The organism is Amycolatopsis sp. NPDC049688 (assembly GCF_040674975.1).
In the GTDB taxonomy this organism is placed as follows: Bacteria; Actinomycetota; Actinomycetes; order Mycobacteriales; family Pseudonocardiaceae; genus Amycolatopsis.
In genome coordinates this window covers 114314-171410 of record NZ_JBFANY010000021.1, presented here as the reverse complement: position 1 = coordinate 171410, position 57097 = coordinate 114314, and the positions used below count along the sequence as shown (strand labels likewise).

General features: G+C 71.4%; 50 protein-coding genes (2 of these 50 cut by a window edge). 24 read left to right on the top strand and 26 right to left on the bottom strand.

The window, feature by feature from the left end; genetic code table 11:
* Together AB0J55_RS41480 and AB0J55_RS41475 are read left to right on the top strand one after the other, a co-directional pair.
* A protein-coding gene (locus AB0J55_RS41480) for a family 2B encapsulin nanocompartment shell protein (RefSeq protein ID WP_364262106.1) crosses the window boundary here: on the top strand, positions 1–1240 show its 3' portion. 152 nt of this gene lie to the left of the window's left edge; the window shows 1240 of its 1392 coding nt (coding positions 153–1392); the start codon falls outside the window, past its left edge; it ends in the stop codon at positions 1238–1240.
* Entirely contained in the window at positions 1237–2256 is a 1020-nt protein-coding gene (locus tag AB0J55_RS41475) for a family 2 encapsulin nanocompartment cargo protein polyprenyl transferase (RefSeq protein WP_364262103.1), read from the top strand. The genes AB0J55_RS41480 and AB0J55_RS41475 overlap by 4 nt, the downstream gene beginning before the upstream one ends.
* 139 nt (positions 2257–2395) lie before the next feature.
* Here the strand turns inward: AB0J55_RS41475 and AB0J55_RS41470 are convergent, their stop codons facing one another.
* Positions 2396–3526, bottom strand: a complete 1131-nt coding sequence (locus AB0J55_RS41470) for a CapA family protein (protein ID WP_364262100.1) — start codon at positions 3524–3526, stop codon at positions 2396–2398.
* 368 nt (positions 3527–3894) lie between these two features.
* On the opposite strand from AB0J55_RS41470, the gene AB0J55_RS41465 reads away from it, so the two are divergent.
* From AB0J55_RS41465 to AB0J55_RS41445, 5 genes are all read left to right on the top strand, one after another.
* Entirely contained in the window at positions 3895–4869 is a 975-nt protein-coding gene (locus tag AB0J55_RS41465; protein WP_364262097.1) for a substrate-binding domain-containing protein, read from the top strand.
* Positions 4870–4942: 73 nt separating this feature from the next.
* Positions 4943–6481, top strand: a complete 1539-nt coding sequence (locus AB0J55_RS41460) for a sugar ABC transporter ATP-binding protein (protein WP_364262094.1) — start codon at positions 4943–4945, stop codon at positions 6479–6481.
* Positions 6478–7503 (top strand): ABC transporter permease, encoded by a 1026-nt coding sequence (locus AB0J55_RS41455; RefSeq protein ID WP_364262092.1) that lies wholly within the window; start codon positions 6478–6480, stop codon positions 7501–7503. Before AB0J55_RS41460 ends, AB0J55_RS41455 begins: the two co-directional genes overlap by 4 nt.
* Positions 7500–8144 carry an FCD domain-containing protein gene (locus AB0J55_RS41450; protein ID WP_364262089.1) on the top strand — a complete coding sequence of 215 codons (645 nt, stop codon included), beginning with the start codon at positions 7500–7502 and terminating at the stop codon, positions 8142–8144. Before AB0J55_RS41455 ends, AB0J55_RS41450 begins: the two co-directional genes overlap by 4 nt.
* A gap of 82 nt (positions 8145–8226) precedes the next feature.
* A complete protein-coding gene (locus AB0J55_RS41445) occupies positions 8227–9303 on the top strand; it encodes a glycoside hydrolase family 88 protein (RefSeq protein ID WP_364262086.1) in 1077 nt (358 codons plus the stop codon).
* Between the two features lie 3 nt (positions 9304–9306).
* On the opposite strand, the gene AB0J55_RS41440 is transcribed toward AB0J55_RS41445, so the two are convergent.
* The 6 genes from AB0J55_RS41440 to AB0J55_RS41415 all read right to left on the bottom strand — a co-directional run bounded on the left by AB0J55_RS41440 (position 9307) and on the right by AB0J55_RS41415 (position 14971).
* Positions 9307–10611: a DNA polymerase IV gene (locus AB0J55_RS41440; RefSeq protein WP_364262083.1), complete on the bottom strand. Its 1305-nt coding sequence runs from the start codon at positions 10609–10611 to the stop codon at positions 9307–9309.
* A gap of 1 nt (position 10612) precedes the next feature.
* Positions 10613–10924 carry a transcriptional regulator gene (locus AB0J55_RS41435; RefSeq protein ID WP_091306018.1) on the bottom strand — a complete coding sequence of 104 codons (312 nt, stop codon included), beginning with the start codon at positions 10922–10924 and terminating at the stop codon, positions 10613–10615.
* Positions 10921–11544 (bottom strand): hypothetical protein, encoded by a 624-nt coding sequence (locus tag AB0J55_RS41430; RefSeq protein WP_364262080.1) that lies wholly within the window; start codon positions 11542–11544, stop codon positions 10921–10923. Before AB0J55_RS41430 ends, AB0J55_RS41435 begins: the two co-directional genes overlap by 4 nt.
* 57 nt (positions 11545–11601) lie before the next feature.
* Positions 11602–12333, bottom strand: a complete 732-nt coding sequence (locus tag AB0J55_RS41425) for an ABC transporter permease (protein WP_364262077.1) — start codon at positions 12331–12333, stop codon at positions 11602–11604.
* Positions 12330–13229 (bottom strand): ABC transporter ATP-binding protein, encoded by a 900-nt coding sequence (locus AB0J55_RS41420; protein ID WP_364262075.1) that lies wholly within the window; start codon positions 13227–13229, stop codon positions 12330–12332. Before AB0J55_RS41420 ends, AB0J55_RS41425 begins: the two co-directional genes overlap by 4 nt.
* Before the next feature lie 164 nt (positions 13230–13393).
* Positions 13394–14971: an alpha/beta hydrolase gene (locus tag AB0J55_RS41415; protein WP_364262130.1), complete on the bottom strand. Its 1578-nt coding sequence runs from the start codon at positions 14969–14971 to the stop codon at positions 13394–13396.
* Positions 14972–15259: 288 nt separating this feature from the next.
* On the opposite strand from AB0J55_RS41415, the gene AB0J55_RS41410 reads away from it, so the two are divergent.
* On the top strand, positions 15260–16432 hold the full coding sequence (locus tag AB0J55_RS41410; protein WP_364262072.1) for a macrolide family glycosyltransferase: 1173 nt from the start codon (positions 15260–15262) through the stop codon (positions 16430–16432).
* On the opposite strand, the gene AB0J55_RS41405 is transcribed toward AB0J55_RS41410, so the two are convergent.
* From AB0J55_RS41405 to AB0J55_RS41380, 6 genes are read right to left on the bottom strand one after another with little or no spacing between them, the layout of a single operon-like run.
* A complete protein-coding gene (locus AB0J55_RS41405; protein ID WP_364262069.1) occupies positions 16433–17803 on the bottom strand; it encodes a caspase family protein in 1371 nt (456 codons plus the stop codon).
* A complete protein-coding gene (locus tag AB0J55_RS41400) occupies positions 17796–18173 on the bottom strand; it encodes a hypothetical protein (RefSeq protein WP_364262066.1) in 378 nt (125 codons plus the stop codon). The genes AB0J55_RS41405 and AB0J55_RS41400 overlap by 8 nt, the downstream gene beginning before the upstream one ends.
* Positions 18174–18226: 53 nt before the next feature.
* Entirely contained in the window at positions 18227–19945 is a 1719-nt protein-coding gene (locus AB0J55_RS41395; RefSeq protein WP_364262063.1) for an aminotransferase class V-fold PLP-dependent enzyme, read from the bottom strand.
* The gene (locus AB0J55_RS41390; RefSeq protein WP_364262060.1) at positions 19942–20709 is read right to left on the bottom strand and encodes an amino acid ABC transporter ATP-binding protein; all 768 of its coding nucleotides are present in this window, start codon (positions 20707–20709) and stop codon (positions 19942–19944) included. The genes AB0J55_RS41395 and AB0J55_RS41390 overlap by 4 nt, the downstream gene beginning before the upstream one ends.
* Entirely contained in the window at positions 20702–21580 is an 879-nt protein-coding gene (locus AB0J55_RS41385; RefSeq protein ID WP_364262057.1) for an amino acid ABC transporter permease, read from the bottom strand. Before AB0J55_RS41385 ends, AB0J55_RS41390 begins: the two co-directional genes overlap by 8 nt.
* Positions 21567–22517 (bottom strand): ABC transporter substrate-binding protein, encoded by a 951-nt coding sequence (locus tag AB0J55_RS41380; RefSeq protein WP_364262054.1) that lies wholly within the window; start codon positions 22515–22517, stop codon positions 21567–21569. Before AB0J55_RS41380 ends, AB0J55_RS41385 begins: the two co-directional genes overlap by 14 nt.
* A gap of 97 nt (positions 22518–22614) precedes the next feature.
* Here AB0J55_RS41380 and AB0J55_RS41375 point away from each other — a divergent pair, with 97 nt between their 5' ends.
* The gene (locus tag AB0J55_RS41375; RefSeq protein WP_364262051.1) at positions 22615–23601 is read left to right on the top strand and encodes a Gfo/Idh/MocA family oxidoreductase; all 987 of its coding nucleotides are present in this window, start codon (positions 22615–22617) and stop codon (positions 23599–23601) included.
* A 538-nt stretch (positions 23602–24139) separates the two neighbouring features.
* On the opposite strand, the gene AB0J55_RS41370 is transcribed toward AB0J55_RS41375, so the two are convergent.
* The 3 genes from AB0J55_RS41370 to AB0J55_RS41360 form a co-directional block, all read right to left on the bottom strand.
* A complete protein-coding gene (locus tag AB0J55_RS41370; protein ID WP_364262048.1) occupies positions 24140–25171 on the bottom strand; it encodes a sigma-70 family RNA polymerase sigma factor in 1032 nt (343 codons plus the stop codon).
* 288 nt (positions 25172–25459) lie between these two features.
* Positions 25460–25885: a D-aminoacyl-tRNA deacylase gene (gene dtd, locus AB0J55_RS41365; protein ID WP_364262045.1), complete on the bottom strand. Its 426-nt coding sequence runs from the start codon at positions 25883–25885 to the stop codon at positions 25460–25462.
* On the bottom strand, positions 25882–27384 hold the full coding sequence (locus AB0J55_RS41360) for a methyltransferase (protein WP_364262042.1): 1503 nt from the start codon (positions 27382–27384) through the stop codon (positions 25882–25884). The genes dtd and AB0J55_RS41360 overlap by 4 nt, the downstream gene beginning before the upstream one ends.
* Positions 27385–27412: 28 nt before the next feature.
* Here AB0J55_RS41360 and AB0J55_RS41355 point away from each other — a divergent pair, with 28 nt between their 5' ends.
* Together AB0J55_RS41355 and AB0J55_RS41350 are read left to right on the top strand one after the other, a co-directional pair.
* On the top strand, positions 27413–28678 hold the full coding sequence (locus AB0J55_RS41355; protein WP_364262039.1) for an amidohydrolase: 1266 nt from the start codon (positions 27413–27415) through the stop codon (positions 28676–28678).
* A gap of 38 nt (positions 28679–28716) precedes the next feature.
* A complete protein-coding gene (locus AB0J55_RS41350) occupies positions 28717–29031 on the top strand; it encodes a DUF3099 domain-containing protein (protein WP_364262036.1) in 315 nt (104 codons plus the stop codon).
* Here AB0J55_RS41350 and AB0J55_RS41345 read toward each other — a convergent pair.
* Genes AB0J55_RS41345 through AB0J55_RS41330 form a run of 4 tightly spaced genes read right to left on the bottom strand, consistent with a single transcriptional unit; the run spans position 29028 to position 32214 of the window.
* Positions 29028–29900, bottom strand: a complete 873-nt coding sequence (locus tag AB0J55_RS41345; protein WP_364262033.1) for a carbohydrate kinase family protein — start codon at positions 29898–29900, stop codon at positions 29028–29030. The two genes, AB0J55_RS41350 and AB0J55_RS41345, sit on opposite strands and share 4 nt — an antisense overlap.
* Positions 29897–30802, bottom strand: a complete 906-nt coding sequence (locus tag AB0J55_RS41340) for a pseudouridine-5'-phosphate glycosidase (protein ID WP_364262031.1) — start codon at positions 30800–30802, stop codon at positions 29897–29899. The genes AB0J55_RS41345 and AB0J55_RS41340 overlap by 4 nt, the downstream gene beginning before the upstream one ends.
* Before the next feature lie 9 nt (positions 30803–30811).
* Entirely contained in the window at positions 30812–31429 is a 618-nt protein-coding gene (locus tag AB0J55_RS41335) for an HD domain-containing protein (RefSeq protein WP_364262028.1), read from the bottom strand.
* Positions 31429–32214 (bottom strand): sporulation protein, encoded by a 786-nt coding sequence (locus AB0J55_RS41330; protein WP_364262025.1) that lies wholly within the window; start codon positions 32212–32214, stop codon positions 31429–31431. Before AB0J55_RS41330 ends, AB0J55_RS41335 begins: the two co-directional genes overlap by 1 nt.
* A 58-nt stretch (positions 32215–32272) precedes the next feature.
* Here AB0J55_RS41330 and AB0J55_RS41325 point away from each other — a divergent pair, with 58 nt between their 5' ends.
* Together AB0J55_RS41325 and AB0J55_RS41320 are read left to right on the top strand one after the other, a co-directional pair.
* Complete coding sequence (locus AB0J55_RS41325) at positions 32273–32515, top strand: DUF3039 domain-containing protein (protein WP_004561020.1); 243 nt, start codon at positions 32273–32275, stop codon at positions 32513–32515.
* A gap of 165 nt (positions 32516–32680) precedes the next feature.
* Positions 32681–33517 (top strand): hypothetical protein, encoded by an 837-nt coding sequence (locus tag AB0J55_RS41320; protein ID WP_364262021.1) that lies wholly within the window; start codon positions 32681–32683, stop codon positions 33515–33517.
* 138 nt (positions 33518–33655) lie between these two features.
* Here AB0J55_RS41320 and AB0J55_RS41315 read toward each other — a convergent pair whose 3' ends face one another.
* A complete protein-coding gene (locus AB0J55_RS41315; protein ID WP_364262018.1) occupies positions 33656–36796 on the bottom strand; it encodes an efflux RND transporter permease subunit in 3141 nt (1046 codons plus the stop codon).
* Positions 36797–36881: 85 nt separating this feature from the next.
* Positions 36882–38027, bottom strand: a complete 1146-nt coding sequence (locus AB0J55_RS41310) for a YihY/virulence factor BrkB family protein (RefSeq protein ID WP_364262015.1) — start codon at positions 38025–38027, stop codon at positions 36882–36884.
* 214 nt (positions 38028–38241) lie between these two features.
* Here AB0J55_RS41310 and AB0J55_RS41305 point away from each other — a divergent pair, with 214 nt between their 5' ends.
* The 5 genes from AB0J55_RS41305 (at position 38242) to AB0J55_RS41285 (ending at position 45204) form a co-directional block, all read left to right on the top strand.
* A complete protein-coding gene (locus AB0J55_RS41305; RefSeq protein WP_364262012.1) occupies positions 38242–39978 on the top strand; it encodes a DEAD/DEAH box helicase in 1737 nt (578 codons plus the stop codon).
* A gap of 545 nt (positions 39979–40523) precedes the next feature.
* Positions 40524–41663, top strand: a complete 1140-nt coding sequence (locus AB0J55_RS41300) for a substrate-binding domain-containing protein (protein WP_364262009.1) — start codon at positions 40524–40526, stop codon at positions 41661–41663.
* Positions 41664–41753: 90 nt separating this feature from the next.
* Entirely contained in the window at positions 41754–42527 is a 774-nt protein-coding gene (locus AB0J55_RS41295; protein WP_004561026.1) for an ATP-binding cassette domain-containing protein, read from the top strand.
* A gap of 20 nt (positions 42528–42547) precedes the next feature.
* A complete protein-coding gene (locus tag AB0J55_RS41290; protein ID WP_364262006.1) occupies positions 42548–44011 on the top strand; it encodes an ABC transporter permease in 1464 nt (487 codons plus the stop codon).
* A gap of 11 nt (positions 44012–44022) precedes the next feature.
* Complete coding sequence (locus AB0J55_RS41285; RefSeq protein WP_364262003.1) at positions 44023–45204, top strand: ROK family transcriptional regulator; 1182 nt, start codon at positions 44023–44025, stop codon at positions 45202–45204.
* A gap of 128 nt (positions 45205–45332) precedes the next feature.
* On the opposite strand, the gene AB0J55_RS41280 is transcribed toward AB0J55_RS41285, so the two are convergent.
* Positions 45333–45512 (bottom strand): hypothetical protein, encoded by a 180-nt coding sequence (locus AB0J55_RS41280; RefSeq protein ID WP_086862682.1) that lies wholly within the window; start codon positions 45510–45512, stop codon positions 45333–45335.
* Positions 45513–45829: 317 nt separating this feature from the next.
* Between AB0J55_RS41280 and AB0J55_RS41275 the strand changes: the two genes are divergently transcribed.
* The 3 genes from AB0J55_RS41275 to AB0J55_RS41265 all read left to right on the top strand — a co-directional run bounded on the left by AB0J55_RS41275 (position 45830) and on the right by AB0J55_RS41265 (position 48943).
* The gene (locus AB0J55_RS41275; RefSeq protein WP_364262127.1) at positions 45830–46648 is read left to right on the top strand and encodes an EamA family transporter; all 819 of its coding nucleotides are present in this window, start codon (positions 45830–45832) and stop codon (positions 46646–46648) included.
* Between the two features lie 114 nt (positions 46649–46762).
* Entirely contained in the window at positions 46763–48121 is a 1359-nt protein-coding gene (locus AB0J55_RS41270; RefSeq protein WP_364262000.1) for a glutamine synthetase family protein, read from the top strand.
* A gap of 39 nt (positions 48122–48160) precedes the next feature.
* The gene (locus AB0J55_RS41265; protein WP_364261997.1) at positions 48161–48943 is read left to right on the top strand and encodes a hypothetical protein; all 783 of its coding nucleotides are present in this window, start codon (positions 48161–48163) and stop codon (positions 48941–48943) included.
* Here the strand turns inward: AB0J55_RS41265 and AB0J55_RS41260 are convergent.
* The 3 genes from AB0J55_RS41260 to AB0J55_RS41250 are packed head-to-tail and all read right to left on the bottom strand — an operon-like array spanning position 48921 to position 52245.
* The gene (locus AB0J55_RS41260) at positions 48921–50381 is read right to left on the bottom strand and encodes an amino acid permease (protein WP_364261994.1); all 1461 of its coding nucleotides are present in this window, start codon (positions 50379–50381) and stop codon (positions 48921–48923) included. The two genes, AB0J55_RS41265 and AB0J55_RS41260, sit on opposite strands and share 23 nt — an antisense overlap.
* A gap of 17 nt (positions 50382–50398) precedes the next feature.
* Positions 50399–51085: a response regulator transcription factor gene (locus AB0J55_RS41255; RefSeq protein WP_364261991.1), complete on the bottom strand. Its 687-nt coding sequence runs from the start codon at positions 51083–51085 to the stop codon at positions 50399–50401.
* Positions 51082–52245, bottom strand: coding sequence for a histidine kinase (locus tag AB0J55_RS41250; protein WP_364261988.1), 1164 nt, complete (start codon positions 52243–52245; stop codon positions 51082–51084). The genes AB0J55_RS41255 and AB0J55_RS41250 overlap by 4 nt, the downstream gene beginning before the upstream one ends.
* Positions 52246–52354: 109 nt before the next feature.
* On the opposite strand from AB0J55_RS41250, the gene AB0J55_RS41245 reads away from it, so the two are divergent.
* From AB0J55_RS41245 to glgX, 3 genes are all read left to right on the top strand, one after another.
* Entirely contained in the window at positions 52355–52927 is a 573-nt protein-coding gene (locus tag AB0J55_RS41245) for a hypothetical protein (RefSeq protein WP_364261985.1), read from the top strand.
* Positions 52928–53011: 84 nt separating this feature from the next.
* Complete coding sequence (malQ, locus tag AB0J55_RS41240; RefSeq protein WP_364261982.1) at positions 53012–54958, top strand: 4-alpha-glucanotransferase; 1947 nt, start codon at positions 53012–53014, stop codon at positions 54956–54958.
* 75 nt (positions 54959–55033) lie between these two features.
* A protein-coding gene (gene glgX, locus AB0J55_RS41235) for a glycogen debranching protein GlgX (protein WP_364261979.1) crosses the window boundary here: on the top strand, positions 55034–57097 show its 5' portion. 63 nt of this gene lie beyond the right edge of the window; the window shows 2064 of its 2127 coding nt (coding positions 1–2064); its start codon is at positions 55034–55036; its stop codon lies beyond the right edge, outside the window.

Sequence of the window (57097 nt, the reverse complement as noted above, 5' to 3'; positions counted from 1 at the left end):
CGGCAGCTACCGGGTGAACCGGCGGCTGACCTACACGATCGGCGACGGCAAGCTCAGCTTCTTCAACACCGGCGCCCGCGTGCAGGTCGTGCCGGCCGAGCTCACGGAACTGGCGCTGCTGCGCGATTTCGGCGACGAGCAGGCGCTCGCCGCGCTGGCGGACGCGTTCGAGCAACGCGAATACGAGGCCGGGGCGACGCTGTTCACCGCCGGCACGCCGCAGGACATGGTCGTGCTCATCGCGCACGGCAAGGTCACCCGGCACACGACCGGCGAGTACGGCGACGACGTCCACCTCGGCACCGCCGCCGACGGCGACCACTTCGGCGAAGAACTCCTCGGCAGCGACGCCGGCACGTGGCCGTTCACCGCGCGGGCGGCCACCCGCGTCATCGCGCTGGTGCTGCCCGCCACGGCCTACGCGCGGCTCAACGGCCGCTCCGAGTCCCTCCGCACCCATGTCGCGGAAGCCCTGTCCCGGCCGCGGAAACCCCAGAACGCCAAGGGTGAAGCGGCGATCGACCTGACCGCCGGGCACGACGGGGAGCCGATCCTGCCCGGCACCTACGTCGACTACGACCCTTCACCGCGCGAGTACGACCTCGCCGTCGCGCAGACGCTGCTGCACGTCCACACGCGCGTCGCCGACCTCTACAACCAGCCGATGAACCAGCTCGAACAGCAGCTGCGGCTGACCGTGGAGGCCCTGCGGGAGCGGCAGGAACACGAGCTGGTCAACAACACCGACTTCGGCTTGCTGCACAACGCGGACCTCAAGCAGCGCATCACCACCCGCACCGGGCCGCCGACCCCGCACGACCTGGACGACCTGCTCACCCGGCGGCGCAAGACCCGGTTCTTCCTCGCGCACCCGCAGGCCATCGCCGCGTTCGGCCGCGAGTGCACCGCCCGCCGCGTCTACCCGGACACGACGACCCTCGACGGCCGCCGCGTCACCGCCTGGCGCGGCGTCCCGATGCTGCCGTGCGACAAGATCCCGATCAGCCCCGCCGGCACCACGTCCATCCTCGCGCTGCGCACCGGCGAAGCCGACGCCGGCGTCATCGGCCTGCGTCCGGAGTCCCTGCCGGACGAATACCAGCCGGGGCTGAACGTGCGGTTCGTCGGGACGAACGAACGGGCCGTCACGACGTACCTGGTGAGTGCCTACCACTCCGCCGCCGTGCTGGTGCCCGACGCCCTCGGCGTCCTGGACGACGTCCAGATCGGCCTCTCATGACGGCGATGAACACGCGCACCGCGGCCCGTCCCCTCGCCGACGTCCTCGCGTGGAGCAAGGGCCTGGCCGAGCCGGCGCTGCGGGCCGCCGCCGACCGGCTGCCGGAAGCGATGCGGCGGATCGCCGGCTACCACTTCGGCTGGTGGGACGCGGACGGGCGGCCGGCATCGGCCGACGGCGGAAAGGCGCTGCGGCCGGCCCTGGTGCTGCTGTGCGCGGAAGCGGCGGGCGGCGACCCGGCCGACGCCGTCCCCACCGCCGTCGCGGTCGAGCTGGTGCACAACTTTTCGCTGCTGCACGACGACGTCATGGACGGCGACACGACCCGGCGGCACCGCCCGACGGCGTGGACGGTGTTCGGCATCGGGCCGGCGGTGCTGGCCGGGGACGCGCTGCTGAGCCTGGCGTTCGAGGTGCTGGCCCCGAGCGGCGCGGCGAACGCGCGGCTGCTGTCGGCCGCGGTGCTGGCCCTGAACGAGGGCCAGGCCGCGGACCTCGACTTCGAGCAGCGCGACGACGTCACCCCCGCCGAGTGCGTGCGGATGGCGGAGGGCAAGACGGCGGCCCTGCTGGGCGCGGCCTGCGCGCTCGGAGCGGCGTCCGGGCCGCGCGGCGGGGACGGCTTCGGCGCGTTCGGCCGGGCGCTCGGGCTGGCGTTCCAGCACATCGACGACCTGCTCGGCATCTGGGGCGACCCGGCCGTCACCGGCAAGCCGGTGTACTCGGACCTGCAGAACCGCAAGAAGTCCCTGCCGGTGGTGACGGCCCTGTGTTCGGGCACGGACGCGGGCGCGGAACTCGCCGCCCTCTACGCCCGCCGCGACCCCCTCGGCCCGGCGGACCTGGCCCGCGCGGCCACCCTGGTGGAAGCCGCGGGCGGCCGCCAGTGGAGCCAAGCCCAGGCCGACGCCCTCCTGGCCAAGGCCCTCCGCGACCTCACCGCAGCAACCCCCACCCCCCGTGCCGCCGCCGAACTCACGTCCCTGGCCCGCCTGATCACCACCCGCACCCACTGAGCTGTGACGGAGGCGCCGACACGCGTGATTACAACGCCAACTCACGTGATCGGAGGGTCAACACGGCTCACCCGGCTGCCTGCCGCCGTGTCGACCCTTCAATCACGCGTGTCGACTCTCCAGTCACGCGTGTCGACCGTTACTTGCCGGGGCGGGTTAGGCCGGATTTGTCCGCGTTGAGGCTCAGGATGTTCTTGTCGGTGTCCTGGAGGGCCTTGGTTACCTGGGCCGACGGTGGGGATGTCGACAAGTCGATCAGGCGGATGGGGGTGTCCAGCTTGATCAGGGTCGGGATGTACTCGGCCTTGTCGACCTTCCAGCGGTCGCCGTCGCGGACGAAGCGGAAGCGGGCCGCCGCGCCTTCCTCCGTGTCGCCCTTGGGTTCCGAGTGGCGGGCGACGCTGTTGCCGAGCCCGTAGGCCACCCACTTGCCGCCGATCTTCTCGAACGGCTGGACCACGTGGGCGTGGTGGCCGACGATCAGGTCGATGTCGTCCGACGCCAGCAGCTTCTTGGCCTGCGACCGCTGTTCGGCCGTCGGCTCGTGCTGGTACTCGACCCCCCAGTGCAGGCTCGCGATCACGACCTGCGCCCCGGCCTCGCGGGCCTTGCGAGCTGCCGCCAGCACGTCTTCGACGTCGATCTGGTTGGCCAGCCACGGCTTCCCGGCCGGCACCTTGATGCCGTTGAACCCGAACGCGTACGACACCTGCGCGACCTTGACCCCGCGGACGTCGAGGATCAGCGGTTTCGCGGCCTCGGCGGCCGACCGCGCCGAGCCGGTGTGCTTGAGGCCCACGTCGTCGAGCTTGCCGAGGGTGCGGGTGACGCCCTCGTCGCCCTGGTCGATCGTGTGGTTGGACGACGTCGAGCAGGTGTCGTAGCCGGTGTCCTTGATGGCGTCGGCGATCTCCGGCGGCGCGCTGAACGACGGGTACCCGCTGTACGGGCCGCCTTCGGGCGCCAGCGGCGTCTCGAGGTGGCAGATGCCGAGGTCGGCGCCGGAGATCAGCGGCTTGATCCCGGCCAGCAGCGGCCGGTAGTCGATCTTCCCGCCGCCGTCGGCCTCGGCCTGCTCGGTCAGTGCCGGGTGGATCAGGACGTCGCCGGTCGCGACGACGCTGAACGACCCCTCGGGCGCGGCGGCCCCCGAAGCCGGAGCCGCCGATTCCGGGAACGGCGTCGGGGCCGGCCCCTGCTGCGGCGGGCTGCTGCAGGCGGCCGCCAGGACGGCGATACCGGCGAGCGCGGCGACGCGGTGCTTCCTCATCGGTCCCCCTAACGTGGTCCGGCCATCCTGCCAGCCGGACGAATCGGGCAGGGACACCGTCCGGCTCCCGCACCGAACATCCACCACAGTCGACAACACCGATCAGAACATTCGCACAGGACAAAACCGGACAACGCGCAGGACAGACGCGAAAAAATACGATAAATGAAGCCCCCGCTTGCCACGATGCAACTACGCAGAGTAGGTCTCGCTCCGCTAACTGCGCCTTGACGCTCCTCGAACGGGTGTTTTGTAATACGAGTCACTTCGTGGCGCCCGGCGTGCCACGTGAACCCCCGGCCTCCTTGGGAGCAACGATGTCCCCACACTCGCACAGGCTGCGTGCCTGGAGCGCTGTTGGTTGTTGTTTGATTTCCGGCGCTCTGCTCGCCTCCTGCTCCTCCGGCAAGGACACCGCGGCACCGCAGCAGCAGGCGCCGTCGAACGGCAAGATCACCCTCTACTACCTGCAGAAACAGGGCGACCAGCAGTACTTCGTCGAACAGGCGCAGGGCGCCCAGGAGAAGGCGAAGGAGCTCGGCGTCGAGCTCAAGGTGGTCAACCTCGGCCAGGACGCCAACAAGGCGATCACCGAACTCGACGCCGCGGTCGCCCAGGGCGCCAACGGCGTCGCCATCGTCGTCCCGGACCAGGCCATCGGCCCGCAGGTGATCGACAAGGCCAAGAGCGCGGGCATCCCGCTGATCGCCTCCGACGACGTCATCAAGGACGGCACCGGCGCGAAGGCCCCGTTCGTCGGCTTCAACGGCAGCCAGATGGGCGACTCGGTCGGCACCGAAGCCGGGAAGCTGTTCAAGGCCGCCGGCTGGACCGCCGCCGACACGAAGATCATCAGCGCGTTCAAGCAGGACCTGACCGTCTGCACCGACCGCGTCAACGCCGCGAAGGCCGCGTTCGCCAAGTCCGCGGGCGCGGACGTCCCGGTGATCAACGTCGGCACCGACAACTCCCCGGTCGACGCGCAGAACAAGTCCGGCGCGGTGATCGGCTCCAACCCGGGCGTCAAGCACTGGGTCGTCTGGGGCTGCAACGACGAGAACGAGACCGGCGTCGTCACCGCGCTGGCCAACTCCGGCGTGCAGGCGAACAACATCATCGGCGTCGGGCTCGGCGCGTACCTCACCTGCAAGGACTGGGCCGCGGGCAAGGACACCGGCAACAAGGCCGCGCTCTACATCTCCGGCGCCGAGGTCGGCCGCTCGGCGATCCAGGTGCTGGTCGACAAGGTGAAGAACGGCAAGGACCTGCCCGCGGAGACGATCGCCAAGACCACGATCGTCAACAAGGACAACTACAAGCAGGCCGGCGTCAACTGCACCTGACCGACCCCCTCGTGAGTGCGTAACAGTGTTCTAACACTGTTACGCACTCACGACTGCCGTACGGAAGGCGACCATGTCCAGTTCTCCTCCCGCGCTCGCCGTCGAGGGCATCGGCAAGCGCTTCTCCGGGGTCACCGCCCTCGACGACGTCTCGCTGGAGTTCCGCTCCGGCGAAGTCCTGGCCCTGATGGGCGAGAACGGCGCCGGCAAGTCGACGCTGCTGCGCGTGCTGTCCGGCGACCAGGGCCCGGACGACGGCCGCCTGCTGCTGGACGGCACCGAGGTCACCTTCGACACCCCGCGCGCGGCGATGGCCGCCGGGGTGCGCGTGATCTACCAGGAACCCGAGATCATCCCGCACGTTTCGGTGGCGGAGAACGTCTTCGTCGGCGAGCTCCCGGCGAAGGCCCGCGTGTTCAACCGCCGCACGCTCACCAAGGCCACCCACGACGCCCTGGCCGAGTACGGCTTCGAAGGCGTCCTCAACCCGGCGACGCTCGGCGTGGCGCTCTCCCCCGCGCAGCGGCAGCTCGTCGAGATCCTGCGCGTGCTCACCGCGGCCACGCCACCGCGCGTGATCGCCTTCGACGAGCCGACGTCGTCGCTGTCCGAGCACGAGGTCGAGGCGCTGTTCCGGCTGATCGGGCGGCTGCGCGACAGCGGCGTCGCGGTCGTCTACGTCTCGCACCGGATGAAGGAGATCTTCCAGCTCGCCGACCGCGTCGCCGTGCTGCGCGACGGCAAGCTCGTCGGCGTCCAGCAGGCCGCCGAGACCGACGAACCGAGCCTGGTGCGGATGATGATCGGGCGTGACCTCTCGGCGCTCGAGCGCCGGACCACGCAGGACACCGGCAACGTCGTGCTGAAGCTCGACGACGTCACCACCGACGACGTCACCGGCATCTCGCTGCAGGTCCGCGCGGGCGAGGTCGTCTGCCTGGCCGGACTGGTCGGTGCCGGGCGTTCCGAACTGGCCCGCGCGATCGTCGGCGACCTGCCGATCCGGTCGGGGACCGTCGAACTCGACGGCAAACGGCTGCGCGCGCACAACCCGGGTGACGCCGTGAAGGCGGGTATCGGCTTCGCGCCCGAAGAGCGCAAGACGGACGCGTTGCTGATGCAGCGGTCCGTACGCGACAACATCTCCATCGCCGTCCTGGACCGGCTTCGCCGCTTCCGGGTCGTGAAGCGGGCGAAGGAACGCGCGCTCGTCGAGGAGTACGTACGCGACCTTCGCGTGCGGACACCGTCGATGGAGCAGGAAGTGCGCAAGCTTTCCGGCGGCAACCAGCAGAAGGCCGTGCTCGCGCGCTGGCTCGCGCGGCGGCCGAAGCTGCTGATCCTCGACGAGCCGACCCGCGGGGTCGACGTCGGCGCGAAGGCCGAGATCTACCGGATCATCGACGGCCTCGCCGCGGAAGGCATCGCGCTGCTGGTCATCTCCTCCGACCTGCCCGAGGTGCTGACGCTGGCCGACCGCATCCTCGTCATGCGAGCCGGGCGCCTGGCCGGCGAGATCGGCCGCGAAGAGGCGACCGAAGAGGCCGTGCTGACCCTCGCCATCCCCGAAACCGAACCAGCCGTGGAAGAAGCCCAGGAGATCGGCGCATGAGCACCCCCACCAAGGAAACGTCGGCCCCCTCCGCGCCGCCGCAGCCCAGCGCTGCCCGCCGGGTGCTGACCGGCATCGGCGTGCAGAACTCCAGCCTGATCATCACGCTGATCGCGCTGGTGATCCTGCTGAGCGTGCTGAACGAGAACTTCTTCCGCACCAACAACCTGCTGCTGATCGGCAGCGCGATCACCATCATGGGGCTGCTGGCCCTGGTCCAGACCCTGGTGATCATCCTGGGCGCACTGGACATCTCGGTCGGCTCGATGGCCGGGCTCGCTTCGGTCATCTCCGCGATGGTGTTCACCTCGACCGGCAACGCCGAGGTCGGCATCCTCGCCGCGGTCGGGGTCGGCATCCTCTGCGGCCTGGTCAACGGCATGATCATCATCTTCGGCCGGGTCAACCCGGTGGTCGCGACGCTGGCCATGCTCGCCACCTACAAGGGCATCGCGCAGGTCATTTCGGACGGCAAGTCGCAGGGCTACACCGGCGGTGACGACCTGTTCATCTTCCTGGCCAAGGGGTCCGTGCTCGGGCTGCCGTCGCTGGTGTGGGTGTTCCTGATCGTCGCAGCGCTGCTCCACTTCCTGCTCAAGTACACCGACATCGGCCGCAACGTCTACGCCATCGGCGGCAACGACACCGCCGCCCGGCTGGCCGGCATCAACATCAACCGGTACATCATCGGCGTCTACGCCCTCGCCGGCGTGGTGGCGGCGGTCGCGGGCATCCTGATCACCGCGCGCACCGGCTCCGGCCAGCCGGTCTCCGGCTCCGAAGGCCTGGAACTGCAGGCCGTCACCGGCGCCGCGCTGGGCGGGACGATGCTCAAGGGCGGCCGCGGGTCGATCATTTCGACCGTGCTCGCAGTGATCATCCTGGGCGTGCTCGACAACGGCATGTCCGGGCTGGGCATCAACCCGTTCTGGCAGAACGTCGCCCACGGCGCCCTGCTGGTGATCGCGGTCGTGCTGCAGCAGCTGCGCAGCGGGGAGCGGCGCGTCGGCCTGCCGGAGTGAACCTCCACGCGCGCATCGTCGACGAACTGGGCCGGCTCATCGTCGAAGGCGTCCTCGGGGACGGGCAGCCACTCGTCCCCGAGGAGCTCGGCCGCCGGTTCTCCGCGTCCCGCACGGTGGTCCGCGAGGCGTTGCGCGTGCTCGAGTCCAAGGGCATGGTCACCGCGCGCCCGCGGGTCGGGACCTGGACGCTGCCACCCGAGGCGTGGGACGCGATCGACCCGGACGTCATCGCCTGGCGCGTCGGTGGCCCCGGCGGCCGCGAACACCTGCGGGAGCTGCTGGAGCTGCGGCTGGCCATCGAACCCCAGGCGGCGCGGATGGCGGCGCGGCACCGGCGTCCCGACGAGCTCTCGGCGATGGCGGCGGCCTACGCGCAGATGGCCGACGCGGTCGAACACGCCGACGGCGAGGCGTTCCGGGACGCCGATTCGCGGTTCCACGCGGCCCTGGTCCGGGCATCGGGCAACACGCTGATCGCCCAACTGCAGGTACCGGTGGTCGCCGCGCTGAAGGCGCACAGCGAGCCGATGGAGCTCGTGGCGCATTCCCGGGTGCTGACGCTGGTGCTCGCGAAGAACGCCGACGGCGCCGAATCCGCGTCCCGCCGATTGCTGGAAACCGTTGCGGCGTACCGGTGATCGGTACCTTGACACGCTAACCGGGACGCGCTTGACTCGCTGCGGATGACCGCCGCCATGACTTGCTGAGGAGGACGCTTCCATGCGTTTCCCGGGAATTCGCGGTTTCGGCGTGCTCGCGGCCACGGCGGTGGCGGGCAGTCTCCTGACGGCCCCGGTGGCCACCGCCGCGACCTGCACGGTTTCCGACGAAATGGTGTCCGCGGGCAACTACTGGGTGGCCAACGGGACCAACCTCGACGCGCCGGACTGGCAGAACGCGACGTTCCACGTCGGCAACCTGGCACTGGTCCGGACCACCGGCCAGTCCAACCACAAGACGTATCCGTGGGCGCAGGCCAACAAGTACCTGCTGCCGGAGGACCCGAAGCGGCCGTTCTTCCCGGACAACCAGGCCGCCGGCGAGGCGTACCTGGACCTGTACACCTACTTCCACCCGGAAATCCCCCTGGATTCGATCCGCACGCGGATCCAGGCGGAGGTGGCGTCGGTGCAGGCGGGTCACCGCGACTACTGGAACTACGTCGACGCGCTGAACATGGCGATGCCGTCGTTCGCCCGGATGAGCCTGATCGACCACGATCCGTCCTATTTGGACGCTATGCAGTCGTTGTTCTCTTACTCGGAACACAAGCTGTTCAACGAGTTCACCGGCCTCTGGTACCGCGACGCGCGGTTCAAGGGCTCGGGCGTGTTCTGGTCCCGCGGCAACGGCTGGGCCCTGGCGGCGTTGACGAAGGTCCTGCAGGTGCTGCCGGCCGACGACCCGCGCCGGCCGGAATACCTGCGGGTGTACCAGAAGATGGCGGCGACGCTGGCGCTGGTCCAGCGGCGTGACGGCTTCTGGAACTCGGACCTGCTGAACCCGTGGGACCACGGCGGCCCGGAGACGAGCGGCACGGCGTTCTTCACGTTCGGCATCGGCTGGGGCATCACGGCGGGCATCCTCGACGCGGCCCGCTACCGCCCGGTGGTGGACAAGGCGTGGACGGCGTTGTCGACGAAGGCGTTGCAGCCGAGCGGCCTGGTGGGCTACGTCCAGCCGGTCGGCGACCGCCCGGCGACAGCTCACGCCACCGACACCGCGGCCTACGGCGTGGGTGCGTTCCTGCTGGCGGGCCAGCAGGTGGCCAAGCTGCAGGGTTGCTCGGCGGCGTAGCGGCTACTTCAGGCAGTCTCCGGGGTCGCCGCGGGTCAGGGCGGGGTCCGACTGGGAGAAGGTGCGGGCCACGCCGGGGCCGGAGGAACGGTGTTCGAAGCGGACCGTCACCCGGCCGTGGCCCGCGCCCTGGACCCAGCCCGTGCCGAACTCCTCGTGGACCACGTCGTCGCCCTGACGCCACTCCGAAGGCGCCGCGGGTGCCGGTGCCGAGACCACCGTCGACGTCGGCGGCGCCGGAGGGGCGGCCAGGGAGAACAGCGCGTCCTGGTGCGGCACCGAAAGACCGCTGTAGGCCACCCCCGCCAGGCGGATGCCGCCGAACTCCGCCGGGTCGATCAGCAGCCTCTCGGCCGTCGCCGACAGCTCGGCCAGGTCGTCCGTGGGCGCCGAGATCGTCTCCGAGCGGGTCACCGTGTGCATGTCCGTGTGGCGCAGCTTGATCACCACCGTCCGCGCCACCCGGCCGGCCTTGAGCAGGCGCTGGTGCGCGCCCACCGCGATCCGGCGAACCTCCGCCGTCAACGTGGGCAGGTCCTTGATGTCGGTGTCGAACGTCGTTTCCGCGCTGACCTGCTTGGTTTCGGCGCGGCCCGCCACCGGGCGGTCGTCCACGCCGGTCGCCAGCCGCCGCAGGTCGCGGCCGACCACGCCGCCGAGGGTGGCCACCGCGTCCGGTTCGGACAGTGCCGCCAGCTGGCCGAGCGTCTGGACGCCGATGAACCGCAGCTTGCCCTCGGCGACCGGGCCGATGCCCCACAGCGCGCGCACCGGCAGCGGCGCGAGGAACTCCCGTTCGGTGCCCTGCGGCACCACCAGCAGCCCGTCCGGCTTGGCCTCGTCGGAGGCGATCTTCGCGATCTGCTTGCCGTTGCCCGCCCCGATCGACGCCACCAGCCCGGTCTCGGAGCGAATGCGCGCCCGCAGAGAAGCACAGAACGCCGTGACCTCGTCCAACGAAGCCCCGGCCAGCGAAGGCGGCTCGGCGAAAGCTTCGTCGAGGGAGATCTTCTCCAGCACCGGCGCGACTTCCGTGACGACGGCGAAGACGTCCTGGCTGAGCCGTTCGTAGACGCGGAACCGCGGCGGCACGATCACGCCGTTCGCCGGCAGCAGCCGCCGCGCCTGCGACATCGGCATCGCCGAGCGGATGCCGAACACGCGCGACTCGTAGCTCGCGCCGGCGACGACCCCGCGCGGCCCGAGCCCGCCGACGAGCACCGGGCGCCCGGCCAGCGTCGGGCGGGTGAGCTGCTCGGCCGACGCGTAGAAGGCGTCCAGGTCGAGGTGGATCACCCAGCGGCCCACGTCAGTCGCCGCCGGTGGCGTCCAGCAGCTGGTGCAGCGCCTTGGTGTAGCTCTCGAACGCGGCCCGCCCGGCCGTGGTCAGCCGCACCAGGGTGACCGGTGTCCGGTGCTCGTAGGCCTTGGTGATCTCGACGTACTCGGCGTCCTCGAGCTTGCGCAGGTGGGTCGAAAGGTTGCCGGCGGTCATGTCCAGGAGCTGCTGCAGCCGCGGGAAGGTGATCTGGTCGCCGGCGCGCAGCCCGGCGAGCGCGACCGTGACCCGCAGCCGCGCCTGGGCGTGGATGACGGGGTCGAGCTGCGGCAGTTCGCTCATCGGCCGGTCTTCTCGCGGACGAAGTAGACGATCGCGCCGAGCAGGAAGCCGCCGCCCCCGCAGACGGTGAGCACGAGGAAGTTCGCCGGGTAGCCGACCAGCACGCTCAGTGCGGCCGACACGATCATCCACGCGCCGAGGCCGTACATGAGCTTGTCCTGCCACACCATGCCACCCGCGAGGTACATCACGCCGGTGAGCAGCAGCCACGTGCCGGTCCACAGCAGCGAAACCTGGTCCGTCGACAGGGCCTGGAACCCGGTGATCCGGATGTCGACGACCATCAGCCCGATCGAGCCGAGCGCCCAGCCGTAGCCGTACATCGCGCCCACCGTGCGGGACGGCCCGCGGATCCCGCGGCCGGTGCGGATGCTGGTGTAGGCCGAGTAGGCGACGGCGCCGAGGAACAGCACCGGGACGACGATGCCGCCGGCGACCCAGCCGGGCACCCCCACACCGGGCCGCGTCGTGACGTAGGTGAAGCCCCAGCCGACGATCCAGGCGAGGGCCCAGGCCGCGAGCATCCGCGCCGGGCCCCCGCCCAGTTCCCGGCGGGTCCGCCGGTCCTGCTGGGCGATCAGGTTCAGCGACTCCTCGGCCGACATCGGCTCGTCTTCCACCTGGTTCGCCCTCCTCCCGTGCAGACCCCTCAACGCTGCACGGAAGCTAACACGCAATCAGAGCCGGGCCGTGTCCAGCCGGAACCGGCGCACCACGACCAGCGCGGGCACGACCAGCCAGCCCGCCAGCACCAGGACCGCGACCCACGTCCCGGAGGTGTGCGTCAGCGGGTCGAGGCCGACTCGGCGCAGCCAGTAGGTGGGCGTGAAGTGCGCCACCGCCGACATCCAGCCGGGCAGGATCTCCAGGGGGATCCACAGGCCGCCGAGCATGCCGAGCGGCATCATCAGGGCGCCGGTGACCGCGCCGACCGTGTCCCCCTTGCCGAACAGGCCGATCGCCAGGCCGAGGACGGCGAACGGGAGCGTGGCCGCCCACAGGAAGACCAGCTGCCAGCCCCACTCGGCCATCGTGAGGGGCTCCCCGCGCAGGTAGCCGACGAGGAAGATGGCCACCAGCACCGGCAGCGCGACGGCCATCGCCGACGCGACCTTGACGGCCAGGTAGCCCGGGCCGCGCATCGGCGTCAGCCGCAGCTGCCGCTGCCAGCCGTCCGTGCGTTCCTGCGCCACCCGGGTGCCGGTGAACAGCGCACCGCCGCTGGCGCCGTACGCGGCCATGCCGATCATCGTCTGGGTGCTCGAATGCAGGCCGTTGTCGAGCACGTAGTCGCCGAAGATGGCGCCGAAGAGCAGGTACATCGCGACCGGCATGCCGATGGTGAAGATGGTGAACTGCGGGCTGCGGAGGATCCGCTTGATCTCCAGGCTCAGGTACGTCGTGTTCACGCGGCGGCCTCCTCGGCGGTCAGCGCCAGGAAGGCCTCTTCGAGGCCCAGCGCGGTGATTTCGATGTCGGACGCGGCCGGGTGCGCCGCGAGCAGGGCGCGGACGGCGGCGTCGGAGTCGGCGCAGGCCAGCTCGGCGCGGCCGGCGCGCAGCTGGACGCTCGTGACACCCGGCAGGAGCGCCAGGTCGCCCTCGGTGGCGTCCGGGACGACGGCCTTCAGTACCCGGCCGGACACCGCGGCCCGGACTTCGGCGACCGGGCCGTCGGCGACGACGACGCCGTGGCGCATCAGCACGACGCGGTCGGCGTAGTCCTCGGCCTCGGCGAGGTAGTGCGTCGCGAACAGCACGGTCCGGCCGCCCGCGGCGAACTCGCGGATGGCCGCCCAGAACGCGCGCCTGCCGTCGACGTCCATCGCCGCGGTGGGCTCGTCGAGCACGAGCAGCTGCGGGTCACCGGCCAGCGCGAGCGCGAACCGGACGCGCTGCCGTTCGCCGCCGGAAAGCTTGCCGCAGCGGCGGTTCACGAGCTTTTCGAGACCCGCGCGGGCGATCACCTCCGCGGCGGGCAGCGGCTTCTCGTGCGTCGAGACGACCAGGCCGACGATCTCGCCGACGGTGACGTCCGGCAGCAGCGCGCCGTTCTGCATCATCGCGCCGACGAGCCCCCGGTCGACGGCTTCCTGCGGGCTGCCGCCCGCGACGGTGACCTCCCCCGCGTCCGGCTTGGTCAGGCCGAGCAGCATGTCGACGGTGGTCGACTTGCCCGCGCCGTTCGGCCCGAGCAACGCGACGACCTCGCCGCGCGCGACCTCGACCGACACCCCGCCGACCGCGGTGACCTGCCCGAACCGCTTGGTGAGGCGGTGGAGCGCGAACGCCGGTCCCCCAGTCATGGCGTCCTCCTTTCGTGGACTTTGTGCCGCAAAGTTGCTTCGCACTTTGTAACACAAAGTCCACGCGTACTCAAAGCCCCCGGTGCCGGAAAGCACGCGGAGCCCATAAGAAACGGGGTGCCGGGCAGCGTGCCCGGCACCCCGTTCACCAGGGTTTGCGCAGGTCAGCCGGCGAACCGCCCGGCGACCACGCCCGGCGTCGCCGCGACGGCGTCGGCGGTGGCGGCCTTGGCGGCCGTCGGCGCCGGCGGCGTCGGCTGCGGCAGCGGGGCGCACTCGACGTCGGCCGTGCGGCCCGGCTTGCGGGCCGGGAGGGCCCCCGTCAGCAGGTAGTCGGCGATCTTGTCGTCGACACAGGCGTTGCCGCGCGGGGTGATCGCGTGGCTGGTGCCGCCCGGCTCCGCGATCAGCGAAGCGCCCGGGAACCGGCTGCGGATCTCGAGGCTGCCTTCGAACGGCGTCGCCGCGTCGAGCGTCTCGTCGATCATCAGGACGCTCTGCACGCCGCGGCCGTCGACCTTGGTCGGCTTGCCGGCCTTCGCCGGCCAGTACAGGCAGGGCGCGTTGAACCAGGCGTTCTGCCAGGTGAAGTACGGCGCCTTGGTGAAGGTCTTCCAGTTGTCGCGCTTCCACTGGTTCCAGCTCTGCGGCCACTGGACGTCGGTGCACTGAACGGCGAGGTACACCGCGTAGCCGTTGTCGTCGCCGCGGCCGCCGAAGGCCTCGAAGAGCGTCTTCCAGTTCTGCCAGTCACCCTGGTTGACGAACCGGGACAGCGCGTCGCCGAGCAGCGTCCACCGCAGCTGGTAGTAGCTGGCCTGCTGGATGACGTCGAGGATCTCGTCCGGCCCGATCACGCCGCCGGCCGGGTTGAAGGACGTCTTGAGCAGCTGCTCGTTGACCACCCGCTGCACCGCGGCCTGGGTCTTGCCGAGGTGGTAGACGTCGTCGTGCTGGGCGACCCAGCCGAACCAGATCAGGATGTTCTTGTCGAAGGCGATGTCCTGGTTGAGGTTGTCGCCGTACCAGACGCCCCGCGGGTCGACCGTCGAGTCGAGCACCATGCGGCGGACGTTCTGCGGGTACAGCGAGCCGTACACCTGGCCGAGGTAGGTGCCGTAGGAGTAGCCGTAGAAGTTCAGCTGCCGCTGGCCGAGCGCCTTGCGGAGGGAATCCATGTCCTGGACCGTGTCGGTCGTCTTCATGTTCTCCAGCAGCGCGCGCGAGTTGTTCTTGGCGCAGGCTTCGGCGTACCCCTTGGAGCGGTCGAGCCAGGTCTTTTCCAGCTGCGGGGTGAACGGCACGTACTGCGGCCGGTTGTAGTCCATGTAGTTCGGGTCGCAGCTCAGCGCGGGCTTGCTGGCGCCGACCCCGCGCGGGTCGAAGCCGATCCAGTCGTAGGCGTCGCCGGCGTGGTTGGGCACGCGCGGGCCGCGGGTGGCCAGCAGCAGGCCGGACCCGCCGGGGCCGCCGGGGTTGGTCAGCATGACGCCCTGGTACTGCGCGTCGGGCACCTTGTGCTTGACGCGGCTGACGGCGAGCTGAATCTGCTCCCCGCCCGGCCGGCGGTAGTCGAGCGGCACGCCAAGGTACCCGCATTCGGCGCCGGCCTTGACCAGCGTCGGATCGGTGCACGCGCCCCAGGCGATCGACGCCTGTCCCCCGGGTGCGGCCGGCGCGGCGTTCGCGGCGGGCGCGGCCACGAGCGCGGACGCCGTCGCGGCGGCAACCACCGCGGCCATAACGGCACGTCTCACAGTTTTCTCCCTTTCCCCTGCGACTTCGGGCGGGAGAACCCTAGACCCGCCGGGCGCCCGGCGGGACGGTCAAACGGGTGCGCGGCCGCGAATGCCCTACGAAAGGTGGAAATCGGGTGGCGCGGGCGATCCGGGACCCCGTACGGTCGGTTCCATGATCTTCTTCATCCGGCTCCGCCGCGTCTGAGACGGCGTGACCGCCGGGCTCCCCGCCGATCGGGAGGGCCCCTTCACCTGCGCGCCGTCTGGTCTTTCTCCCTTTGAAGGAGCACCATGCTGCGCAAACACATCGTCATGGTCGGCTGCACCGCGCCGAGCCACGTCTACCCGTCGCTGGGCGTGATCGCCGAGCTGGTCCGCCGCGGGCACCGGGTGTCCTACGTCGTCGGGGCGCCGCTGGCGTCGCTGGTCGAGCCGACCGGCGCCGACGTCGTCGGGCACCCGACGTCCTTCCCGCTCGGCGAGGCGGCCGTGTGGCCGGACGAGCCGGCCGAGGCCATGCGGATCTTCCTCGACGAAGCCATCGCGATCCACCCGTCGTTGACCGCCCGGTTCGACGAGGACCGGCCGGATCTGGTGCTGTACGACATCGGCGGGCTGGGGGCGCCGCTGCTGGGGTTGCGGTACGGCGTCCCGGCCGTCCAGCTGTCGCCGACGCTGGTGGCGTGGGAGGGCTACGACGAGGAAATGGCTCCGGTGATGGAGCCGATCAAGACGTCACCGTCCGGAGTGGACTATGCGGCGACGTACGCGGCCTGGCTGGCGTCGCACGGCGTTTCGGCCGATCCCTGGGAGTGGATCGGGCACCCGTCGCGGGTGCTTTCGCTGATCCCGCGGGCGATGCAGCCGCACGCCGACCGGGTGGGGTCGCACGTGCGGTTCGTCGGTCCGTGCCTGGATCCGGCGCGGCTGGCCGACCGGTCGTGGACGCCACCGGCTTCCGGCCGCCCGGTGCTGCTCGTGTCGTTCGGGACGGCGTACAACGACCAGCTTCCGGTGTACCGCGACTGCATCGCGGCGTTCGCTTCCGACTGGCACGTCGTGATGTCGATCGGGAAGCACGTTTCGCCTGCGGCTCTGGGGCCGTTGCCCGGCTCGGTGGAGGTGTACGAGAGCGTGCCGCAACTGGCGGTGCTGGAGGCGGCGTCGGCGTTCATCACGCACGCCGGGATGGGCGGGGCTACGGAAGCGTTGTGGTTCGGGGTGCCGACCGTGGCGATTCCGCAGGCGGCGGACCAGTTCGGCAACGCGGCTCAGCTGGAGGCGCTGGGCGTGGGCCGCCACCTGCCTGCCGAGTCGGTGACGGCCGCATCCCTGCGGTCGGCGGTCGATGAGGTGTCTTCATCGGCTTCGGTGGCTTCGCGGTTGGCCGAACTGAAGGCGGAGATCCGCGGGCACGGCGGGGTTTCCTTCGCCGCGGATGCCGTGGAGTCCTCCCTGGAGTGATCAGCTCCGGAAGCTGCCGTACGAGTTGCTGCTGCCGCTGTTGCCGGATGCGTTCAGCGTGAGCAGGAGGATCAGCAGGACGGTTCCGGCGACCAGGATCGCGATCGCCACCGCGAGCCAGATCTTCGCGCGGCGGGAGAGCTTCTTCTTCTCGGCAGCTTCATCGCTCTCGGCGGCCGTCACCGGCTCGGTGGCGGCCGTCTCCGGGGCGGTCTGCGGCTCGGGCTCGGGCTCGGCCGCGGCTTGCGGCCCGGGCTCGCGCACAGGCGAAGGTTCCGGCTCGGCCGCCGCTTGCGGCTCGGGCTCGGGCTCGGGCTCGGGCTCGGGCTCAGCTTGCCGCCCGGCCGCCACCGGCACCGGCGCGGTCCGCGGCTCGGGCTCGGGCCCGGCGGCGAGTGGCGGCTCCGGCGCATCCACCGCCACCGGCCCCTCGGCCTCGGCCACCCACGCGACCGCCGCGGCCGAGACCGTCCGGCTGTCGTCGTCCACCAGGCGGCGGATCTCCTCCGCCGTCCGCGCCCGGACCAGGTCGTTCCCCACCCGGTTCAGCCGCTTCAACCCCTCCAGCGCGTTCATCCGGTCCGACGCGATCGGGCTCGCCAACCCGTGTCGCAAATACTCCGGCAGCTCCCACCGCGGGTTCCGGGCCAGCACGATCCGGCCCTCCACATCGGACTGGTGCTTGGGCCGCTGCCGCGGCATCTCCGCCACCACCCGCTCGTGGACGTAGCTGTACAGCTCGTCCACCGTCACGTCGCCGTCGCCGTCGAGGTCCGCGCTTCCGTCGCGCAGGCCCGCCACCAGGTGCCGGGTGAACACCGAGCGGGCCGCCGAACCCACCACCGCGTCGCCTTCGAACGAATACTGCGTGGCGTCCGACGCCGTCAGCACCGCGCGGCCGCGGCCCTGGAACCGCTCCAGCGTGTGCACGTCCGTGCCCGCCTTCGCCAGCTTGCCCGCCGGGAACGCGCCGCTGTAGCAACAGTCCAGCACCAGCACCTTCTGCCGCGACGGGCAGCCGGCCATCGCGCGGTCGACCAGCTCCGCCGCCAGTGCCGTGAACATCAGGCTGTCGCGGCGGGTGTTGGCCATCGCCAGGTACAGGCTGCCGTCGTCGTCCTTGACGCCGTGGCCGGTGAAGTACAGCAACGTCAGCTCGTCGCGGCGGCGCCCCCGGTAGAACTCGCCGATCGCCTCGCCCACCACGTGGTGGGGCTGGTCGACCAGGGTCGTCACCTCGAACCCCGCGATCGCCGGGTCGCTCAGCACCGCAGCCAGCTCACGCGCGTCGCCTCCAGGCGCGGTCAAGCGGCGCAACGCCGGGTCGGCGTACGTCTCGGTCGCGATCAGCAGCGCGTGCCGGCTAGCCATGGCGCCGGACGAACGCCTCGATCAGCTGCTGGCGCTCCGCCGACGTCGCCCGCTCCAGCTCGACGGTGTCGCCGTCGATCGTCACCTTGATCTTGTGCTTGCCCGCCTGCCGGCCCAGCCAGTCGCGCAGCGTCTCGACGAGCCCGGGGAACACGCCGCCGGCCGCGCTGAACGCCACCACCAGCGAGCCGATCGTCACCGGGTCCGCGGCCTTCGCGCCCGGCGGGAGCTCGCCCGGCACCGGCAGCAGGTCGACGTCCAGCCCGCCCAGCTCGGCGCGCAGCCGGCGGGCGAGCAGGTCGAACTCTTCGGCGTCCGCCTCGCCGTCCGCTTCGAGCCGGACCAGGGCCCGCGTGTCCGAATCGGTCATGTGCGCCATCGTGCGCCCGGACGGCCGCCGGGACAAGGTCCGATCGGGCAGGGTCAGGCGCGGATTTCGTTGAGGTAGTTGTAGATCGTGTACCGGGTGACGTCGAGGCGCCCGGCCAGGTGGTCGACGGCGTCCTTGATGAGGAAATAACCGGCTTCGTCGAGTTCCCGCACGACGGCCGCCTTGTGGCGCTTCTTCATCAGGTCCACCGGGATCCCGGCCTTCGCGACCGCCCGGTCCACCAGGAACCGCTGCAGGCTGTCGACGTCCGGTGGGAAAGTCTCCGGCTCGCCGTTGCCGCCCGGGGACGCGGCCGGGTCCACGCTGTTGACGCACAGACAGCCGACCGCAACACCGTCGGCGTCCCGCAGGAACAACGTCGACGAGCGGATCGGCCGTCCGTCCGGGCCGTGCGTGCGGTAGTTCGTCAGGTCCTGGGTGGTCCCGCGGCGGACCAGGCCGAGCAGCAGGTCGGTCATCGGGCCGCCGACGCGCCGGCCGGTGAGGTCGCCGGCGATGGCGACGATCGAGTCCGGCAGCCGGCTCAGGTCGTGCAGCAGCACTTCGTTGCCCGGCCCGAGCATCGCCGCGAGCCCCGGGATGGCCGGGACGAGCGCGGTGAGCACCTCGTGGGTCGTCGCGCCCGCGGCCGGAACGACCAGCGGTTCCCGAGGCCGGGTCAGCGTCTCCAGCGCTTCCCGGAGCAGGTCCGCCGCGGCCGCCGGGGTCGAGGCGTGCGGCGAGAGCCGGACGTGCTCGGGCCGCACGGTCGCCGCGATCCCGGCGTTGGCCAGCGCCGCGCCGACCTGCTCGGCGGGGTGGCCGGGCAGGGTGAAGGCCAGGATGCCCGCGCGCCGGTCCACCGCCGACACGACCTCGGCGCCGCACGACGCCAAGACCTCCTCGAAGGAGGCCAGCCGCTCGGCGATCCGGGCCGCGATGGCGCCGACGCCGGCGTCCTCGACCAGCTCGAGGGCTTCGGCGAAGGCGCCGGAGGTGATCGGGCTGAGGTTGGAGATCGACCACGCCTGCGCGGTGCCGTCCGGCGGGTGGATCTCGTCGTCGAACAGCCCCGGGTCGCGGGCGCCGGTCCAGCCGGACAGCACCGGGTCCATCCGCTCCAGTGCGCGGTCGGACAGCACCGCGAAGCCGGTGCCCCAGCCCGCGCGCAGCCACTTCTGGCCGCCGACGACCAGGACGTCGGCGACCTCCCACGGCTCGTCGACGACGCCGAAGCCCTGGATGCCGTCGACGACCAGCAGCCGGTCGCCGGCGACCTCGCGCAGCGCGGCCAGGTCGGCGCGGTAGCCGGTGCGGAAGTCGACGGCGCTGACGCTGACCGTCGTGATCTCCGGCGTCAACGCATCGGCCACCCGCTCGGGCGTGACGTAACCGCTGGTCAGACGGCGGACGCGGAGCCGACCGGCCTGTTCGGCGCGGGCCCACGGGTAGGTGTTGGCCGGGAACTCCGAGGCCGACACGAGCACCTCGCCGGAGCTGTGGAACGCGGCCTGGAACAGGCCGAGGCTGGTGTGCGGGAGCAGGACGGTGTGGTCGGTGTCCGAGCCGGACAGCCGCGCCGCGGCCGCCTTGGCCCGGATCTCCTGCCGCATCAGCTCGTCCACAGTGGACGGACCGGCCGTGGTGGCCTGGTCGAGCAGGGCGGCGGTCGTGTCGAGCACCGCGTGCGACGGCGGGCCGAACCGGGCGAAGTCGAGGTAGCCGGCGGGCTCGTCGAACTGGAGCAGGTACCGGGGCGAAATCCGCGTCACGCGAGGATCCTCGCCAGGAACTGCCGGGTGCGGTCGTGCTTCGGCGCGCTCAGCACCTCCGACGGCGGCCCGGTCTCGACGACGGCGCCGTCGGCCAGGAACACCACCTCGTCGGCGGCCTCCGCGGCGAAGCTCATCTCGTGCGTCACGACGACCATCGTCATCCCCTCCCCCGCCAACGTACTCATCACTTCCAGCACCTCACCGACCAGCTCCGGGTCGAGCGCGGAGGTCGGCTCGTCGAACAGCATCAGCTTCGGTTTCATCGCCAGCGACCGGGCGATCGCCACGCGCTGCTGCTGCCCGCCGGACAGCTGCGCCGGATACGAGTCGGCGCGGTGCGCGAGCCCGACGCGGTCGAGCAGTTCGAGGCCCTGCCGGCGTGCCTCGTCCGGTTTCACCCCCAGGACCCGGATCGGGCCCTCGACGACGTTCTCCAGGGCCGTCCGGTGGGCGAAGAGGTTGAACCGCTGGAACACCATGCCGATGTCCCGCCGCTGCCGGGCGACCTCGCGCTCGCGTAGCTCGTACAGCTTGCCGCCGCGCTGCCGGAAGCCGATGGGCTCGCCGTCGACCCAGATCTGGCCGGCGTCGATCGTCTCGAGGTGGTTGATGCAGCGCAGGAACGTGCTCTTCCCGGCGCCGGACGGGCCGAGCAGGCAGACGACCTGTCCCTTGCGGACCTCCAGGTCGATGCCGCCGAGGACTTCGGTGTGGCCGTAGGACTTCCGGACGCCGACGGCACGCAACAGGGGTTCAGACACGGGCACTCCTCACCAGCGGCACCCCGCGCAACGCCTTGCCGGCGCGGGCGAGCGGACCGCGGTCGGCCTGGCCGAACGCGCGCTCCAGGTAGTGCTGGCCGACACCGGCGACGGTCACCACGACCATGTACCAGACGGCCGCGGCCAGCAGCGTCTCCATCACCAGGAGGTTGTTGGACGAGATGTTGTTGGCCGCGTGGATCAGCTCGGTCACGCCGATCACCGACGCCATCGACGTGCCCTTGAGCATGTTGATGAAGTCGTTGCCGGTCGGCGGGATGATCACGCGCATGGCCTGCGGCAGCACGACCCGGCGCAGGGTCGCGGCCGGCGTCATGCCGATCGACTTGGCGGCTTCGGTCTGTCCACTGTCGACACTGTTCAGCCCGGCCCGGACGATCTCGGCCATGTACGCGCTCTCGTTGAGCGCGAGGCCGAGGAACGCCGCGGTGAATGCGCTGATCAGCACGTTCGTCTGCTCGTGGACCAGGAACGGGATGTCGATCACCGGGAAGACGAGCGCCAGGTTGTACCAGAGGAGGATCTGCAGCAACACGGGCAGCCCGCGGAAGATCCAGATGTAGCCGGCGGCGAACCACCGGGCCACCGGGTTGGCGCTGCGGCGCAGCAGGGCGATGACGATGCCGAGCACGATCGCGACCGCCTGGGACAGCACGGCCAGCACGACGGTGTTGAGCAGGCCGGTCGCCATCACCTTGTAGAACACGAAGTCCGGGACCTGGTCCCACGCGATCTGCGCGTTGCCGAGGGCGACGCCGAGCAGGACGAGCAGCGCGATGATGATCGCGGCGGCGACCCACCGGCCCCAGTGCCGGAGCCGGACGATCGGAAGCGGTTCAGGAGCCGCCATTGATCGCGGCCTCCTTGATCGCCCCCTGCTCGACACCCCACGCCTGCAGGATCTTGCCGTAGGTGCCGTCGGTGATCAGGGCCTGCAGCGCCTTCTGCACGGAGTCGCGCAGGGCCGTGTTGGCCTTGTTGACGCCGATGCCGTACGGGCCGCCGTCGATCGGCTCTCCCGGGACGACCTCGAAGAACTTGCCCTCGCCCGCCGTGCGCGAGATGTAGACGGCGCTGGGCAGGTCGTTGAGGATCGCCTGGACGCGGCCGGTGCGCAGCTGGTTCTGGTTCTGGTTGTCGCTGTCGGTCGCGGTGACGTTGACCGCGGGCTTGCCGGCCTGCGTGCACTTGCTGCTCTGCTCGGCGGCGAACTTCTGGTGGCTGGTGCCCTGCACGACGGCGACGTTCTTGCCGCAGAGCGTGTCCGGGCCGGTGATGCCGTCGGGGTTGCCCTTGCGGATCATGATCGTGATGCCCGAGGTGAAGTAGTCGACGAAGTCGATCTGCGCCTGGCGGGCCTTGGTGTCGTTCATCCCGGCCATGGTGAGGTCGATCCGGCCGGACTGGAGGCTGGTGATCAGCGAGCCGAACGCCATGTCCTGGTGGGTGACGGGGACGCCGAGCTTGGCGGCGATCGCCTTGGCGAGGTCGACTTCGTAGCCGATCGGGGTCTTGCCGTCGGCGGCGTAGAAGTTGTTGGGCGCGGACTGCAGGTTCGACGCCAGGTGCAGCCCGGCCTGCTTGACGGTGTCCGGCAGGGCGGCGTTGAGCTGGGCGTCCTTCTGCACGCCCTGGACGATGGCGGCGGTGTCGGGGATGCCGGAGGCGGGCGCGCCGGCGGCCTGCGACGTCCCGCCCGCGCCGTCCGGACCGCCACCACAGGCCGTCACCAGCAGGGCCAGGCTCGCGAGGGACACCACCGCCTGCACGACACGGGAACGGGACATAACGGACCTCCACTGTTCGGCTGGCCGGAACGCTACAACTCGTTGTTGAAGAGGTCAACTGCCTGTTGAAATCCGAATCGGTGCTAACTTCGCGCCCATGAGCCTGCGGATCGGCATCCTGGGGGCGGCTCGCATCGCCCCGACGGCCCTGATCAAGCCCGCTTCTTCACACCCCGGCGTCTCGGTGGCCGCGATCGCCGCCCGATCGCCCGAGCGCGCGCAAGCGTTTGCGACCAGGCACGGAATCCCGGCCGTACACTCTTCCTACGAGGCGCTCCTGGCGGATCCGGACGTCGACGCGGTGTACAACCCGCTGCCGAACGGCCTCCACGGCCGCTGGACGCGCGCGGCGTTGGCGGCCGGAAAGCACGTCTTGTGCGAGAAGCCGTTCACGGCAAACGCGGCGGAGGCCCGAGAGGTCGCCGCGGTGGCGGCGGCGTCGGACCGCGTGGTGATGGAGGCGTTCCACTACCGCTACCACCCGCTGGCCCTCCGAATCGAGGAGATCGTCGCGTCCGGCGAGCTGGGCGACCTACAGCGCGTCGAGACGGCGTTGTGCTTCCCGCTGCCGAAGTTCTCGGACATCCGCTACAACTACGAACTGGCGGGCGGCGCAACGATGGACGCGGGTTGCTACGCGGTCCACATGGCCCGCGTGTTCGGCGGCGGAGAGACGCCGTCGGTGGTGTCGGCCTCGGCGAAGCTGCGCGACGCGCGGATCGACCGGGCGATGACGGCGGAGCTGCGGTTCCCATCCGGCCACACGGGCCGGATCCAGTGTTCGATGTGGTCGTCTTCGCTGCTGAAGATCAGCGCAAAGGTGACCGGCTCGCGCGGCTCGCTGTCGGCACTGAACCCGGTGGGCCCGCAGGCGTTCCACCGCCTGTCGGTGCGAGTGGGCGAGCATCGCCGAACGGAGAAGTTCCCACGCCGGGCGTCCTACGCGTACCAACTGGACGCATTCGCGGCGGCGGTCCTGAACGGAACCCCGGTGAAAACCTCGCCGGAGGACGCAATCGAGACGATGACCGTGATCGACGAGATCTACCGAGCAGCCAACCTCCCGGTCCGCGAACCCAGCTGAGCCCGCAAGCCGACACAAACTGCCGGCCGGCAACGAAAGCCAACCAACGACGAGGCGGGAAAGCGTGCCTTGACACGGCACCACCGTCCGCGTTCTGGCTTCGTATCGGGGTGGCGGGGGAGGTCTGGGTGGTGTGCCGGTCAGGTTGCTGGGTGCCGGTCTTGCGTCAGAAATGCGTACCCGGGTCGTGAGCCGACCCTCCAGGTACGCCAGCCGACCCTCCAGGTACGCGAGCCGACCCTCTGGGTACGCGCGTCGGCCTTCCGGGTGCGCTGTGGAGCTGGTCGGGAGGCCGGGTCCACCCCGACGGACCCGACCTCCCGGGGGAAGCTCCCGGGTGCGTGCACACCCGGTTGCGAGGCTGCGGCCGGTCCTTCGAGGCTGTCGTGACGCAGGTCATAAGTCAACGCCGCCGAATGGGTGCCGGCCGAGGGTTGCTACCCACGTTCGTGAACGGCGAAACCCCGGTTTCGTGAGAAATTCTCCAGGGCGCACAAAGGGGCGGGCGTCCGAAGACGCCCGCCCCTTGAAGTGCCGATCAGCTGGCGTACGCGCGGAGGCGGTCCGCTCGCTCGCCCTGGCGCAGCTTCGACATGACCTCGCGCTCGATCTGGCGGACGCGCTCGCGGGACAGCCCGAAGTGCTTGCCGATCTGGTCGAGCGTGCGCGGCTGGCCGTCGTCGAGGCCGTAGCGGAGGCGGATCACGTGCTGCTCGCGGTCGTCCAGCGTGGCCAGGACGCGGCGCAGGTCGTCCTGCAGGAGGCCCGAGATCACGGCGCTCTCCGCGTCCGTTGCCTCGGAGTCCTCGATGAAGTCGCCCAGCGGGGCGTCCTCCTCCGTGCCCACCGGCATGTCCAGGCTTACCGGGTCACGCGAGTGGTCGAGCAGGTCCGAGATCTTGTGGGCCGGGATGCCCGACTCGGCCGCCAGCTCCTCGTGCGTGGCGTCACGGCCGAGCTGCTGGTGCAGGTCGCGCTTGATGCGGGCCAGCTTGTTCACCTGTTCCACCAGGTGGACCGGGAGCCGGATGGTGCGGCCCTGGTCGGCCATGCCCCTGGTGATGGCCTGGCGGATCCACCAGGTGGCGTACGTCGAGAACTTGAACCCCTTGGAGTAGTCGAACTTCTCCACCGCGCGGATCAGACCCAGGTTCCCCTCCTGGATCAGGTCGAGCAGCGGCATCCCCCGGCCGGTGTAGCGCTTGGCGAGCGAGACCACCAGGCGGAGGTTCGCCTCCAGCAGGTGGTTCTTGGCCACGTGGCCGTCGCGGACCAGTGCGGCCAGCTCGGTGCGCCGCTTGGCCGTGAGGTCCTCGGCCGTGTCCAGCATGTGCTGGGCGAACACGCCGGCTTCGATGCGCTTCGCCAGCTCGACCTCGTCGGCCGCGGACAGCAGGGCCGTCTTGCCGATGCCGTTGAGGTAGACGCGGACGAGGTCGGCGGCGGGGCTCTGGGCGTCGAGGTCGGCGTCGGTGAGCGCCCCCACGCCCAGCGTCGGCTCCTCGGTCGTCTGAGCCGGGATGCGCTCGCGAATCCCGCGCGACTCGCGTTCGAGAGTCTGGACTGACATTCTGCCTCCCCGGTCACGGGCTGAACGTGCTGCTGCGGTCGTCCACCGGGTGCGTACCCGCGGACCGGGGCCTGTGGAACCCGGTACGCCGGTCCGGCCGGCTTGGCTGGACATCTGGCACAACGCTCCGGATTCCCAAAACGTTCCCGGCTCGTCATAGGAGAAGACGGCTGCGGGAGCGATCCGGTTGCTGAACCAATGCTGAGCTTTTGCTGAGAACGTTCCGTGACCGGGGAACCTGAGAATTCCATATGAATCCGGCCGGAATGTGAACCGGATCCCAAAGGTCTAGACCTCTACGACAACCGTGAACGGACCGTCGTTCACGCTCGAGACCGCCATCATGGCGCCGAATCGCCCGGTCGCGACGGTGGCGCCACGGCCGCGCAGCCCGGCCACGACGGCGTCCACCAACGGCTCCGCGACCTCCGGCCGGGCCGCCTGCGTCCACGACGGCCGGCGCCCTTTCTTCGTGTCGCCGTAGAGCGTGAACTGGCTCACCACGAGCAGTGGCGCATTCGCCGTGGCGCATGATTCCTCGTCGCGCAACAGCCGCAGTTCGTGCAGTTTGCGCGCCATCGTGGCGGCCTTCGCGACATCGTCGTCGACGTGGATTCCCAGCAGCACAAGCAAACCCGGCTCGTCGATCGCGCCGACGACCTCGCCGTCCACCGTCACGTCCGCCCGCGTGACACGGGCCGCGACCGCCCTCACCGGCTCGCCGGGACGAGCATCCCGTGCCGGACGAGCTCGCGGACGACGGGCAGCGCGGCCGCCGCCAGCTCCTCCGACGACAGGCCCTGTGCGGCCGCGAGGAGCTCGATCAGGTCCTCCAGCGGCAGCGCGCCGCGGCAGCCCGCCAGCAGCCGCACGGCGAGGTCGTCGACCTCGTGCTGCCAGCCCGGCCCGTCGGTGCGGTGCAGCCGCCGGATGGTCGTCGCCCAGCCTTCGTCGCCGGGTTCATCGACGCTTTCGAGCAACACCGTGTCCGGAACCACAAAACGGACATCGAGTAACGAATCACCCGATTCGCGCAACCATTCCACCCGGTCCAGCCAGCCCGCCGCTTCCGGGCCCAGCGGGTCGTCGTAGGCCTGCCGCAAGTCCTCGCACACGACGGTGGGGGTCCGCCCGGCCGCCCGCCGCAGCGTGACGAACCCGAAGCCGATGCCCCGGACGTCGTTCGCGGCGAACCAGTCCAGCCACGCCGCCGCCTTCGCCCGGCCCTCCGGCGAGCGCGGGTCGAGGCCCGCGTCCCGCAGCCACGTGCCGACGTAGAGCGCCGGATCGGCGACGTCCCGCTGCACGAACCAGGCGTCGGTCTCGGCGGGCAGCCAGCGGCTCACCCGGTCGGCCCAGTCCTCCTTCCCGGTGTGCAGCCACGAGGCGAGCAGGTGGCCGGTGCCGCCGTCGTTGAGGAAGCCCGGCAGCTGCCGCACGACCAGCGCGCTCGCGTCGTCGCCGGCCAGCCCGGAGTCGCGGTAGGTGTAGTCCACCCGCGCCGGGCCGACCACGAACGGCGGATTGCAGACGATCTGGTCGAACTTCCGCCGCGCGACCGGCGCGAACCACTCGCCGCGGACCAGCTCGACGTCCAGCTCGTTCAGCCGGAAGGTCGCCGCGGCCAGGGCGAGGGCCCGCGCCGAGACGTCGGTGGCGGTGACGCGCTCGGCGTGCCGGGTCGCGTGCAGCGCCTGGACGCCGTTGCCGGTGCCCAGGTCGAGCAGGGTGCCGACCGGACGGCGGCCGGTCGCCCGGATCAGCGACAGCGACGCGTGGCCGACGCCGAGCACGTGGTCCTCGGGCACGGTGTGGCCCAGCAGGTCGGCGTCGAGGTCGGAGACGACCCACCACGAGCCTTCCTCGTCGCCGTGCGGCCGGATGTCGAGCGCGGCCCGGTAACCGTCGGCGACGGCCGACAGCACGCCGGCGGCCACGGCGTCCTCGACCGCGAGCGGCGCGAAGGCCGCCTTGACGGCGGTCTCGGCCTCGGTCCCGCCCAGCAGGAACAGCCGGATCAGCGTGCCGAGGTCACCCGCGTCCCGGCTCGCGCGCTCGGCCGGCACCGGCTCGCCGCGGCCGAGCGCCGCGTGCGCGGCCCCGCCGAGGGCGGCCACCACGCCGTCGGCGTCGTAGGCGGTGCGCCGGAAGGCCTCGCGCAGCCGCGCGCAGACGTCGTCGGACAGGTCGGGCAGTGCGGTTCGCGTGCTCACGGTGGGTAATGCTGCCACGATGGCCCCTGTGACCCTTGAACGCGTCCTCGCCCCGCTCGACGCGGCGCTGCCCGAGCTCGAAGCGCTGTACATCGACTTCCACCGGCACCCGGAGCTGTCCTTCGCCGAGACCCGGACGGCGGCCGAGCTGGCCCGGCGGCTGGAGGACGACGGTTACGAGGTGCACACCGGCATCGCCGGCACCGGCGTGCTGGGCGTGCTGCGCAACGGCGAGGGCCCCACGGTGCTGCTGCGCGCCGACATCGACGCGCTGCCGGTCGAGGAGAAGACCGGGCTGTCCTACGCCAGCACCGCCCGCGGCACCGACGAGCACGGCAACGACGTCCCGGTCATGCACGCCTGCGGTCACGACATGCACGCCACCTGGCTCTCCGGCGCCGCCGCGCTGCTCGCGAAGGGCCGCGACACGTGGTCCGGCACGCTGCTGGTGGTGTTCCAGCCGGGGGAGGAGAGCGCGGGCGGCGCCGCGGCGATGGTCCGCGACGGCCTGTTCGACATCGCCGGGAAGCCCGACGTCGTGTTCGGCCAGCACCTGGTGCCCGGGCCGGCCGGCTGGGTGCTCACCCGCCCCGGCGTGATCATGGCCGCCACCGACACGCTGCGCGTCACCCTGCACGGCCGCGGCGGGCACGGCTCGCGCCCGGAGACCACCGTCGACCCGGCCGTGCTGGCCGCGTCCGTGGTGCTCAAGCTGCAGACGATCGTCTCGCGGGAGATCGCCGCCACCGACTCGGCGGTGGTCACGGTCGGTTCCCTGCACGTGGGCACGGCGGCCAACGTGATCGCCGACGACGCCGTGCTCGAAGTCAACGTCCGGTCCTTCGACCAGGCCGTGCGCGAGCGGGTGCTGGCCGCGGTCGAGCGGATCGTCCACGGCGAGGCGGCCACGGCCGGGGCACCGGCGCCGCCGCACATCGAGCGCTCCGGCGCGTACCCGATCACCGAGAACGACGAAGCCGCCAACAACGCGCTCACCGAGGTCTTCCGCGCCCGGTTCGGCGCCGACGTCGTGCTGCCGGCCCCGCTGGTCACCGGCAGCGAGGACTTCAGCGAGTTCGGCCGCGCGGCCGGCGTGCCCTCGGTGTTCTGGCTGGTCGGCGGCTACGACCCGCAGACGGTGATCACGGCGATGACCGAGGGCCGGTTCGAGCGCGACATCCCGTCCAACCACTCGCCGCGGTTCGCCCCGGTGCTGCACCCGACGCTGCGGACGGGCATCGAAACCCTCGTCGCCGCCGCGTTGAGCAAGTTGTCTCACCCCGGTGTCGGATGAACCGCGCAAGTGGGACGATGGACAGCGGAGGTGGTGCAGTGACCATGCCCGCCAACGACTCGGACCCGGTGCTGATCACCGGGGCGGCCCCGTCGTACGAAGAGCAGTTCGCCGCGCGCAAGCGCAAGTACGTCATCATGATGTGCTGCCGCATCCCGTGCCTGATCCTCGCCGGGCTGACCTACCACACGTGGTGGCTGGCGCTCGGGTTCCTGGCGATCTCGGTGCCGCTGCCATGGGTGGCGGTGCTGATCGCCAACGACCGCCCTCCCCGCAAGACCGAGCAGGTGAACACCTACCAGCGCGAGGCGAAGGCGATCGAAAGCACCACCCACCGCGTGATCGACGGCTAGACCGGCTGCGGCCCCACCTTGCCGACGGCCAGCGCGCCCAGCCGCGTCCCGTGCCGCAGGACGTCCACAATGGACTCACCGGCCAGCCAGCCGGTGAGCACGCCCGCGTCGAAGGCGTCGCCCGCGCCGGTCGAGTCGATGCACTCCGCCTCGACCGCGGGCACGCTGGTGACGCCGTCCGCGTCGACCCAGCTGGCGCCGTCGAGACCGGCGGTGACGACCACCGCGCCGACCGTGCCGAGCAGCTCCTTCGCCGACGCCGGGTCGGCCGAACCGGTCAGCGCGACCAGCTCCTCGGTGTTCGGCATCAGCAGATCCACGCCGCGGACGTCCGCCATGAAGGCGGCCGGGTCGGTGATGTGCGCGGCGGCTTGGGGGTCGACCGACGTCGTCAAGCCCGCTTCGCGAGCCGCGGCCAGCGCGGCGAGCCCGGCCGCGCGCGACGGCGGGTCCAGCAGCACGTAACCGGACAGGTGCAGGTGGCTCGCCCCTTCGAGCGCCTCGGGGGTCACGTCCTCGGGCGCGAAGCGCTGGTTCGCGCCGCGGTCGGCGAGCATGCTGCGCTGCCCGGAGCCGTCGACCATGACGACGACGCAGCAGGTCGGCGCCTCGGCGTCGACGGCGAACGCGCACCGCACGCCCGCCGCCTCCAGCTCGGCCCGGATGAGCCGGCCGCCCGGGTCGTCGCCGATCCGCGCGAGCAGCGTCGTCTCCGCGCCGAGGGAGCGCAGCCACAGCGCCGTGTTGGCGCCCGCGCCGCCGCCGGTGAAGCGGATCTTCGCGCGGGCGTCGCCGCCGTGCGGCAACGGCTTGTCGTGCCGGGCGATCACGTCCAGGGCCGCGTCGCCGACCACTACGATGCCGCTCATGCCAGCGCCACCGCGACTTCGGTCGCCAGCTTCGCGTTGTTGAGCACCAAAGCCTCGTTCGCGTCGATGCTCACGCCGCCGCTCGCGGTGTGGAAGTGCTCCAGCAGCACCGGCGTCACGTCGGCGCCGTGCACGCCCTGCTCTTCGACGAGCGCGAGGCCTTCGGCGAGCAGCCGGTCGTGCAGCTCCTTGTCCATTTCGGACGCTTCGGGAATCGGATTCGCCAGCAGGACACCGGAATTCGCGTACGCGCGGTGGGCGTCGATGATGGCGGCGGCCTGCTTCGGGTCGTCGACCCGCCAGCCGACCTGGTGCCCCGACGAACGCAGGTAGAACGCCGGGAAGTCGCCGGTGCGGTAGCCGAGCACCGGCACCGAGTTCGTCTCCAGCACCTCGAGGGTGGCCGGGATGTCGAGCACGGACTTCACGCCGGAGCAGACGACCACGGTCGGCACCTTCGCCAGCACGCCGAGGTCGGCCGAGACGTCCCAGGACTGCGCCGCGCCGACGTGGACGCCGCCGAGCCCGCCGGTGGCGAACATCCCGATCCCGGCCGCGGCGGCCAGCGCCGACGTGCTCGCCACGGTCGTCGCGCCGGAGCGGCCGAGGCCGACCGCCGGGCCGAGGTCGCGCAGCGAGAGCTTGTCCAGCCCGGCGTCCGGCGCGCAGACGCGCTCGAGCTCGGCCGGGGAGAGGCCGACGACGACCCGCCCGTCGAGCACCGCGATCGTGGCCGGGACGGCGCCGCCGTCGCGGACCACGCCTTCGAGCCGGCGGGCGACGTCGAGGTTGCGGCCCGGCGGCAGGCCGTGGGACAGGATGGTGCTCTCCAGCGCGACGACGGGGTGCCCGTCACGCAGCGCCGAGGCGACCTCTTCGTGCAGCGAGAGTGCGGTAGTCACGAGGGACCATCATCGGTGATCGGTCCGCTCGCCGCGCCAGTGGGTCAGCTCGGCCGTCAGGTTCTTTTCGGCGGCGCTCGCCCAGCGTGTCCGCGCGGCTTCGCTGCGGTAGAGCTCTCGCGCGAGCATGCGCTCCAGGACGGCGATGCGCCCTTCGCGCCAGACGTCGTCGGGGTACTTCGCGTACTCCTCGCGCACTCCGCGGGCGTACGCCGCGTACTGCTCTTCGGGCGCTCCGAGGACGGCGAGGTCGGCGTCGAGCAGGGCGGTGGCCAGGAGGTCGTCCGGCGGTGCGTCGTGCTCGATCGTGGCGAGGATGAGGCCCTCGACACGCTCGACGTGCGCTTCGGCCACTCCGTCCAGGGCTTCGCGGGCCCAGGCCGCGCTGGCGCGTTCGTCTTCGCCGGGCTTCGCGTCGTACACGACGTCGTGCGTCCAGGCCGCTACGGCGACGATCGCGCGTTCGGTGTCGCCGAGGCCCTCCGCCAGCCAGGCGGAGTCACGCGCGACGGCGGCCGCGTGGGTGAGCGTGTGGTAGCGGCGGTGGGGCTCGGCGTAGCGGGCTTCGAGCCGCGGCCAGGCACCGGACGTGCCGCCGAGCTTGCCGACGGCCTCGGACCACTCCATCAGTCGAAGATCCCGCGCGGCCGGGCGAGGAGGCCGAGCCAGTCTTCGAGCTGCTTCTCCCAGTCGACGTCCGGCTTCATGGTGAACATCCCGAGGAAGTCCTGGCCGCGGCCGCCGAACCCGCCGGTCTTGCTGACCCGGACCCGCTTGGTGACCTCCAGCACGACGTCGGTGCGCTCCGCCGCGGTCAGGAAGGTGACCGCGACCTGGGAGAAGATCGTCGCGAAGCGCGGCGAAGGGGTGAAGCGGATCTCCTGGAAGAACGGCAGCTGCTGGCGGGCGCCGTCGACCCGGCCCTGCTCGAGGATGGCTTCGCGGAAGGTGAAGCCGAGCCGGCTCAGCGCGTCGAGGATCCGCTTCTGCGCCGGGAGCGGCTCGATCGCGACGGCGTCGGCGTCGAACGGGTCGCTGACGGCGGCGGCCAGGTCGAGCTCGGCCCGGACGCCGACGGCCATGCCGGTGAGCGGCTTGGCGTAGACGCTGGTCACGGGCGTCTCCCAGGGCAGCGGCACCTCGAAGGGCACGCGGACCTGCTGCCCGGCCCGGATGACTTCGCTGCCCACCAGGTGCTGGGTGCCGAAGGGGAGGTCTTCGGTTTTGCCGCCGGGCACCTGGACGCGGGCGAGGAGGGTCACCGCGAGTCCCTTGATCTCCTGGTCGACCTCGCCGCCGAGCAGCAGGACCTCGCCGTGGAGGGGGCGGCCGGGGGTGGCGGTGCGGTCGAGCAGGCGGGCGTCGATCCGCGCCCCGCCCGAGCCGAACGTCGCGAGCACCTTCTGGAACATGCGGGGGATCCTGCCAGGCCGGAGACCTTTCGCGCGGGGACTCGGGCACAATGGACGGGTGAGCACCGAGACGCTGACGAAGCCGGAAACCACGCCCGAGGGCACGGACACCACCGACGACGACTCGCCGAAGATGTTCCACTACGTGAAGAAGAACAAGATCGCCGAGAGCGCGGTCATGGGCACTCACGTGGTGGCGCTGTGCGGCGAGGTCTTCCCGGTGACGAAGTCGCCGAAGCCCGGGTCGCCGGTCTGCCCGGCCTGCAAGGAGATCTACGACAGTCTCCGCCCCGGTAAGTGACCCGGGCCTGAATCCCCGGCGGGGTGCACCCGCCGGGGCTTTCTGCTGTCCGGAATGAGACAAGTCGTCGAACAAACGTGAAAAACCTTCATTCGGCGGGTGTGCCGGGTGCCGGACTCCTGGTAAATCCAGCGGGCCAGGTTCCCTCACCCACCGGAGTCGCACATGCGCAGAACCGGGATCGTGCTCACCCTCGCCGCCCTGCTGGCCGTCGTCTCGCCCGCGCTGGCCCAGGCCGTCACGGGCTGGACCGAGGTCGGCTCCGACAACGCCCGTGCCCTCGACGAAAGCCAGGGCCTCGCGACCATCGTCCGTCCCTCGGGCACGACGATCCGCTACACCGGGATCGGCACGATCCCGGCCGACCTGAACTCCCAGGGCTGGAACCACGTCGGCGACCCGGGCTCGGCCCAGGGCTGGTACGTCGAGCCCTATCAGCGTGACGACCGCGGCGCGAAGCTGTTCCGCGTCCAGGCCCCGGACGGCTCGTGGGCGAACTACAAGCACAACCTCGAGTCGTGGGAGGCGAACAACAACTCCTTCGCCGCGGTGTCGCCGGACGCGCGCTGGCTGGTGGCGGGGGAGTGGGGCACCATGGACCGGCTCCTGGTGCACCCGATGCCCGGCGTGGTGGCCACGAACCCGGCCCAGAACCTCCCGCTGGCCGGCGCGATCCGCCTGGACCACGCGGTCCGCGACATCCAGGGCTGCGACTTCCAGACCGCCACCCGCCTGCTCTGCGCGTCCGACGACCCGGACGGCAGCCTCTTCGGCACCACGAAGCCGCTGCTCCAGGTCGACCTGGCCGCTGCGTTGAACGGGTCCGACGTCACCGCCCACGTGACCTCGCTCGGCCAGCTCCCGCTCCGCAGCGGCTGCTCGGGCTCCTTCGAGGTCGAAGGCATCGACTTCGACGAGCGCGACAACACCCTCCGCGTGGTGGTCATGGCCCCGAGCATCTGCATCCTCTGGGACAGCAAGACCTACCGCTTCCGCCCGTGACGGAAGGGTCGACACGCGTGATTGCGGAGCCGACTCGCGTGATTGAAGCGACGACACGCCGGGCCTCACCCTGGCTCCGGCGTGTCGTCCTCCTGATCACGCGTGTCGACCCTCAAATCACGCGTGTCGACCTTCTGATCACGCGAGTTCCGGGTTGAGGGACTCCGATTCGGGGGCCTGGGCCGGGGTTCGGCGGGCCGCGCGGCGGGCCTTGCGGCGTTCCTTGCGGGTCTCGACCATCGTGTAGAGGGTCGGGACCAGGACCAGCGTGAGCAGGGTGGAGCTGACCAGGCCGCCGATGACCACGATCGCCAGGGGCTGGCCGATGAACCCGCCCTGGCCGGTGATGCCCAGCGCCATCGGGACCAGGGCGAAGATCGTCGCCGCGGCGGTCATCAGGATCGGGCGCAGCCGGCGCCGGCCGCCTTCGGTGACGGCGTCGGCGACGCTCATCCCCTCCGCGCGGTACTGGTTGATCAGGTCGATCAGCACGATCGCGTTCGTCACCACGATGCCGACCAGCATCAGCATCCCGATCAGCGCCGGCAGGCCGAGCGCGGTGCCGGTGGCCAGCAGCAGCCCGATCGCGCCGGTCGCCGCGAACGGGATCGACACGAGCAGGATCAGCGGCTGGATCAGGCTCCGGAACGTCGCCACCATGATCAGGAACACGATCGCGATGGCCGCCAGCAGCGCCAGGAACAGGTTCGAGAACGCCTCCTGCTGGTCCTGGCTCACGCCGCCCAGCGAGTACGCCGCGCCGCCGGTGAACGTCAGGCCGTCCAGTTTGGACTTGATGTCCGCGGTGGTCTTGGTCAGGTCGTCACCGGTGTTCTTCGCCGTCACCGTGGTGCTCAGGTCCCCGCCGGTGCGGCGCACCGACGCCGGTCCGTCCACAGTGGACACGCGAGCCACCTCGTCGAGCCGGACGACGCCGCCCGGGCCCGGGATCGGCAGCCCGCGAACCTGGTCCACCGTGGCCGGGGCCGTGCCGGCACGCAGGACGATGTCCGTGCGCTGCCCGCCGACCGGCAGCTGCGTCACCGTGCGCCCGGCGATCGCCTGGTTGGCGATCTGCCCGATGGTGCTCGCCGACAGCCCGCGCGCGGCGGCCGCGGCGTCGTCCACCTCGACCTGCACCCGCGGCGAGCCGACGCTCAGGTCGCTCGACACCTCGGCCAGCCCGGACACCCCGCGCAGCGCCTGCACCACCTGGTCGGACGCCGGCTTCAGCGCGGCCTCCGACGGCGCGGTCACCGTGACCGAGACCTGGTCGGAGTTGAACCCGGACGCGTCCGCGCCGATCTTGATCTCGCCCAGCTCGGGCCGGGACGTCAGCTTCGACCGCAGCCGGTCCGACAGCGCGTCGAGGTCGGTGTCCTTGGCGACGGTGACGGAGATGCTCGTGTTGGTCCCGCCGCCGAAGCCGAACGCCCCGCCGCCGCCGATGCTGACCTGGTAGGTCTGCACCGCGGGCTCGGCCGCGAGGGCCTGCTCGACGGCCGTGGCCGCCTTCTCCTTCGCCTCGACGCTGGTGCCGGCGGGCAGCTTCTGCGTCATGTTCAGCGTGGTGCCGCCGGACTGGTCGAGGAAGTTCGTGTTCAGCCGCGTCGCGAGCCCGACCGTGCCGGCGAAGATCAGCAGCGCCAGCAGCACGACGGTCAGCCGCCGCCGCGTCGCGAACCGGATCACCGGCAGGTAGGCGCGCTGCAGGACGCTGCGGCGCTCCTTCTCGACGGCGGCTTCGCGCGCCCGCTCGGCTTCGACGGCGTCGGCCGGCACCGAGGGCCGCTTCAGGAACCAGTACGCCAGCACGGGAACCACGGTCAGCGACACGAGCAGCGAAGCCAGCAGCGCCACCGTTACGGTGATCGCGAAGGGCGAAAACAGCTCGCCGACGAACCCGCCGACGAAGGCGATCGGCAGGAACACCGCGACGGTCGTCAGCGTGGACGAAGTGACCGCGCCGGCCACCTCGCGGACGCCGTCGAGCACCGCGCGTTCCTTCTCCTCGCCGTACGCGAGGTGCCGTTTGATGTTCTCCAGCACGACGATCGAGTCGTCGACCACCCGGCCGATCGCGATGGTCAGCGCGCCGAGGGTGAGCAGGTTGAGCGACAGGTCCCCGGTCCACAGCGCCAGCAGCGCGACGACCACCGACAGCGGGATCGAGACCGCCGTCACCAGCGTCGAGCGCACCGAGAGCAGGAACAGCAGGATGACGACGACGGCGAAGGCCAGGCCCAGCAGGCCTTCGGTGGTCAGGCCGCTGATCGCGTCCTTCACCGGGGTGCCCTGGTCGAACACGACGCTCATCTCGGCGCCGGTCTTCTTCGCCAGGTCCGGCAGCTTGTCGCGCACCGCCTGCGAGATCGCGACGGCGTTCCCGTTGTCCACCATGGTGATCGAGAGACCGAGGCTGGGCTTGCCGTTGGTGCGCGTGATCGACGTCGCCGGCGCGAACCCGGCCTGGACGTCGGCGACGTCACCCAGCTTCACCGGCCCGCGCGCCGGCGTGCCCGCGCGACCGGCGGCCGCGCTCGGCGTGAGGTAGAGGTTGCGCAGCGTGTCCACAGTGGTCTGTCCGCCGCCGACCTGCACCGACAGCGTCTTGCCGTTTTCGGTCAGCGTCCCGGCCGGCACCGCGGCGCCCGCGGTCTGCAGCGTGGTCGCGATCGACGCCGGGTCGACCCCGGCCGCCGCGAGCTTCGCGTAGTCGAGCGTGATCGTGACCCGCGGCGTCTGCACGCCGGTGACGGTCACCGTGCGGACGCCGTCGATCTTCCGCAGCTCCGGCGCGACCTGGTCGGTCAGCGCGGGCGCGAGCGCCTGCGGGTCCACGGTGGTGCCCGCGGCGACCAGCACCACCGGCAGGTCGTCGGTGCTGCCCGCGGACACTGCGGGCTCGGTGTTCTGCGGCAGCCGCGGCCGGACATGGTTGACCACCTGCTGGATCTGCGAGACGGCGGCGTCGATGTCCGTGCCGAACTCGAACTGCGCGACGACCCGCGAGACGCCGTCCGACGACGTCGACGTGACCTGCTCGAGGCCCTTCAGCCCCTGGAGCCCGCCTTCGAGCGGTTCGGAGACCTGCCGGTCGACCGCGTCCGGCGACGCGCCCGGGTACGCGGTGACGATCTGCGCCTGCGGGAACTGCAGGGACGGGAAGAGCTGCTGCTTGAGCTGCGGCAGCGCGAAGGCGCCGAAGCCGACGACGACCAGCGCGAGCAGGCCGATCAGGCTCCGGTTGCGCAGGCTCAGTCTGGCCAGCACGGACATGGCGTGAAAACCCCCTCGGGAACGCGGCGACCCCCGCCGCCGTCAATGGCCCGCGAAGCTTTTCACGCCGTTGCTGAGGAGCGACTCAGTCTGGGGGTGGATTCCGGGTCCCCCCTTCGGTGGACCCCCGACCCTGAGCAGCGCTCGGTGCCGGTTCGGGCGCGCTCGGTGACGGCGTGTCCTCTTCGGACGGCCCGGCGCCGTTGGGGCCGACGTCTTCGGCGCGCGGGCGCCGCAGCGGCGTGGTCGAGCGGTCCCACAGCTTGCGGCCCTCCTCCGAGCGCAGCCGCTCGGACGCGCGTTCCATCTCCAGCCGCCGCCACCTGCGCCGCTGCCGCCGGGTCGCCTTGGCCGGCCACAGTTCCTGGATGGCGCTGTTGAAGTACGCGCCGCCCACGACGGCCAGCCCGATGAAGAACATCAGCAGCAGGAACGCGATCGGCGCGGCCAGCGCGCCGTAGGTGTAGCCGGTCTTGGTGATCCAGTTCAGGTAGACGCGCAGGCCGACCGAGGACAGCAGGAACACGACCATGGCGAGCACCGCGCCGGGCAGCCCGCGGTGCCACGGCAGCTTCCGCGGCAGCGCGAGCTTGTACAGCGTGGTCAGCGCGAGGGTGATCATCGCCCCCAGCGCGGGGAAGTACAGCGCGCTCACCCACGACGTCACCGTCGGGCGCCAGGCGGTGGGGAAGAACTCCGGCAGCAGGTCCGGGCCGATCGCCAGCAGCGGCAGCCCGACCACCAGGATCACCAGGCCGCACAGGTAGAGCAGGAGCGCGAAGATCCGCTGCCAGACGTCGTTGCGGACGCCGTACTGGTCGTGCGCGACGGTGATCGCGTCCACGAACGACGACATCGCCGACGAACCGGCCCACAACGAAATCAGGAAGCCGACCGAGACGATCTCGCCCTTGCCGACGGTGAGGATGCTGTTCACGGTCGGTTCGATGATGTCCTGGACGGCGTTCGAGCTGAACACCGTCCGGCAGAAGCCGATGATGCGGTCGTGCACGGCCGTGACCACGCCGGTGCCGAACCACTCGCCGACGAAACCCAGCGCACCGAGCAGCCCCAGCAGCAGCGGGGGCAGCGACAACGTCTGCCAGAAGGCCGCTTCGGCGGCCTCGGAGAAGATGTTGCCCTCCCAGGCCTTGGCGAACGTGCGCGTGACGAGCCGCCACGGCCCCTTGCGGGCCACCTTCGTCGCTGCGGACGGCTGCACCTCACCCATGACGTGTCCAGCATGGTCCATCCGTGCTGATTTGGCTCGTCACACCCCCTGCGGCCGGGCGTGTCGGCGGACGTCACCCGTGCCGGTGCCCGGAACTGTCGGACCCGGCCGGTAGACTCGCTCCAGTGCCCTCACCGCAGTCGCCGACACCGCAGTCGCCTACCACAGTGAGGGTTTTCGCACGTCAACGGCTCAAGCGAGGGGGAGGACCGGCATGACGGAGACGCAGCTCGGGGCGCCTCCCGCGGAGAAGGACTCGACCGCGCGCCCGCTGCGGGCGTGGCAGCGGCGGGCGCTCACCAAGTACCTGACGCAGAAGCCGAAGGACTTCCTCGCGGTGGCGACGCCGGGCGCCGGCAAGACGGTGTTCGGCCTGCGGATCGCCGCCGAGCTGCTGAGCGACCGCACGGTCGAGGCGATCACCATCGTCACCCCGACCGAGCACCTCAAGCACCAGTGGGCGGCCTCGGCCGCGGCGGCCGGCATCGCCATCGACTCGAACTTCCGCAACACCACCGGCGTCACGTCGTCGGACTACAACGGCGTCGCACTGACGTACGCGCAGGTGGCGGCGCACCCGACGCTGCACCGGGTGCGCACCGAGAACCGCAAGACGCTGGTGATCCTGGACGAGATCCACCACGGCGGCGACGCGAAGTCCTGGGGCGACGCGATCCGCGAGGCGTTCACGCCGGCCGTGCGGCGCCTGTCGCTGACCGGGACGCCGTTCCGCTCGGATGATTCGGCCATCCCGTTCGTCACCTACGAGCCGGATTCGGGCGGCTTCCAGCGCAGCAAGGCCGACCACGCGTACGGCTACGCGGACGCGCTGGCCGACGGCGTGGTCCGGCCGGTCGTGTTCCTGGCGTACTCGGGCGAGGCGTCCTGGCGCACGAGCGCGGGCGAGGAGTTCACCGCGCGGCTGGGCGAGCCGCTGACCGCGGAGCAGAACGCCCGGGCGTGGCGCACGGCGCTCGACCCGGCGGGCGAGTGGATCCCCGCGGTGCTGCAGGCGGCCGACACGCGGCTGTCGCAGGTCCGCCAGAGCGTGCCGGACGCGGGTGGCCTGGTGATCGCGACGGACCAGGAGTCGGCGCGGGCGTACGCGAAGATCCTGGAGCGCATCTCGGGCGAGATGCCGACGCTGGTGCTCTCGGACGACCCGAAGGCCTCGGGCCGGATCAAGGAGTTCTCCGAGACGAACGAGCGCTGGATCGTGGCGGTCCGGATGGTCTCCGAAGGCGTCGACGTCCCGCGCCTGGCCGTGGGTGTGTACGCGACGAGCGCGTCGACCCCGCTGTTCTTCGCCCAGGCGATCGGCCGGTACGTGCGAGCCCGCAAGAAGGGCGAGACGGCGAGCGTCTTCCTGCCGTCGGTGCCGGTGCTGCTGGAGCTGGCCAGCGAGCTGGAGGCCCAGCGCGACCACGTCCTGGGCAAGCCCCACCGCGAGAAGGAGGGCTGGGAGGACGAGCTCCTGGCCCAGGCCAACCGCACCGAGGACGAGCCGGGCGAGGAGGAGAAGGCGTTCACCTCCCTGGGCGCCTCGGCCGAGCTCGACCAGGTCATCTACGACGGCAACTCGTTCGGCACGGCGGTGTTCTCGGGGTCCGACGAGGAGCAGGAGTACCTGGGGCTGCCGGGGCTGCTGGAGCCGGACCAGGTGCGGGCGCTGCTGCGCAAGCGCCAGGAAGAGCAGATCGCGGACGAGAAGCGCCGGAAGCCCGCGAAGGAGGAGGCGCCGCCGCCGACGGCCCGCCCGCAGTCGGTGAGCGAGCGGCTGGGCGCGTTGCGCAAGGAGCTGAACGCGCTGGTGGGGATGTACCACCACCGGACGAAGAAGCCGCACGGCGCGATCCACAACGAGCTGCGGCGCGTCTGCGGCGGGCCGGTGACCGCCATGGCCACCGTGGAACAGCTGGAGGAACGGATCGTCACGCTGCGGTCCTGGTGACGGCGGCCGCTCCCGGGCGCTGTCGCCCGGGAGGCTGAAGTTCGGGTGATCACCCTCCGTCTCCGGGACGGCCGCATCACCGCACCGCGCGGCTTGTGACGCTGTGTGCCGCCTTGTCACCGCCGCGCCGCCCGTCCGTCCCACGCGGCGTGGCCGTTCGGGCAGTTCCGCACGCGAAGTCCGCAAGTCGGCGACCAATCACCCCGGCGGGTCGTGGATTCGCCACGCGTTGCGCTCGGTGCACACGAGCGGCCTAACATCACGGCTCGATGAAACATCGATGTAACTAACCGTGAGTGCTGGCGATCACATCGTCAGCGGATCTACTCTTTCCGGGCGAGGTTCAGCCCGTGTTGCCGAACCGTGTCCAATTGGTGTCATTTAATCGATCCAGCTATCTTCCCCGCAGCCGCTCAGCGGCATATGTTGTCGCCCACAACATATGCGCGACGGTGCGCCGGGCCTCCCGGATCACCGCCCCGCTTGGCCCGAAGCACACGCCGAGGGCCGCTCGTCACCAATGCTTGGATCCGGAAGGAACGAGGATGCGCAGCAGAACCCTTACCCTCCTCGCCGCCACGGTGAGCGCCGGTCTGGCGCTGACCGCATGCGGTACCAACAGTTCGAACAGCGGGGGCACGGGGAGCAACTCCGCTTCCTCGTCGGCCCCGGCCGCCGGCGGCGGCGCCAGCGGCAAGGTCGGCGTCATCCTGCCGGAGACCGCCAGCTCGGCCCGCTGGGAAGCCTTCGACAAGCCGATGCTCCAGGCCGCCCTCGCGGCGCAGGGCTTCGACGCCGACGTCCAGAACGCCCAGGGCGACGCCCAGAAGTTCTCGACGCTGGCCGACGGCTTCATCAGCTCCGGCGTCAAGGTCCTGATCATCGCCCCGTCCGACCCGGCCGTCGGTGCCGCCGTCGAGAACAAGGCGAAGACCGCGGGCATCCCGGTCATCAACTACGACCGCCCGAGCCTCGGCGGCAGCGCCGACTACTACGTCTCGTTCGACAACGAGAAGGTCGGCCAGCTGCAGGGTCAGGCCATGGCGGACGCGCTGAAGGACAAGGCCGGCGCGGGTGTCGTCCAGATCGAGGGCGCCCCGACCGACAACAACGCCACGCTGTTCACCAACGGCCAGGACTCCGTCCTCGAACCGCTGTTCTCCTCCGGCAAGCTCAAGCGGATCCAGAAGCAGCCGATCAACGACTGGGACAACCAGCTCGGCGGCACGACGTTCGAGCAGATCTTCCAGGCCAACGCCGGCAAGGTCGACGGTGTCGTCGCGGCGAACGACGGCCTGGCCGGCGCGGTCATCACCATCCTCAAGAAGAACGGCCTCAACGGCAAGATCCCGGTCACCGGCCAGGACGCCACCGCCGACGGCCTGATGGCGGTCATGCGCGGCGAGCAGTACATGACCGTCTTCAAGCCGATCAAGGAAGAGGCCGAGGCGAGCGCCAAGCTGGCCGCCGCGCTGGCCAAGGGTGACAAGGCGGGCGCCGACGCCATCGCCACGGGCAAGCTGCACGACCCGAAGGGCAACCGCGACATCAAGTCGGTGCTGCTCACGCCGACGACGATCCTGGCGAAGGACATCAAGACCGTCGTGACCCAGGGCTACGTGAAGGCGAGCGAGATCTGCGGTGGCGACCTCGCCGCCAAGTGCAGCTCGCTCGGCATCTCCTGAGCCTCCGCACCACCCCATGAACAGCCGGGCCGGGACGCGCACCCCGACGGCGCGTCCCGGCCCGGTCCCCACCCAGGAGAAAGCCCATCCATGAGTGAGCCCATTCTCGAGATCAAGGGCCTGAACAAGAGCTTCGGCCCGGTCCACGTCCTCCACGACGTGGACTTCGACGTGCGCGCGGGCGAAGTGACCGCACTGGTCGGCGACAACGGCGCCGGCAAGTCGACCCTCGTCAAGTGCATCGCCGGCATCCACCCGTACGACTCGGGGGCCGTGCGGTTCAACGGGCAGGACGCCCACATCCGCGGCCCGAAGGACGCGGCCGAGCTCGGCATCGAGGTCGTCTACCAGGACCTCGCGCTCGCCGACAACCTCGACATCGTCCAGAACATGTTCCTCGGCCGCGAGCGCGGCAGTTCCTGGAAGCTCGACGAAGCCAGCATGGAGAAGGCCGCCCGCGAAACGCTGGCCTCCCTCTCGGTCCGGACCGTGAAGTCGGTCCGCACGCCGGTCTCCTCGCTGTCCGGTGGCCAGCGGCAGACCGTCGCCATCGCGAAGTCGGTGCTGTGGAACAGCAAGGTCGTCGTGCTCGACGAGCCGACCGCCGCCCTCGGCGTCGCGCAGACCCGGCAGGTGCTCGACCTGGTCCGGCGGCTGGCCGAGCAGGGCCTCGGGGTCGTGCTGATCAGCCACAACATGGCCGACGTGTTCGAGGTCGCCGACCGCATCGCCGTGCTCTACCTCGGCCGGCTCGTCGCCGAGGTGCACACGAAGGACGTCACCCACGGCCAGGTCGTGGAACTGATCACCGCCGGTCGCTCCGGTGACCTCGGCCTGGCCCGGCCCGAAGCCGTGGTCCTGTGAGCGGGAAGAAAGAACCGGAAATGACTGAAACCCCTGCCAAGCACGAGGTCGGCACCCCCGCCGACGCGCTCGCGCAGACCCAGGCCCCCACCGGGGCCATCTCCGACTTCGGCATCGACACGACATCGATGTCAACCGGTGAAGCCGTCCGCGACTACTTCGCCCGCCTGCGGGCCGGTGAACTGGGCGCGCTGCCTTCGCTGTTCGGCCTGCTCGTGCTGGTCATCCTGTTCAGCGCGCTGTCGGACAACTTCTTCACGCTGGCCAACATCGCCAACGTGTTCCCGCAGGGCGCGGGCGTCATCATCATCGCGATGGGCATCGTGTTCGTGCTGCTGCTCGGCGAGATCGACCTCGCCGCCGGTGTGGCTTCCGGTGTCGCCGCATCCGTGATGGCCCTGCACTACGTCCACGCCGGGAACCTGCTGGGCAGCCTCGGGACCGGCGTGTTCATCACGTTCATCGGTGTCCTCGCCGTGGCCATGCTGCTGTCGGCGTACCAGCGGATCTGGGCGGGTGCCGCGCTTTCGCTGCTCGGCCTGCTGATCGTCGCGATCGGCGTCCCCGCCAACGCCTGGCTCGAGATCCTGCTGGCCATCTGCGTCGGCACCGCCATCGGCTCCATCACCGGCTTCCTGGTGTCGAAGATCGGCATGCCGTCCTTCGTCGTGACGCTGGCGCTGTTCATCGTGTGGCAGGGCGTCCTGCTGCAGTTCATCGGTGAGGGCGGCACGATCGGCATCAGCAACTCGGACATCCTGTACAAGATCGCCAACGGCAACCTGAACATCCTCGGCAGCTGGATCTTCTTCCTCATCGCGGCCGGCGGCTTCGCGGTGATCACGCTGACCAGCCACTTCAAGCGGCTCCAGCGCGGCCTGGTCGTCCAGCCGACCGCGCTGGTGATGGTCAAGGTCGGCGCGCTCGTCGTGCTGTCGGCGGTGGGGACCTGGCTGCTGACGATCGACCGCTCGCCGAACAAGACGGTCGTGACGATCCAGGGTGTCCCGTACGTCATCCCGATCATGCTGGCGCTGCTGGTGGCCGGGACCTACGTGCTCAACCGGACCAAGTACGGCCGGTACGTCTACGCGGTCGGCGGCAACAAGGAAGCCGCCCGCCGCGCCGGTATCGACGTGCCGAAGATCCGGGCGAGCGTGTTCGTCATCGGCTCGGCGGTCGCCGCCATCGGCGGCATCGTCGCCGCGTCGAAGGTCGGTTCGGTCAGCCCGCAGTCCGGTGGCCTGAACACGCTGCTGTTCGCGGTCGGCTCGGCCGTCATCGGCGGCACGTCGCTCTTCGGCGGCAAGGGCCGCGTGTCCGACGCCGTGGTCGGCGGGCTCGTGATCGCCGTCGTCATCAACGGCCTCGGCCTGCTCAAGCAGCCGGCCGCGGTGGTCAACATCATCACCGGTCTGGTTCTGCTCCTCGCCGCCACGGTCGACGCGCTGTCCCGGCGTCGCGCCGCTGCGTCGGCGCGCTGAACCGCCGTGGGATGATAAAGCCCGTGACCAGCACGCCCGTTGCTCGACCGGACGAGGTGCGCCGGCACAACCGCACGACCCTGCTCCGCCTGCTGCACGTCGGCGGGCCGAGCACCCGGGCGACCCTGGCCGCGGAGCTGGGGCTCAACCGGAGCACGATCAAGACCCTCGTCGACGGGCTCGCCGAAGCCGGCGTCGTCGAGGAGAAGGTGCCGAGGCCGGGACGAGGGGCGGGCCGCCCCTCGCTCCTGGTCCTGCCCCAGCCGCACGCGGCGGTCGTGCTCGCGGTCGACCTGCAGGTCGAGCACGTCGCGATCGCGCTGGTCGGGCTGGGCGGGCAGATCCTGGGCCGCAACAGCTGGAACCTGCGCGGCCGGATGGGCCAGCCCGAGGAGGTCATCACCCACATCATCGAGTCGACGGCCATCCTGGCCGGCGACCTCGACGTGACCCCGGTGGCGGCCGGGGTGTCGGTGCCCGGCGTCGTCCGGCGCGCGGACGGGCACGTGCACGAGGCCCCGAACCTGCGCTGGACCGACGTGGCGCTGGGCGAGCGGCTCGGCGGGGTGCTGCAGATCCCGATCCTGGTCGGCAACGACGCCGAGTTCGGCGCGGTGGCCGAGCACCTGCGCGGGGCCGCCCGCGGGGCGTCCGACATCGTGTACATCTCGGCGGACGTGGGTGTGGGCGGCGGCGTCATCGCCGAAGGCTCGGCGTTGCGCGGCGGCTCGGGGTACGTCGGCGAGATCGGGCACATGGTGATCCGCCCGGACGGCCGGCCCTGCTACTGCGGCAGCAGCGGCTGCTGGGAGACCGAGGTCGGCGAGGCGGCGCTGTGCCGGGCGCTCGGGCTGGCCGAGGACACCGCGCGCGGGGCGATCCTGTTCGAGCTGCGCGAGCTGGGCCGCGACCCGGAGGCGGCGATGACCCGGCTCGCGGAGTTCGCCGAGTGGCTGACGCTGGGGCTGATCAACGTCGTCAACCTGCTGGGCCCGCAGCTGGTGATCCTCGGCGACCTGCTGACGGTGCTGCCGGAGGCGGTGCTGCGGCACGTCGGCACCGAGGTCCGGCGGCGCAGCCTGGTGAGCCGCGCGGTCGGCGGCACCCGGATCGTCAGCTCGGCGCTGGGGGCCGACGGGCGGCTGCTGGGCGCGGCCGAGGTGGCGTTCGAAGTGGTCCTGGACTCTGTCTGATTTTCTGTCCGGTTTCGTGTCCGTAATCACTGCAGTTCGCTGCAGAACCGTGATTTCGGTCACGCATTTTGCAAGATGCAGAAAGGCGGCCGGTGCCTGTGCGCACCGGCCGCCTTTCGTCGTCTGTGTTACCGCTGGATGTCGGCGGACAGTTCCTTGAGCTTGGCCTCGTGCTCGCGGGCGTGGTGCCCGCAGAAGAGCAGTTCGCCGCCTCCGGAGAGGACAGCGCGTACCTGAGCTGCTGCTCCGCACCGGTCACAGCGGTCGGCGGCGGTCAGTTCGGGGCGGGTGAGCGTCGGCGTTGTCATGGGGGTCTCCCTCCGTCCCGGCACCGGTCGCCCGGTGCCATCGATCCAGCTACGCCCACTTCGGGACTGCTGCCGGTGGCGGTGATCGCCTCCGGCTCCGCGTGTTCGTGCTTCCACTGTTCCAGACGTTTCGCGGCTCGCAAGTGTTCCCGCGCCGGTGGGACCTGAGTCACGTCGATTTACCCCGGATGCCGTAACCGGATCCCGCATTCCAGGAGACGAATACCCGGAGAGTTACGTTTTCCGTGGTCAGGCACCATGGGACGGTGAGTACGGTGACTTCGCCGCGACGGCTTTCCGCGGGACCCGCTCCGCTCTTGTTCGTTCTCAGCGGAATTTCGATGTACGCCGGAGCGGCGATCGCGGTCGACCTTTTCGGCCACGCATCCCCCTCGGGGGTGGCCTGGCTCCGCTGCCTGGGGGCGGCGATGGTCCTGCTGGCCTGGCGCCGCCCGGGCCGAGCGGCCTGGCGCGGCCGCCGCCTGCTGCTGGCGATCGTGTTCGGCGTCGTGACGGCGGGCATGAACGTGCTGTTCTACGAGGCGATCGCGCGGCTGCCCCTGGGCACGGCCGTGGCGATGGAGTTCGCGGGGCCGGTGGTGGTGGCGGCCCTGGGGTCTCGGACGCTCCGGGACGCGTTGGCGCTGGTCCTGGTGGCGGCGGGCGTGGTGGCGATCGCGGACGTCCGGGTGGGCGGCAGCTTCTGGGGAGTGGTGTTCGCGCTGGGGGCGGCGTCGGCCTGGGCGGGCTACATCCTGCTGGGCAAGAGGGTCGCGGCGGGCGGTGACGGCATCGACAGCCTGGCGATCGGGTTCTTCGCGGGGACGGTGGTGCTGTCCCCGCTGGCACTGGGGACGGGGCCGGTGTGGTCTTCGCCGCGGTTGCTGGTGCTGGGGGTCGGGGTCGGGGTGCTGTCGACGGTGGTGCCGTACGCGCTGGACCAGGTCGTGTTGCGCCGGGTGGGGCAGGCCCGGTTCGCGACGCTGCTGGCGCTGCTGCCGGTGACGGCGGGGGTGATGGGGTTCGTGCTGCTCGGCCAGGTGCCGAGCGTGGTGGAGGCGGCCGGGACGCTGGCGGTGGTCGCGGGGGTGGCGCTGCGGAGCCGGGAGGCGCCGGGGCCGGAACCCCCGGGGTGAGTCACCGGGGCGGGGGTGGTCGACGCAACCCGCGGCCACCAACAGCGGATTGTCATGGCCCCCACCCCGCCCACCCGGGATACTGACCCCCGGGCGGCACGAAAGCGGGTGGCCATGACCAAAGCGGCATCAGCCGCGGCGAAGGACTTCGCCGCCGCCGGCGTGGGCGGTGTCCACCTCGCCTGGGCCGACAACAACGGCATTCCGCGCTCTCGCATCGTCCCCGTCGCCGGGCTTGCCGACGCCGCCACCCGCGGTGTCGGCGCCACCTCGCTCTTCGCCGTCTTCGACAGCCACGACGCCATCACCTACGCCCACCCCGGCCTCGGTACGCCGTCCGGGGACATCCGGCTCGTGCCCGTTGTCGACCGGTTGCGGCGGCTGGCCGGGCAGCCCGCGCTCGCCTGGGCCCCCGTCCGGCAGCTCACCCGGGAGGGCGATCCGTGGCCCTACTGCCAGCGGGCCGTCCTCGAACGGCAGGTCGCCGAGGGTGCGAAACGGGGCCTGGAGTTCCGGGCCGGCTACGAGCTGGAGTTCACCGTCGCTCCCGCCGGCAGCCCCGGCATCCTCGCCACGCCCGGGCACCCCGGGCCCGCCTACAGCCCGCACGCCCTCGTCGGCCTCGACGGGTTCGTCGCCGCCCTGCTGCACGACTTCGCCGCCAACGGCCTGCGGATCGGCCAGCTGCACGCCGAGTACGGCGTGGCGCAGCTGGAACTGTCGCTGGCCGCCACCGATCCGGTGTCCGCCGCCGACGACCAGCTGCTCGCCCGGCAGACCATCCACGCCGCCGCGCGCGTGCACGGGCTCGCCGTCAGCTTCGCGCCGATGGTCGGCGTCGGTGCCGCCGGGAACGGGTGGCACCTGCACACCTCCGTCCGCCGCAAAGGCCGCAACCTGCTCGAAAGCGACGACGCCGGACGACCGGGCGGAGACGGCGCCGGCTACCTCGCCGGGCTGCTGCGCGACCTGCCGGCCCTGACCGCGGTCACCGCGCCGAGCGTGCCCTCGACGCTGCGGCTGCGGCCCGGCTTCTTCGCGGGCGCGTACGCGTTCTGGGGCGTCGAGAACCGGGAGGTGCCGCTGCGGTACGTCCCCGGCTCGGTGCTGCTGGGCGCCGACCACGCGAACGTCGAGCTCAAGACCTCCGACGCCTCGGCCAACCCGTACCTCGCGCTGGCCGTGGTGCTGGCCGCCGGGATGGCCGGCATCGAGGACGCGCCCGCGCTGCCCGAGCCGATCGGCGAGGACCCGGGCGGCTGGCCGGACGACGACCGGGACGCCCGGGGCGTGCGGCGGCTGCCGGCGGACACCGCCGCGCAGGACGCCGCACTCGTGGCGTCGCCGCGGATCGCCGGCGTGCTCGGCGAGGAGCTGCTGGGCGCCTTCCGGGCGGTGCGGGCGTCCGACGCGGCCTGGGCCGCCGAGCGCCCGGCCGAGGAGATCGTCGCCGCCCACCTCTGGCGCTACTGAGCCCCCTATTCTGGTCAGGACGGCGCGATGAGGGGACCGATGTCTTCGGGGATCGACGGCGGGCAGCTGGACCTGTCCGGGGTGCGGTGGCTGCCCGGCGGCGCCCGGCTGGCCGCGGTGGCCCAGGCGGAACTGCCCCAGAAGGACGGCCTGGCCGCGGCGTTCTGCGGCCTCGCCGCGCTGCGGGCGGCCGGGCTCGACGTGCCCGACCAGGACGCCGTCGCGGCGGCCGCGGGTACCGTCCGCGGCCCGGTCGTGCGGCCGCGCGGCGAGGCCGGGCGGGCCGGGTTCCGGCTGCCGCTGCCGGTCGTCGACGACCCGGCCGCGGCGGGCACCCGGGTGTCCGGGCTGGCGGCGGCCGTCGGATCGCTCTCGCGCGGCGCCCTCGCGGCGGTGCCGGTGACGGGGGCGTGGACCACCGAGTCGCTCTTCGACCTGCTGGCCGGGCTGTGGGACGTCCCGCGCGTCGCGGTGATCGCCCGGATCGACGGCGCCGAGCTCGGCGCGCACGACACGCCGGAACGCGCGCTGCTCGACTACCTCGACACCGGGATCCCGCCACTGTGGACGTCCCGCTGGCGCCCGCCCGGCGGTCACTTCGTGCTCCTGGCCGGGATCCGCATCGGCGCCGAAGGCACCCTCCTGTCCGTTGTGGACACTTATGCGTCGTTGGGCGACAACGGAAGGCACGACCAGCCGGTCGAATGGGTGACGGCGGCGCTGGCCGGCCTCGGCGTCCTCGTCGTCGTCGACACCGGCCAGGCCGCCGTGGTGCGCGAAGCGGCCCGGGTCGCCGGACTCAGTCCGTCCTTTTGGGACTGACCGGCTCGGCGGCGAACCGGGAGTGCCGCCGCCCGTAGGCGAAGTAGATCACCAGGCCGATCACCAGCCACGCGGCGAACCGGATCCAGGTCAGCACGTTGAGGTTGAGCATCAGGTACAGGCACGCCAGCGCCGCGACCACCGGGACGACGGGCGAGAACGGCACCGTGAACGGCCGCTCCAGGTCGGGACGGCGGCGGCGCAGCACCGGGACCGCCACCGCCACGATGATCATCGCCGAAAGCGCGCCGATGCTCACCATGTCGGCCAGTTCGGAGATCGGGATGAACGCCGCCAGCACGGCGATCAGCACCGCGCCGCCGATGGTCATCCGGTGCGGGGTGCCCCACCGCGGGTGCGCGGTGCCGAGTGCCTTCGGCAGCAGGCCGTCGCGGCCCATCGCGAAGCCGATCCGGCCGATCGTCACCAGCTCGACCATCATCACCGACGTCAGCCCGGTCACCGCGCCGAGCGAGATCAGCGCGCCCACCCAGTGCTGGCCGACCCGGTCGAACGCGTCCGCCAGCGGGGCGCCGGTGTCGATGTCGGTGAACGGGATCATGCCGGTCAGCACGATCGAGACGCCGATGTAGAGCAGCGCGCACACGCCGAGCGCGCCGAGGATGCCGACGCGCAGGTCCTTGCGCGGGTTCAGCGTCTCCTCGCCGAGGTTCGCGAGCGCCTCGAAGCCGGTGTAGGCGAAGAAGACCACGGCCGCGGCGGTGATCATCCCGGCGATGCCGTAGACCGACTGCTCCAGCCCGAGCGCGGCCTGCACGATCGGCTGTTCCAGCACCGTCGAGCCGCCCTGGGGTGCCTGGGCCGGCGGGATGAACGGCGTCAGGTTCGCGCCCTTGACGAAGAACAGGCCGACCGCGAGCACCAGCACGCAGACCGCGACCTTCACGCACACCAGCAGGTTGGTCAGCCAGGCCGACTCCTTGATCCCCAGCACCGCGACCACGGTCAGCACGGCGATGATCAGCACCGCGCCGACGTTGACCTTCGCGTCCTCGCCGAACCACTCCGGCGACAGCCCGAGCAGGTTCGCGAGATACCCCGACCAGCCGCGCGAGACCACGGCCGCGCCGAGCGCGAACTCCAGCAGCAGGTCCCAGCCGATGATCCAGGCGAAGATCTCGCCCAGGGTCGCGAAGGCGTAGGTGTAGGCGCTGCCGGCCGTCGGGACGCTGGAGGCGAGCTCGGCGTAGCACAGGGCCGCCAGCCCGGCGACGACCGCGCCGAGCACGAACGACAGCGTCACGGCGGGCCCGGCGTGCGTCTTCGCTTCGACGCCGGCGAGGGTGAAGATGCCGGTGCCGATGATGATCCCGACGCCGAACCCGACCAGGTCGCGTCCGCGCAGCCGCCGCTTGAGTTCCCCGGAGTCCTGGCGCGCCAGGACCTCGTCCACGTTCAGCGTTCTCCGCACACCCATGAGGTGAAGTTAGAAGGTCACCGGCCCTCCCGCAGATCGGCCGCGGTCAGGCCGGTTTCCCGGGCCAGGATCGCGGCCTGCACGCGCGAGTGCAGGCCGAGCTTGGCCAGCACGCGGGAGACGTGCGTCTTCACCGTCGCCTCGCCGATGTGGAGCCGCGCCCCGATCCGGGCGTTGGACAGGCCTTCGCCCAGGCAGCCGAGCACCTCGCGCTCGCGGCCGGTCAGGTCGTCCAGGCCACGCGGGAGGGGCGCCGGTTCCGGGGCGGCCGCGGCGAACGCGGTGATCAGCCGGCGCGTGACCTGCGGGGCCAGCACGCCGTCACCGGCCGCGACGAGCTTCACGGCTTCGATCAGCCGCGGCGCTTCGACCGATTTGAGCAGGAACCCGGCGGCCCCGGCCCGCAGCGCGCCGTGCACGTACTCGTCGAGGTCGAACGTGGTCAGCACGAGCACCTGTGTGAGTCCCGCGGACACCAGTTCGCGGGTGGCGGCGATGCCGTCGGTACCCGGCATCCGGACGTCCATCAGGGTGACGTCCGGCCGCAGCGCCCGCGCCTGCCGGACGGCGGCGGCGCCGTCGGCGGCCTCGCCGACCACCTGGACGCCCTCGGCGTTGCCGAGGATGGTCGTGAGGCCGAACCGGACGGCGCTGTGGTCGTCGGCGACGAGGACGCGGACGGTCGGCGAAGCCCCGGTTGTCACCGCAGCCCGCCCACCGGCAGTTCCGCGCGGACCAGCCAGCCGTCGCCCGAGGGGCCCGCGGTGAGCTCGCCGCCCACCGCGTCCGCGCGTTCGCGCATGTTCAGCAGGCCCGTCCCGGCGCCGGCGGCGGGGAGCGGGCCGCGGACGTCGTTGCGCACCTCCACCGCGAGGACGCCGTCGAGGCAGTGGACGGCGACGTCCACCCGCCCGCCCGGGGCGTGCTTGACGGCGTTGGTCAGCGCTTCCTGGGCGATCCGGTACGCCGTCAGGTCGACCGCCGCGGGCAGCTCGGCGTCCACAGTGGACTCCACGTGCACCTCCAGTCCGCCTGCCCTGGCCGACTCCGCCAGCTTGGCCAGGTCCGCCAGCCGGGCGGGCGCCGTCGGTTCGCCCTCGTCGCCGTCGGCCTTGAGCAGCCCGATCATCGCGCGCATCTCCGCCAGGGCGCTGACACTGTTCTCCCGCACCGAGGCCAGCACCGCCTTCGCCAGGTCCGGGTCCGGCAGCGACAGCGCCGCCTCCGACTGGATGGCGATGGCCGAGAGGTGTCCCGCGATGACGTCGTGCAGGTCCCGGGCCATCCGCCCGCGTTCGGCGGCGACCGCCGCCCGCCGGTCCAGTTCCGCGATCTTCGCCAGCTGCTCCGCGTTGGCCCGCTCGGTCTCGGCGATGTCGCGCTGCCCGCGGACGTTCGCCGCCCACCACACCGGCGTGATGACGAACGGCAGCACACCGACCGCGGCCAGCACCGCGGCCCGCCACTGGTGCGCGAGGACCAGCACCGCGGCGAGCACGCCGGCCACGGAGAACGCGGCGAGACCGATCATCACGCGGCTGGTGCGCCGGGAGCCGTAGAGCGTCGCCGCGTACAGGAAGTCGGTGTAGATGACCAGCACCGGCAGCGACGGGCCGAGCCCGATGTCCACCGCGAGGACGGCCGTGGCCAGGACGAGCGCGAGCGGCACCCGACGGCGGAACAGGCCGAGCCCGCACAGCGCGGTCAGCTCCACCAGCCGCAGCCCGAGCGGCGCGTGGTCGTACGCCGTCACGAGCCGGTGGACGCCGGTCGTGTACACGAGGAGCCCGGCCAGCCAGGTGACCAGGGCGATCAGGCCGTCCTGCTGCCACACCGGGAGGGAGCGCAGGCGGGGGAAAGGCACCGGGTCATCCCAGCACACCGCGTGACCGGCCCGCGTCCGACGAAGTGATGACGCCCGGTCCCCCCTTCCGCGGACGCGCCCGGCGGCACGGGCGCGGGAGCGTGGCCGGGTGGACGAGATCGGGAAGTTCTTCGCGGAGAACCCGATGGCCGGCGTCATCGCGGCGGGCGAGATCGGGTTCTGGGTGTGCCTCGCGGCGGGGCTGGCGGTGCGGTACGTGCTGCGCGCCCGGCGGGTGTCGGCGGTGCTGCTGGCCATGGTGCCGCTGGTCGACGCCGGGGTGCTGGTGGCGACCGTGCTCGACCTGTCCGCGGGGGGCAAGCCGGGGTTCACCCACGGCCTCGCGGCCGTCTACCTGGGGTTCAGCGTGGTGTTCGGGCCGGGCTTGGTCCGGTGGGCGGACGCGCGGTTCGCCTACCGCTTTGCCGGCGGGCCGCCACCGCCGCAGCGGCAGGGGCGGGAGCGGGCGCGCTACGAATGGCGTGAGTGGGGCAAGTGCCTGCTGGCCTGCGGGATCGCCGCGGTGGCCCTGCTGGCGGCGATCTTCGCGATCGGCGAGCCGGCGCGGGTGGCGCCGCTGTGGGGGTGGTTCCCGCGGCTGGGCATCGTCTCGGTGGTCTGGCTGTTCGCCGGGCCGGTGTGGGAGGAGCTGTTCGGCGAGCGGGCGCAGGTGCGGCGGTGACGTGCCGCGGGGGTCGCTCCCGCCACCGGAGTGATGTCGCCCGCGCGGATGGCGGGAACGGCCGGGCACCGGAATGCTGGTGCCGTGCCCGAACAGATCCCCGCCCTGCACGAGCTCGCCGACCTCCACGGGGTCGCCACCCGGTACGAGAACGCCGACCGGGTCTGGGTCGACGTGGACGACGACGTCGTCGTCGCCGTTCTCGGCCAGTTCGGCGTCGACGCGACCAGTGACCAGGCCATCGCCGCCGCGCTCGCCGCCGCGCGGGAAGCCCCGGCCGCGCTGCCGCCGACCATCGTCGTGCGGGAGGGCACGCGCAGGACGCTGGGCGTCGACGCCGAAGTCGTCCTCGAAGACGGGACGCGGCGGCGAGCCGACGGCGAACTGCCCGCGGACCTGCCGCTCGGCTGGCACCGCGTGGTCACCGACGGCCAGGACGTCGTCCTGGCGGTCGTGCCGGCGACGCTGCCGCAGGTGCGGCCCGCCTGGGGGTGGATGCTCCAGCTCTACGCCCTGCACTCGGCCGGGTCCTGGGGTATCGGCGACTACGCCGACCTCGCCACCTTCGCCGCCCGGTCGGCCGCCGAACTGGACGCCGGGGTGCTGCTGGTCAACCCGGTGCAGGCGATCAGCCCCGCGCATCCGGTCGAACGCTCGCCGTACTCGCCCGCGAGCCGCCGGTTCGCCAACCCCGTCTACCTGCGTGTCACCGCCACCGAGACGTTCGAGAAGGCCGACGCGGCCACCCGGGCGGCCGTCGAGTCCCTCGCGCCGGACCGCGAAGGCGACCTGGTCGACTACGACGCCGTCTGGACGGCCAAGCGCGCCGCGCTCGAGCTGCTGTGGCCCCACCGCGCCGAAGAGCTGCCCGAAGACGGCGACCTGCAGGACTTCGCCCTCTTCTGCGCCCTCGCCGAGCAGCACGGCGCCGACTGGCGGGACTGGCCCGAAGAGCTGCGCGACCCGGCCGGTCCGGCGACGGCGAAGGCGCGGGAAGAGCTCGGGGAGCGCGTCGGCTTCCACGTGTGGCTCCAGCACCTGTGCCGGGTCCAGCTGGAAGCGGCGCGGCTGGCCGCGCGCGAGGCCGGGATGTCCGTCGGGATCGTGCACGACCTGCCGGTCGGGGTGCACCCCGGCGGGGCCGACACGTGGGCGCTCAACGACGTCTTCGCCGCCGACGTGCGGGTCGGCGCGCCGCCGGACGCGTTCAACCAGCAGGGGCAGGACTGGAACCTCCCGCCGTGGCGGCCGGACAAGCTGGCCGAGGCCGGGTACGCGCCCTTCCGGGACGTCATCCGGGGCGTGCTGCGGTTCGCCGACGGCATCCGCGTCGACCACATCGCCGGTCTCTGGCGGCTCTGGTGGATCCCGCCGGGCGAGCCCGCGCACCGCGGCACGTACGTCCACTACGACGCCGAGGCGATGGTCGGCGTGCTCGCGCTCGAAGCGCACCGCGCCGGCGCCGTCGTCGTGGGGGAGGACCTCGGGACGGTCGAAGAGGTCGTCACCGAAACCATGCACGAACGGGGGATGCTCAGCTCGGCCGTGCTGTGGTTCGAACGCGACTGGGACGCGCCCGGCCAGCCCTTCACACGTCCGGACGGCTGGGACCCGGACGCGATGGCCAGCATTTCCACGCACGACCTGCCGACGGTTTCGGGCTGGCTGCAGGGCGAGCACGTCCGGGTCCGGGCCGAGCTGGGCCTGCTGGACCGCGGGGTGGAAGCCGAAGCGCAGGCGGCCGCCGACGAACGCAAGGCGCTGTTCGAACTCGTTGCGCGCGAAGGGATTCCGGACGGTGACCCGGTCGTCGCGCTGCACACGCTGCTCGCGAAGGCCGCGTCCCGGCTCGTGCTCACCTCGCCGGCCGACGTGACGGGCCAGGTGCGGCAGCCGAATCTGCCCGGAACCGTCGACCAGTACCCTAACTGGCGGATTCGCCTGCCCGTCAGCGTAGACGGCTTCTTCACCGCGAAGGGGGTCCGCGCCGCGGTCGCCCCGCTGGCGGCGGCCCGTCCGCTGCCCCGGTAACGACCATCCCGTGGCCCGCGACCCCCGGGTGACACGCGGACGCCACCGGCACGACCCAAGCTCGAGGAGAACCCAGTGCGGCCCTGGCCCGGAACGCCCTACCCGCTCGGCGCCACCTACGACGGAGTCGGGACGAACTTCGCCCTGTTCTCCGAGGTGGCCGAGCGCGTCGAACTGTGCCTGTTCGACGCCGAGGGCAAGGAGACGCGCTACGCGCTCGAAGAGGTCGACGGCTTCGTCCACCACGGCTACCTGCTCAACGTCGGCCCCGGCCAGCGCTACGGGTTCCGCGTGCACGGCCCGTACGACCCGAAGCGCGGCCTGCGCTGCAACCCGAACAAGCTGCTCATCGACCCGTACGCGAAGGCCGTCTCGCACGGCGTGAAGTGGGACGAGTCGCTGTTCGGCTACAAGTTCGACAACCCGGCCGAGCGCAACGACGACGACAGCGCCGGGCACGTGCCGTATTCGCTGGTGGCGAACCCGTTCTTCGACTGGGGCAACGACCGCCAGCCGAAGCGGCCGTACAACGAGACGGTGATCTACGAGGCCCACGTCAAGGGCATGACCGTGAACCACCCGTTCGTGCCGGAACAGCTGCGCGGCACGTATGCCGGCCTCGCGCACCCCGCCGTCGTCGAGCACCTGCAGAAACTCGGCGTCACCGCGGTGGAGCTGCTGCCGGTGCACCAGTTCGTCACCGACCACGGCCTCGCCGAAAAGGGCCTGACGAACTACTGGGGCTACAACACGATCGGGTACTTCGCGCCGCACGACTCCTACGCGGCGATGCCCGGCGAGGGCGGCCAGGTCCAGGAGTTCAAGGGCATGGTCAAGGCCTTCCACGAAGCCGGGATCGAAGTGATCCTCGACGTGGTTTACAACCACACGGCCGAGGGAAACCACCTCGGGCCGACGCTGTCGATGCGAGGCATCGACAACGAGGCCTACTACCGGCTGGTGGAGGGGGAGCCCGAGTACTACATGGACTACACCGGCACCGGGAACTCCCTCAACGTCCGCAACCCGCACACCCTGCAGCTGATCATGGACTCGCTGCGCTACTGGGTGACCGAGATGCACGTCGACGGCTTCCGCTTCGACCTCGCCTCGGCGCTCGCGCGCGAGTTCTACGACGTCGACCGGCTGTCGACGTTCTTCGACCTGGTGCAGCAGGACCCGATCGTCAGCCAGGTGAAGCTGATCGCCGAGCCGTGGGACGTCGGCCCCGGTGGCTACCAGGTCGGCAACTTCCCGCCGCTGTGGACGGAGTGGAACGGGCAGTTCCGCGACACCGTCCGCGACTTCTGGCGCGGCGAACCGGCGACGCTGGGGGAGTTCGCGTCGCGGATCACCGGCTCGTCCGACCTCTACCAGGACGACGGCCGCCGCCCGTTCGCGTCGATCAACTTCGTCACCGCGCACGACGGCTTCACCCTGCGGGACCTGGTGTCCTACAACGAAAAGCACAACGAGGCCAACGGCGAGGACGGCCGTGACGGCGCCGACGACAACCGGTCGTGGAACTGCGGTGTCGAAGGCGAAACCGACGATCCCGAGGTGCTCGACCTGCGCGTCCGGCAGCAGCGCAACATGCTCGCCACCCTGATGCTGTCCCAGGGCGTGCCGATGATCCTGCACGGCGACGAGTTCGGCCGCACCCAGCAGGGCAACAACAACGTCTACTGCCAGGACTCGGAACTGTCCTGGATGGACTGGGAGCTGGCCAAGAACAACGCGGACCTGGTCAAGTTCACCGCCGGGCTGGGCGCGTTCCGGCACCGGCACCCGGTGTTCCGCCGCCGCCGGTTCTTCCAGGGCGGCCCGGTCGGCAAGGGCGACAAGCTCGGCGACATCGCCTGGTTCACCCCGGCCGGCGAGGAGATGACCGAGCAGAACTGGGACGACGGCTTCGGCAAGGCCGTCGTCGTCTTCCTCAACGGCAAGGCGATCCCCGACCTCGACCAGCGCGGGATGACGGTCGCGGACGACTCGTTCCTGCTGGCCTTCAACGCGCACTACGAGGACATCGACGCCACCCTGCCGGGCAACGGCTACGGGGAGAGCTGGACCGTCGTGGTCGACACCGCGACCGGCGAGGTGGACCCCGCCGACGCGAAGCCGATCGAAGGCGGCGGC

Coding starts and splice junctions, on each gene's coding strand:
- AB0J55_RS41475 (WP_364262103.1), top strand. CDS start 1,237: ATGACGGCGATGAACACGCGCACCGCGGCCCGTCCCCTCGCCGACGTC.
- AB0J55_RS41470 (WP_364262100.1), bottom strand. CDS start 3,526: ATGAGGAAGCACCGCGTCGCCGCGCTCGCCGGTATCGCCGTCCTGGCG.
- AB0J55_RS41460 (WP_364262094.1), top strand. CDS start 4,943: ATGTCCAGTTCTCCTCCCGCGCTCGCCGTCGAGGGCATCGGCAAGCGC.
- AB0J55_RS41455 (WP_364262092.1), top strand. CDS start 6,478: ATGAGCACCCCCACCAAGGAAACGTCGGCCCCCTCCGCGCCGCCGCAG.
- AB0J55_RS41445 (WP_364262086.1), top strand. CDS start 8,227: ATGCGTTTCCCGGGAATTCGCGGTTTCGGCGTGCTCGCGGCCACGGCG.
- AB0J55_RS41435 (WP_091306018.1), bottom strand. CDS start 10,924: ATGAGCGAACTGCCGCAGCTCGACCCCGTCATCCACGCCCAGGCGCGG.
- AB0J55_RS41420 (WP_364262075.1), bottom strand. CDS start 13,229: ATGACTGGGGGACCGGCGTTCGCGCTCCACCGCCTCACCAAGCGGTTC.
- AB0J55_RS41415 (WP_364262130.1), bottom strand. CDS start 14,971: ATGGCCGCGGTGGTTGCCGCCGCGACGGCGTCCGCGCTCGTGGCCGCG.
- AB0J55_RS41410 (WP_364262072.1), top strand. CDS start 15,260: ATGCTGCGCAAACACATCGTCATGGTCGGCTGCACCGCGCCGAGCCAC.
- AB0J55_RS41405 (WP_364262069.1), bottom strand. CDS start 17,803: ATGGCTAGCCGGCACGCGCTGCTGATCGCGACCGAGACGTACGCCGAC.
- AB0J55_RS41400 (WP_364262066.1), bottom strand. CDS start 18,173: ATGACCGATTCGGACACGCGGGCCCTGGTCCGGCTCGAAGCGGACGGC.
- AB0J55_RS41385 (WP_364262057.1), bottom strand. CDS start 21,580: ATGGCGGCTCCTGAACCGCTTCCGATCGTCCGGCTCCGGCACTGGGGC.
- AB0J55_RS41380 (WP_364262054.1), bottom strand. CDS start 22,517: ATGTCCCGTTCCCGTGTCGTGCAGGCGGTGGTGTCCCTCGCGAGCCTG.
- AB0J55_RS41375 (WP_364262051.1), top strand. CDS start 22,615: ATGAGCCTGCGGATCGGCATCCTGGGGGCGGCTCGCATCGCCCCGACG.
- AB0J55_RS41370 (WP_364262048.1), bottom strand. CDS start 25,171: ATGTCAGTCCAGACTCTCGAACGCGAGTCGCGCGGGATTCGCGAGCGC.
- AB0J55_RS41345 (WP_364262033.1), bottom strand. CDS start 29,900: ATGAGCGGCATCGTAGTGGTCGGCGACGCGGCCCTGGACGTGATCGCC.
- AB0J55_RS41335 (WP_364262028.1), bottom strand. CDS start 31,429: ATGGAGTGGTCCGAGGCCGTCGGCAAGCTCGGCGGCACGTCCGGTGCC.
- AB0J55_RS41330 (WP_364262025.1), bottom strand. CDS start 32,214: ATGTTCCAGAAGGTGCTCGCGACGTTCGGCTCGGGCGGGGCGCGGATC.
- AB0J55_RS41320 (WP_364262021.1), top strand. CDS start 32,681: ATGCGCAGAACCGGGATCGTGCTCACCCTCGCCGCCCTGCTGGCCGTC.
- AB0J55_RS41315 (WP_364262018.1), bottom strand. CDS start 36,796: ATGTCCGTGCTGGCCAGACTGAGCCTGCGCAACCGGAGCCTGATCGGC.
- AB0J55_RS41310 (WP_364262015.1), bottom strand. CDS start 38,027: ATGGGTGAGGTGCAGCCGTCCGCAGCGACGAAGGTGGCCCGCAAGGGG.
- AB0J55_RS41305 (WP_364262012.1), top strand. CDS start 38,242: ATGACGGAGACGCAGCTCGGGGCGCCTCCCGCGGAGAAGGACTCGACC.
- AB0J55_RS41300 (WP_364262009.1), top strand. CDS start 40,524: ATGCGCAGCAGAACCCTTACCCTCCTCGCCGCCACGGTGAGCGCCGGT.
- AB0J55_RS41295 (WP_004561026.1), top strand. CDS start 41,754: ATGAGTGAGCCCATTCTCGAGATCAAGGGCCTGAACAAGAGCTTCGGC.
- AB0J55_RS41290 (WP_364262006.1), top strand. CDS start 42,548: ATGACTGAAACCCCTGCCAAGCACGAGGTCGGCACCCCCGCCGACGCG.
- AB0J55_RS41285 (WP_364262003.1), top strand. CDS start 44,023: ATGATAAAGCCCGTGACCAGCACGCCCGTTGCTCGACCGGACGAGGTG.
- AB0J55_RS41280 (WP_086862682.1), bottom strand. CDS start 45,512: ATGACAACGCCGACGCTCACCCGCCCCGAACTGACCGCCGCCGACCGC.
- AB0J55_RS41270 (WP_364262000.1), top strand. CDS start 46,763: ATGACCAAAGCGGCATCAGCCGCGGCGAAGGACTTCGCCGCCGCCGGC.
- AB0J55_RS41265 (WP_364261997.1), top strand. CDS start 48,161: ATGTCTTCGGGGATCGACGGCGGGCAGCTGGACCTGTCCGGGGTGCGG.
- AB0J55_RS41260 (WP_364261994.1), bottom strand. CDS start 50,381: ATGGGTGTGCGGAGAACGCTGAACGTGGACGAGGTCCTGGCGCGCCAG.